The organism is Methylobacterium persicinum, from assembly GCF_022179525.1.
GTDB lineage: Bacteria > Pseudomonadota > Alphaproteobacteria > Rhizobiales > Beijerinckiaceae > Methylobacterium > Methylobacterium persicinum.
On sequence record NZ_BPQX01000011.1, the window covers coordinates 114,434 to 169,951 of the forward strand.

Sequence of the window (55,518 nt, forward strand, 5' to 3'; positions counted from 1 at the left end):
CCGCTGGAGCTTCCTTCTCTGAGGAAGGCTGAATTATACCAATGGTAAAATAGACTGGCTAGATTCGGTCTTGCCTGAAAGCAGTTCACCCCACCGCAATCTCTGGCCTTGGTTAACCGAAAGCAGTCTACGCGCCCCGACGTGCGGGGATGCGGGCCGCACCACCGCCACGCTTCCGACGGCTCGGCGAGCGGGCCGCGCGGGGAGCCGCGAGCCCGGTCTTCGCCGGACGCCGATCCGTTGCCCGTCGCGTTCCCGGCGAGCCCGCCGCGCCGGCGACGGGGCGCGGGCGAGCGCTCAGGCGGTCCGGATCGACCGCCCCGGCGCGTCAGTGAGACGCGGCCCCTGGTCCGATCGGGGACGGCTCACCGCCTTGGTGACCTCCTCGAACCGCGCGCTCGCGTCGGACCAGTTCTGGGCGAAGTCGAACAGCTCGCGCAGGGCCGGCGCGATCTCCTTGTAGGCCGCCAGCGCCGCGACCAGGGCGCCGAGCGAGAGGCGGCCCTGGACGACGAGGTAGCCGCCGATCGCGAAGAAGAAGAACGGCGTGAGGTTGGAGGTGTAGTTGTAGAGCCCCTTCAGCCGGCCCTTGAGGTCGTTGATCTCGACCCGCACCCGCTCAAGCTCCTCCGCCAACCGCATCTGCCGCAGCAGGGCCGACCCGCGTGCGGGGCCGGGCGCGGCCGCGGGCGCGCGGGCGGCCTCCTCCGTGGTCAGGAGGCCGCCGAGCGCCCGGGTCGCGTGGACCCGCGCGCGCACCCTGCCGTTCAGGCGCCGCTGGAGGCGGGGCAGGACGCTGAGCTGCACCGGCAGCATCATCAGCGCGGCCAGCGCGAGGGCGGCGTTCTGGAGGAGCAGGAAGGCGACGCTGGTCACCAGCGTGCCGCCCTGCACGAGCGGCACGGCCACGAGGCTGGCCCCGAAGTAGCCGATGGGCTCGACCTCCTGGACGGCGACGGCCGCGAGCGCGGCCCGGCGCTCGGGCGAGCCTTCCCCGCGCGCCCGCCGGACGATGGCGAGGCGTAGCCGGCGCACGAGGCGCTCGTTGACGCGCCCGCGCGCCCGGTTGACCGCGTACTTGGCGAGCCCGCCCAGCGTCAGCACGGCAAGGTAGCTGGCGCACAGGGCGAACAGGAGTTCCACCTGCGAGAGGGTGAGGCCCAGGACGGTCATCTCCGGATGGCCGTCCCCGTCCGCGTCGGTGATGGCGCGGTTGATGATGTGCTTGGGGATCTCCAGGAGAAGCCACGCCGCCGGAAGGGTCAGCAGCGAGAGCAGCACGAGGCGCAGCTGGAAGCGCAGCGTCGCCCGGACGATGAAGCGCTCCAGGCGCCACCCCCGCTCGCCCTCGGACGCGCCGACCGCGGTCGGCGGCATCGGCCTCGGCCGGGCCCGCCGGCGCCGCCGCAGCCCCGCCCACCGCAGGCCGAACCGGACGATCAGCCATCCTGTCCAGGCCGGCGCGACCACGAAGACGAGCACGGCCAGGAGGTCGATCCACCAGTGGCCGTGCGGGTAGTCGAGCCCCGTGATCCGGTGGGCCAGGGCGTGGATGAAGGCTGGCGTCACCACGGGGCGCTCCGATGCCGGGATCGATCCCATCCCGTGGGGGCCGTCAGGCTTGCCCGCGCCGATGCGTGCGTGCCCGCGTCACGTCCCCGTTTCGCGTCCGGGCCTCGCCGGGGGCTCCGCCGGCCCGGCCCGGCCGGTGACGACCGGGGGATTCCCGTCCGCAGGCTCGGGCCGGGCGGCCAGGGCCGCCGCGCACGCGCCGCGGGACCGGGGCCTCCGGCAGCCGGGCGAAGCGATGCGGCGCCGCGCTCGCGCCCGGAGCTGCGCCAACCCCGGCCCGGGGGCGCGCGGCAGGCCCCGCGCGGCAGCGGGCGCGGTGCCGCCTTGACCTCCCGGCACGTGAGCGCGAACCGAGCCGCCGTCGCGCATCCGTTTCCCGCGGCCGGAGCGAGACGGGGCAAGGGCTGACGGCACGGTCCCTCGGCGGCTCGCATCGGCCTAGGTGACCCACTCCACGACGAGCGACAGCGTTGCGATCAGCAGGACGCCCCCGGCCTCGTCGCGCACCCGCGCGATCAGCGTGGTCCGGTCCTCGCCGGGCGGCAGGTCCCTGGCGAGCTCGGAAAGGGTGGCGCTGACCTCCTCCCGCACGGCCTCTCGGTCGGCGAGGTCGAGGCCGTCCCGGTCGAAGACCTTTCCGTTGGCGTCGCTGAAATCAAAGAAGTACCGCGGCATCGGCTGGATCCTCGCTCTCCGACAATGACGCCGCCTCGCGGACGAGGCGGTAACGGGCCGGCGCGGGCGTCCGGGCTCCCAATCCGGAGGCACGGCGGTTGGCATCGCCCCACAGAGCTTGCCGACGGCGCCCCTGCCCGCGGCGGCCGATGACCGGTCCCGCCGCCGTCGACATCAGGGAGGTCCCGGACGGGGGCGGGCCTGCCGCGGAGCGGGGCTGGCGGGCATGGGAGGGACGGCGCGCCCGAGTTGCACCGGCGACGCGGAGGCGTCGACCAGGGCACGGCCGGCCGTCGGCCGGGATCAGCTCAGGATGACCGGCTCGGCGACGCGGTTTCGGGGCGGCCGCGTCCGGGCGCCGCCCGCGTCAGGCGGTGCGTCTCGGCGGCCGCTCGATGCGCAGGAGGTGCGGGTCGGCGACGGCATCCTCCTGCAGCGCCCGGAGCCGCTCGGCCGGCCGAAGCCCCGATATGGCACCGGAGGCCGGCGGCGCGGGCACGGCGGCCTGGCATGCCAAGGGCGAACAGGTCGCCGGGCAGGAGGCGGCGCGCTTCTGCTGGGGCTGGTGCCGGTGGGAAGGCTTCGGCGCCACGTCGTCCGGAATGTCACCGGCCGCCTCGGCGGCCGCGGAGATCGCCTCGGCCCCCGCGCCGACGACGTCGCCATCGTCGGGCGCCGGCACGATGCCAACGCTCCATCCACCGTCGTGAGGATAGGCCGGGGGCTCCGCCACCGTCAGGTCAGCGAGGGAGGCGTGTCTCGGCGTCGTGCATTGCGCCGCCGGCGCGACGGCAATGGCCAACGCGAAAACGGACAGCACCAGGAAACGCGCGATCGCCACAGGTTCGCTGACCTCCCCCCGCCTCCCGCGGAGCATCGCACGAGCACGCAGCCCCGGCAATCCGGGACGAGCGTGCACCTCCCCCGGCCCGGAGGCGACGAACGATGGCCCGCGCTGGGTCCCGGTTGCGGTCGGCCGCATGACGCCTCGGCCGGGCCAACTGCGCCTCCCCGCGGCGCTGGCAAGACCGCCGACGGTCGGCGAAGGGACCCGCGATATGGCCTTGACCCTGTAGTGGCTACAGGGTGCATGAAGGCGGCCCTCCGGCCTGGCCCCCGGTGCCGGGCAGAGGGAGCGCCTCATGATCGCAGCGGCTCTTGCGGACCCGACGCCCGCGTCTCCCGCGGCCGCGAAGTCCCTTCGCTGCAGGACGAGGGGCATGGACAGGCCGCCCGGGACCGTTCCGGCCTGGGCCGCACCGTCCGGTCAGCCGGCGACGGCCGGGCGGATGCCCGAAACCACTTCGCGTGACCGGCGGCCCGATCCCTGAGAGCCATGCGCAAAACCGGACGCATCTCCGTGCCGACCGCGATCCGCCCGCTCCGCCTGGGCGCGTGCATGATCGCGCTTGCGCTGATCCTGGGGCTGGTCGGTCTCGCGACCGCGGCCACGGGCGGACCGGCCGAGAGGCAGGCTACCATCGCTCTCGCGGACCTGCCCGGCGTGCTGCGCGACGGAAGCCGCGAGCCTCCGGGCTGTTCCCAGGACTCCTTGCCTGGACCGGGCCTGTGCGGTGGCACCTGCGACTGCGGCTCGGGTCTCAGCCCGGCGCTCGAATGTCCCGGACGGCATCTGCTTGCCCGCCATCTTGGCGTTCCGCCGGATGCGGCGGCTTTGCCTTCGGCTGACCTGGATAAGCCGAGTAAACCACCACGACCTCGATACGTCGGTCTCTGCGGCATGCAGACGACAACCCGAACCGCTCAGCCAAATCATGGGTACGTATCGAGGTTCGCAATGGAGCGACGAGCGTTTGGCCGCCAATCAAGCCGGCGGCGAGCATCCGAACAGGTTCCATCCCGGCAGGGACACCCCATCCAAGTCCCGCTTCCGATGGGGATGCCGACGAATTTGGATCCACTGATCTATGGAGCTGCGACGAATATCGCTCGCGACGTCAGGGACGGCGGCCTGACGAGGTGCCGGTCCGCGGAAGGCAGCACCGCGGCGAAGATCGAAGCCCTTCTGAACTATCTGGAAGGCGTCGTCTTCAGGCATGGCGACGCTGCGGTCGACGGCCTGGTCGCGGACGCTCCGGGCGGACGCTTGCCGGTCGCCTGCAGGACGGGATGCGCCTGGTGCTGCCACCAGGATGTCGACGTGTCCATCCCGGAAGCGATCCTGATCGCGCGCAGGAGAGACGCGGCGCACGGCCCCGAAGGCCGGCCGTCGGGCGCACCCGCGCATCGACCGGCTCCCCTCCGCGTCGTCGGCCGGTCGCGCGCGGGCCTGCCGTGCCCGCTGTTGAGCGAGGAGAAAACCTGCTCGGTCTACGCGGTGCGACCGTTCGCATGTCGTACGTTGCTGTCCTCCGATGCCGTGCTGTGCGAAGACGCCTTGAAATCGGCGGTTTCCGGAAAAGCCGACGTCTACATGAAGTCCTATGGCGTCCTCCAACTTGTCGGATGCGCCCATCGGGCGGGCATCAACGCGATCACGAGAGAACTCGGTCTTCAACACGACGACGTGAGCCTCGTGTCGGCCCTGTCCCAGATCAGCGACGACAAGGACACCGTTGAGCGCTGGATGGCGGGCGCGAGGGTGTTCACGCCGAGAGCCGGTCCTTGACGGCAGCTCTGCCTCCCGAGCCCCGGCTTCCGGGCGTGGACGGCTTGGTGCCGCTGACTCGCCGGCCGAACGGCGCACGCATGACGGACAAGGGCCGAGATCTCCGCGCCGCGGCGGTCGGCCGTGCGGAACGGAGGTGTCCCGCGCCGGGCCGCCCGTTTTTGGGCGGAAATCCGGGACTCTCCGGGACGGCAACTCGGGTGACGGTCGGCGCCGCAAGGCCGAAGGGGAGGATGGTGTGACGGGGGATGAGGGATGAGACGGTTCCTGATGCTGGTCGCACTCGCGGTGCTGGCAGCCCTGCCGGGTGTGGGGATCCGCCTGACCGGCCTGCAGGTCGGTCCCATCGGCGAGATGGTGGCGTTCGGCGCCGCGATCCTGTCGGCCGGGTTCCTGCTCTCGTGGGGCGCGGAGGCGGCCGAACGCCACTTCTCCTTGGGCCTGATCGTCGCCGTCGTGGCCCTGGTGACCGTGCTGCCCGAATACGCGGTCGATCTCTACTACGCCTACCAGGCCGGCAAGGCGGGCCCGGACTCCCAGTACGTCCACTACGCCGCGGCCAACATGACCGGCGCCAACCGCCTCCTGGTCGGGCTGGCGTGGCCGTTGCTGGTCGCGCTGCACTGGCTGAAGGGGGGCGGGCGCGCCATCGCGCTGACGCGGAGCAACGCGGTCGAGATCGTCGTCCTGCTCGTCGCCAGCCTCTACGCCTTCCTGATCGTGCTGAAGGACACGATCACGCTGCTCGACTTCGCCGTGCTCGTCGCGATCTTCGCGGCCTATGTCTGGCGCGTGCGCGGCGGGTCCGAGGCCGAGGAGGACGAGGGCGAGGAGCCCGGCCCGGCCGCCGCCCTCAACGCGCTGACGCCCGCCGCCCAGTGGGCGTCCATGGCTGCGCTGACGGTGGTCGCCTGCGGGATCATCCTGGTCTCGGCCGAGCCCTTCGCGGAGGCGATGGTCGGCTCGGGCCGGCTGCTGGGCCTCAACGAGTTCCTGCTGATCCAGTGGCTGGCGCCGCTGGCGAGCGAGGCCCCGGCCGTCACCGTCGCGATCCTGTTCGTGGTCGCGGGGCGCGCCGCCAGCGGCCTCGCCGCCTTGGTGAGCGACAAGATCAACCAGTGGACGCTGCTCGTCGGCATGCTGCCCCTGGCGATGAGCGTCGGCGCGGGTTCGTTGACGGCCTTGCCGCTCGACGCGCGCCAGGCCGAGGAGTTCTTCCTGACCGCGGCGCAGTCGCTGTTCGCCCTGGCGCTGCTCCTGCGCCTGCGCCTGGGGCTCTGGTCCGCCCTCGCCCTGGCCGGCCTCTTCGGCATCCAGGTCGGACTGGCGTTCTGGTACCGGGAGGACGAGGCGCGCACCGTCGCGACGCTGACCGCCCTCGCCTGGGTCTATCTGGGGCTCGCCGCCGTCCTGTTCGTCCTGAACGGCCGCCGCCTGCTCGAAGTCGTGCGCGTCGCCGTCTCGGTGGCGCCGTCCGTCGGGCCACGCGCGCCCGGGGCGGCCGAGGCGACCGAGGGACGCCGGTGAGGCCCGCCGCGCGTGCCGCGCCCGAAGCGGGCCGCGCCCTGCCCGCGGCACGCCGGCCCGGGGCGGATCGGGGCGGCAGGCCGTCCCCTCTTGCCCCTGCGCCCTGCGCGCCGTCCCGGGCCGGCGCCGCCGCGGCGGAGCCGGCCCACGCGCGCAACCGGCCTTCGCGGCCAGCCACGCCGCCCGGATCACCTCCCGCATCATGCTCTTCCCGGACGCGCTTGCCTTCGACGGCGCGGCGCGAGCCCTGGGAGGCGGCGGACGGCGGGCGCGCCGCGACATGGGGGCGACGGGAGACCGCCTCCCTCGGCCGACCGCGGCGCGGCTGCGCGCAGGGCGTCGGCATCGGGGGGCGCGACACCCAACCAAATCCGGAGGCCCGGGATGGGCAGCAAGAAGATGGCGCGGCAGACGGCGCGCTGGAGCACGGGAGCCCGTGGCGGTCGCCGCCGCGTGAGGCGGTGGGTTCGGGCCGCCGCGCGGCGCGATCTGATCCTGCTGATGGCGGCCATCCTCGCCGCGGCGACCCTCCTGCTGGTCGCCTCGGGATGAGCGACGGTGGCGCGGGCCGGACGGGCGGCGGGGACTGGGTGCGAGCGGGCGGAGGACGGACATGCGGCAGCGTCGGAATCGGGCGGGTGACGGGACCTCGTCGGGCGCGGTCCCGTCGGCGGCGCTGCCGGCGCTGCGGCGGGCGGCCGAGGCCCTGAACGCCGGCCGTCTCGACGAGGCCGAGCACCAGGCCCGGTCGGTGCTCGCGGCCCGCCCCCATGAGCCCACCGCCCTCGACGTGCTCGGCTGCGTCGCCTTGAACCGGGGCCGGCCCGAGGAGGCGCTGGCCCACTTCGAGCGGGTGCGTGCGACGCGGTCCAAGGATCCGCTGCTGCAGTTCAACCTCGGCGAGGCGCACCGGCAGACCGGCGCGCCGGGCTCGGCCCTGCGCCACTTCCGGAAGGCCGCCGAGCTCCGCCCCGATTTCGCCGAGGCGCATGGCCAGGCGGGCGAGATGCTGCGCGCGCTCGGGCGCTTCACGGAGGCCGCCAAGGCCTACCAGAGCGCCTTGATGCTGAAGCCGGAGCTCGCCCACTGCCTGGCGGGCTTCGCGCTCCTGCTGGTGCGGGAGGGCGAGTTCGGCCAAGCCGTGCCCTTCTTCGAGGCCGCGCTCCGGGCCACCCCCGTCACGATGGCGCCGGCGCGGGCGCCGCTCTGGGCCAATCTCGGGAGCGCCCGCCTCCGGGCCGGCGAGACGCTCGCGGGCCTCTCGGCCCTCGCGGAGGCCGTCGCCTGCGCGCCGGACCAGCCCGGCTTCCCGCGCCTGCTCGCCCGCGAGCTCCTGCACCTCGGCGCGGTGCCGGCGGGACCACGTTTCCGGGCGGTGCTGATCGCCCTGTTCGGGCGGGCCGACGTCGACCCGCGCCTGCTCGCCACCGCGGCCGTCGCGGCGCTGCGGCAGGATGCGGCCGTCGACGGCCTGCTCGCCCGGTTGGCGGCCGATCCCCCGCGTGCCCGCGAGACCGTCGCCGAAGCCGATGCGGTCGTCCGCGCCCTGCTGGACGACGCGCTGTTCCGCGCGCTCCTCGCCGCCGCCCCCATTCCCGATCTCGGGCTTGAGCTCCTGCTGACGGAGGTGCGGCGAAGCCTGCTCCTGGCGGCGCGGGAGGGGGCGCCGCCCGCACCGGACCTCACCCTCGCCTGCGCCCTGGCGCGCCAGTGCTTCCTCAACGAGTACCTCTACTGCACCGACGAGCAGGAGGAGGTCGCCCTGGCGGCCCTGTGCGCGGGCTTCGGTCGAGCCGAGGCCGACGCGGGCGCGGCGGATTGGCGCCGGGTCGCCATCGCGGCCTGCTACCTGCCGCTGCATCGCACGGCCGCGGCCCGCCTCGACCTCGCCAAGGCCCCGCCCGCCCTGCGCGCCCTCGTGCGCGAGCAGGTCGAGGAGCCGGCCCAGGAGCGCGCCCTCGCGGACAGCCTGGTCCCGCTCAGGCCGGTGCGCGACGCCGTGTCCCTCCTGGTCCAGGCCCAGTACGAGGAGAACCCCTATCCGCGCTGGTCGCGCGCCCTGCTCGGGACCCCGCGTCCCTTGCGCGAGCGGGTCCACCTCGCGCTGCCGCACCTCGGCGCGGACGAGATGCCGGCGGTCGAGCGGCCACGCGTCCTCGTCGCGGGGTGCGGGACCGGCATCCAGACCATGCGGCTCGTGCAGTCGGTCGCGGACGCCTCGGTGCTCGCGGTCGACCTGAGCCGCAGCAGCCTGGCCTACGGCATGCGCAAGCTGGCGGAATACGGGATCGGGTCGGTCCGGCACCTGCAGGCCGACATCCTCGACCTCGCCAACCTGGGCGAGCGCTTCGACCTGATCGAGAGCTTCGGCGTGCTCCACCACATGCGCGAGCCCTTGCAGGGCTTGCGCGTCCTCTCGGGGCTGCTCGCGCCGGGCGGCCTGCTCTTCCTCGGGCTCTACAGCGAGATCGCGCGCGCCAGCGTCGTCGCGGGGCGCGCCCTGGTCGCGGAGCGCGCGCTCGCGCCGACCCCGGCCGGCGTGCGGGCGGGCCGGCGTGCCGTCATGGCCGGGGCCGTGGCGCAGCCGGACCTCGGCATGCTGCTCAGCCCCGCCTCCGACTTCTGGACCCTGTCGGAATGCCGCGACCTCATCTTCCACGTCGAGGAGCACCGTTTCACGCTGCCCGGGATCGGCGCGATGCTGGAGGCCTGCGGGCTGGAATTTTTGGGCCTGGAGCCCGAACGCCCGTCGGACCGGACCCGGTTCGCGGCCGAGCATCCGGACCCGGCCGCGGCGCGCTCGCCGGCGGCGTGGCACGGTTTCGAGACCCGCCATCCCGACACCTTCGGCGGCACCTATCGGATCTGGGCGCGGCAGGCGCGCCAGGGCCGGACCGGTTCGCGCTGACTTCCGATCCCGGGGGGCATCATTCGCTGTGCCCGGCCCCGCCCGTGCCGGCCGGCCCTCCCCCCGGCTCGGTGCCGGCGCCCCGGTCCTGCGACGCGGCGGTCCGCGGCTTGCGCTTCAAGGGCGTCAGGAGGGCGAGGACCAGGAAGTTGGACAGGGCCGGGATGAGGCCAAGGTCGTAGTAGCCGAAGCCGACGGCCGCCCCGATCACGCCCACGTTCCACAGGCTCGCCGCGGTCGCGGTGCCGTGCACGTTGTCGCCCCCCTTCAGGATGGCGCCACCGCCGATGAAGCCGATGCCGGTGATGAGTCCCTGGAGGATGCGCGCCTGCTCCGGCGTGCGCGCGCCGAGGAGCTCGCTGGCGAGCAGGATGAAGCCGCAGCTGGCGATGGCGACGATGGGGAAGGTGCGCAATCCGGCGCTGCGCGCCTCGCGCTCGCGGTTCCAGCCGAGCGGGAATGCGAACGCGAAGGCGAGGCCCAGCCGCACCAAGTGGTTGGGAAGGTCTCCCCAGATGCCCCAGTACGAACCCATGATCCCTCGCCGGTGTGAGAACGCCCCGATGGTCCGTCCGCGCGTCGTGCCGCCGTTCCGAGGCGGGCCGCCAGCGGCGCGCCGACGGTGATCCTCGCGCCTGACGGAACCTTCCCGGAGCGGCCCGCATCAGGGCGAGCGGGGTCCGGTCGGCTCGGCGTCGCGCCTCGTTACGCCCTGACGGTCCGGCGCGCTGCTCCCGGGGTCGAGTTCCGTCACCTCCCAGTCGTCGCCGACGTTCTGGCAGGCCGTGCCGCGGATCCTGGCGGTGCGCTGCGCCTCTTCCACGGTGGCCAGGAAGGCGCGGCAGATCCGCCCCGCGCGTACGACCGGCGCGGCGGTCGGCACGACGCTGCCCTTCCGCCCGCTCGCCGGGTTGTCCCACCGGATGCGCAGGCCGTTCCCGCTGGGTTCCAACGCGAGGCCGAGGATGCCGCGCGCCCGGCGCCAATCCTCCGGGTCGAGCCCCGGGAACGCCAGGGGCGCCGTGCGCTTCGGGTCCTGCCCCGGCACGCCGGGAGAACCGTCGGCAGGCCGGGAGATCGGCAGCGAGATCGCGCAGGCCGGCAGCGCCAGGATCAGGAGCGCGGCGCCGGCGCGGGACAGGGGACGTGCGGTTGGCCGGAGCCGGGGATGGGACATGACGGTGCGCTCGGCGGTGTCTGGCGAAGGCGGGGGCGGGTCGGGGCGCGCCGGCGGTCCCGGACCGCCCGGCAGCCCCGGCCAGGGATGAGCGGGCGGCCCCGGGGCGCGGACCTGGCGGCGGAAGGTCTTCCGTCCCATCAGCGGCCATCCGGTGTGCGCACGCCGGACCAGAGGTCCTTGACCTGATCGAAGTGCGTCTTCGGGCTGTAGGCCGCCACCGGCACCGCGATGAAGCGGGCGGTCAGGCGCCCGATCTGCTGCACGACGCCGTAGGAGAACACCACGCGGTTGCGCTGGGCCTGGATCAGCTGCACGCGGGCGTTCAGGAGCTCCTGCTGCGCGTTCAGCACGTCGAGGGTGGTGCGCTGGCCGACGCGGGCCTCCTCGCGCACCCCGTCGAGCGCGACCTCGTTCGCCTGGACCTGCGCCTGCGAGGCGATGACCTGGGCCTTGGCGGCCTCCAGCTGGCCCCAGGCCGAGACCACGGCGGCGCGGATCTGGTCGCGCAGGAACTCGACCTGCAGGCGCGTCTGGCCCACGAGCTCCTTGGCCTGCCGGATCTGCGCGTATTCCGATCCGCCTTGATAGATCGGGACCGTGATGCGGCCCACGATCGAGGCGGTGCGGCCGTTGTCGCCGGGCTGCTCCTGGTCGTAGCGCTGGGCGACCTGGCCGGTCAGGCCGACCTGCGGGTAGAGCCGGCCCTCCAGCACCTTCACCTGCGCCTCGGCGGCATCGACCGCGTGCAGCGCCGAGGCGATCTGCGGGTTTTCCTTGAGGCCGATCTCGACCGCGGCGTCGAGGTTGCCCGGCACGGGGCGGTCAAGCGGGCGGCCCGGCGAGAGCTGGCGCGGCTCCACGCCGATGACCCGGCGATAGATGCCGATGCTGGCGCCCAGCTGCGACTCCGCCGCGCTCACCTGCGAGCGGGCGAGCGCGAGGCGCGCCTCCGCCTGGGCGACGTCGGTCCGGGTCAACGCGCCGACCTGGAAGCGGAAGGCCGTCTGGCGGAGCTGCTCCTGCAGGACGGCGACGTTGTTGCGGTTCAGCTCCAGCGTCGCGGTATTCTGAAGCACGTCCATGTAGGACTGGACCGCACTGAACAGGGTCGTCGTCTCGGTGAGGCGCAGGCTCTCGCGCTGGCCGAGCACGGTCGATTCCGCGCGCCGGGTGTTGTTGTCGGTCTGGAAACCGTTGAACAGCGTCTGGTTGACGGTCAGGCCGGCGCCGCCCGGCAGGGCGGTCCGCGCGAAGCGTTCCCCGCCCTCGACGCCCTTCTGTCGCTCGACCCCGATGTCGGCGTCGAGGCGGATCGTGGGGCGGTAGCCCGCCCGGGCCTGCACGATCTCCTCGTCCGTCGCGCGCAGGCCCGCCCGGGCGGCGTTCAGCTCCGGGTTCGCGCGGAAGGCGCGCGCGAGGGCACCCTCCAGGGTCTCGGCCCGCGCGCCCCCGGTGGCGCCGGCCAGAAGGAGCGCGGCGCACAGGCTGCAGGCCGCGCGGGTCCGCCGCGATCGGGCGCTCGGCGACGGGGAGGAAGGCCGGCGGGCACCGTGCGCCCCTGGCCGGGCGGAGGTTTCGGCGCCGGCACGACCCGGTGAACCTGCGGGTCTGGGCGCCCGGGCGGGGCGGACCGCCGCGGCGGACCATGGCCCGGCCGGATCCGACCCGCGCGACGGCTCCGGCGTACCGCCCTGCCGAGGCTCGGCTGCGCGGCGTCCCCGACCCGCGGCGAGCGCCGAGGCCTGGCCCGCACGAGCGAGCGGGAACGCGCCGGCACGCGGCGCCGCGCCCGGGAAGACCGCCGGTTCGGGGTCGATGATGAGGGGAACGGGCATCGCCCACCCTGCGAGATGCTGCCACATGCCGCCCCGTCGCATCGACGGGACCCGCGCCGCGCAGGGCGGGCGCCTTCCCTTCCGGGCCTGGGGATGACCATGCAACCCGGGTTGCCGCCGCGGCATGCGGCGGCCGGCGGGTCAGGCGCGCGGGGGCTCGCTCGGGGGCGTCGATGCCACGGAGGAGAGGCGGGCGGTGCCGAGGGTGAATTCGGGCGGCCTGGCGATGCGCAGGGGCGTCACGACCGGGCTCTCCGGCCGGATGACGGCATGGCAGGGGCAGTGCGCGCTGCAACGGCCAGGCCCCGCAAGGCCGCGGTCCGCCGGCTCGTCCGCGGCGGGCGCCCCGGAGATGGCATCGAGCACGATGACGATGCCGGGCCCGCCGGCTTCCTCGTCCGGCGACGCGGGCGCGGTCAGGGCCGGGTCCACCAGGGAGACGGTCAGGGCGATGGCGAGCAGGCAAACCAGGGCGCGGCGCCAAACGCCGGACGCGTACCCGTCCCACCGCTGCCGAAGCCTGACCATACGCCATGCTTACGGGGGCGCGCCGCCCGGCGCAAGGTCTCGCGGAGGTGGGGGAGGCCAGCGTCCGAGGAGCCCGATCGTTCCCGCGCGCCGGCGGCGCGACCCGTCGCAGGACCCTCCTCGCGCGGAGGGTTTCGCGCTTCGCCGGGGTCCGGCCCGGCCTCAGGGGCGGAGCCGATGTCCGGCCAGGGCGATGCGGTCGCGGATCTCGACCTGCCCGCGCAGGACCCGGATCCATCCCGCGCGCTCCCAGCCGGCGAGATGCCGGCTGACGACCTCGCGCACGGTGCCGAGGTCGGCCGCGATCTGCCGGTGCGTCGCGGTCACCCTTCCGTGCTGGTCCGCTTGGGCGAGCAGGTGCCGGGCGAGGCGCTCCTCAAGGGGCGTGAAGGCGATCTCGTCGAGGAGCCCGAACAGGACGGCCATGAGCTTGGCGTAATCGTCGAGGACGAAGGCGCGGAACGCGGCCGAGGCCGCCATGAGGTGCCGGAAGGTCTCCGCCGGAAGCGCCGCCAGCACCGTGCGCTGCTCCGCGACGCTCTCGGCCGGGAAGGTGCCGCCGGCGAGCAGGCACTGGGTCGTGAGGACGCAGGTCCCCCGGGGACCCACCCGGTAGATCAGCATCTCGCGGCCGCCCGCGGAGATCCGGAAGACGCGTGTCCGGCCCTCGATGCACATCAGGTAGTTCGCGCACTCGCCTCCCAGCTCGTAGGCGGTCGCTCCCGCCTCCAGCACGGGAAAGCGCACGGCGCCGCGCAGGATGTGCCGGTGGTCGGCCGGAAGCGTCCCGAGCACGGGAAACTGCTCGAACCAGCGCTCGACGCGGTCGGCGTGAGACATGCGCGATGACCTTCAGCTCCGCGGCGCGCCGGTCGGGCGCCGGGGACGTTCCGGGACAGGCCGGCGTCGATGAGCGCGGGCACAAACGACCGATGCCGCCCGCGTTCGGATTGAGCCGCGCGGGCGCGCGGCGGTGCCGGTTCCGGCGGTGCGCGGGGCCCGAGCCCGTTCGCCGGGAACCGCGGGGACACCCATACGCAGGCACGCGGCCCTCCCGTTCTCGGCCGTCGTCGCCCGGGGTCCGGCGTCGGCCGCGGGCGACCTGCTCCGCCCCCTCGGCCGGACGATGCCGGACATGACGCAGGCGGGGACGGCCCGCGCCGCTATCGAGGCGACGATCGCCCGGGCGGCCGGCAAGCCGCTCAGCCTCTCGGACGGGCGCCTGTCCGGCCTGGACCTCAGGCGCGCGAACCTGCGCCCGTCCCGCTTGAACAGGGTCCTGCCGCGGGGGGGCGGTCTCCGCGTCGCGGCCCCCGACCAGGCCGGGCTCAAGACGGCCGACCTGGGCGGGGCGAAGCTCGTCGGCGCGCGTTTCTTCGGTCCGCAGGTCCGGGGGCGAACCCGCGCGGAGCCGACCGGAGCGGGGCCAGGACCGGCCGCGACTTCGGCGGGGCGAGCGCCGGCGGCGCGCTCCGCGCCGGCCCGCGCGGCGACGCCGCCGTCCGGAACGCTGACGCGAGCGGGGCCGGCCTGCGCCGGCGCAAGGGCTGGGACGCGACCCCGGATTGCGACGCGCTCGTCGCGAACCGCGCCGGGACCGACCCGGCCCACCGGACCGCCCCGGCGGATCGGTCCGACGCCTCTCCGAACGCCCGTCCCGCGCGGGCGCGAGGCCGCGTCGGCGTCCGTGCGTTCCGGGGGCAGGGCTCCGATCCCGCGGGCCGTTACCCTCCCTGGATCGCCTCTCCGTACCGGAACGTGGCGGAGCCGCCGTCCATCCTCAGCGTTCCGGACCCGGCGAACGAGCTCGTCCCGTCGGCCGACCCGGTGCCGCGCTGGCCATTGGAGCAATTTGCCCCGACGGATGCCGGCAGCCCCGCCCCGGACGGATGAAACAGGCCGCTGCAGGTCGTCCGCCCGTCGGTCGCGTAGAACTCGCGCCGCAGCAGCCGGGTGGTCACGCTGCCCGTGAGGCGCTCCCCCGACGGGAGATGCAGGGTGAACGGGACCGTCGCGTAGCCCGGAACATCGGGCACGTGCAGGCAGCCCGTCACGCCGGTGGCCAGCCCCCAGGCACACGCGAACCTCCTCCAGCCGATCATCACGATCCCTCCCCGCCCGTGCCGGTCCGACCGACGCCCGCGCATGGCCCGGCCGCGGATGGGCGCCGGCCGTTGCGCTCGCCGCCTTCGGCGGCCCGGATCCCCGGATTGCCCGCAGCGGCGTGGCCGCTGCACCGCCCCGACCGGCCCGGTGCCGAACCCGGCTAGATCCCGGGGCCGCGCAGTCGATGGTAGAGAGCCCTGACGGCATCCATGTAGTCCTGACCCGGGTTCTTGGCGCAGAAGGTGCGCAGGAAATGGACTTGGGCCTGAAGCGGGACGGACGGCGGTGTCAGGTCCAGGTCTTCATCGATTCCTGCCGGCGCACGAATCAGCGCTCCGCTCATGAAACCTTGCGCCCAGGCGAAGAAGTACAGCTCGGCAGCTTGGTTCGCGGAGATCTCCTGGTTGAACGCTGCGCAGGTCTGGGCGCCGATGCCGACGATCTTGGCCGTCGATCCTGCCTGCGCGGACATCACGACCATGACGCCGAGGGCCACCATCACTGTTCGTCGCATCGATGCTCCCCGTCGCTCCAGTTTCGTAGGATGAGCCGGAGCCAGCGCCGTCGAACGCCGGCCGGTGGGTGGTCATGGCGCCATCCGGCGGTCCCGGGATTCGAGCAGGTCGGAGGTATGGCGGGCGGCGGGGTGGCCGGTCGCCGCCTCGTGCGCCGACGAGCATTTCTCGTAGAGCTCGCCCGCGGCGACCATGACGATGCGTTTTCCGCCGCCTTCGGCGGGGCGGACCGCCAGGAGCGTGCGCCCCGCCGGCCACGTCACGGCGTTCGGCAGCCCGGCCTCCTGCGGCTCGCCGTAGCGCCGCACCCCCTCCCGGTAGATCGCCGCGTAGGCCGGCACGAGCTCGGCCTCCGCGAAGGGGCGGCTGAACCAGATGACCTGCTGCAGACCCTCGTCCCCGCAGACCTCCAGGACGACCTGCTCGGTATCGGGCCCGGAGGCCGGCGCCCGGCCCTGGAAATAGAACAGGGCCGTGACGTTCCCCTCCCGATCCGCCATGGACGGTTTCGGCACGGACGTCAGCGGACCCCAACGCAGGCCGAAGGGTGCCTCCCCGGCAAGCGCCCCCGGGATGCCGGCCGCCCCCAGGAACGCGGTGGCGAGCGCACGACGAAACGTCCGCATCACGGGGCTCCCCCTCGGGTCCGTCGCGACCGCGCCTCGCCGGTCCGGGGATGCATGGCCCGGGTCACTCGGCCGCCTGCCGGAGCCGCGCCCGCGCGCCGGCCGAAGCCTCCTCGGCCCGGCGCGGGGAGCGCGCGACCTCCTCGCCGCCGAAGCGCGCGTACAGGGCCGGCAGGACGACCAGGGTCAGCAAGGTGGCGCTGATCAGGCCGCCGATGACCACGGTCGCGAGCGGCCGCTGCACCTCGGCTCCGGTCTCGGTCGCGAGCGCCATCGGCACGAACCCGAGCGAGGCGACCAGCGCCGTCATCGCCACCGGCCGCAGCCGGGTCATGGCGCCCTCCAGGATCGCCTCGCGCCGCGGCCGCCCTTCCGCGACGAGCTGCTTGATGAAGGTCAGCATCACCAAGCCGTTCAGGACCGCCACGCCCGAGAGCGCGATGAAGCCCACCGCCGCCGGCACCGAGAACGGCATGCCCCGCAGCCACAGGGCCGCGATGCCGCCGGTCAGCGCCAGCGGCACGGCGCTGAACACCAGCAGCGCGTCCCGGGGCGAGCCCAGCGCCGAGTAGAGCAGCAGGAAGATCAGGGCGAAGCAGACCGGCACCACGATCATCAGGCGCTTGCGGGCCGAGGCGAGGTTCTCGAACTGGCCGCCCCAGGTCACGTCGTAGCCCGAGGGCAGCCGCACCTGGCTCGCGACCTTGGCCTGCGCCTCGGCGACGAGCGAGCCGATGTCGCGCCCGCGGACGTTCGCGGTCACGACCACCCGGCGCCGGCCGTTCTCGCGCGAGACCTGGTTCGGCCCTTCCGCGACGGAAAAACTCGCGACCTGCTTCAGGAGGACCGACGCGGCGCGCCCGTTCGGGCCGGGCGGCAGCGGCACCGGGATGTTCTCCAACGCCTCCCGGTTCTCGCGCACCTTGTCGCTGAGGCGCACGACGATGGGAAAGCGGCGGTCGCCCTCGAACACCAGCCCGGCGTCCTTGCCGCCGATGGCCGCCCCGATGACCTCCTGGACGGCGCCGGTGCTGAGCCCCAGCCGCGCCGCTTCCGCCTTGTTGATCTTGATCTCCAGGAAGGGCAGGCCCGCCGTCTGCTCGACCTTGACGTCCTCGGCCCCGTCGATGCCCCGCAGGATCTCGGCGATCTGGTCGGCCGCCTTCGTCATCGGCCCGAACTCCTCGCCGAACACCTTCACGGCGAGGTCGCCGCGGGCGCCCGCCAGCAGCTCGTTGAAGCGCAGCTGGATCGGCTGGGAGAACTCGAACACGTTCCCGGCCAGGGCGCCGACCGCCTTCTCGATCTTCTCCTGGAGCTCGGCCTTGGACAGGTCCGGGTCCGGCCACTCCTCCTGGGGCTTCAGGATCACGAAGGTGTCCGAGGAGTTCTGCGGCATCGGGTCGGACGCGACCTCGGCGGTGCCGGTCTTCGAGAAGACGTAGGCGACCTGCGGGAAGCGGCGGATCGCCTGCTCGATCTTGAGCTGCATCGCCTGCGACTGCGACAGCGAAGTCGAGGGGATGCGCAGCGCGTTCATGGCGATGCTCTTCTCGTCGAGCGTCGGGATGAACTCGGCGCCGAGCCGGGTGAAGAGCAGGCCGGCCCCGGCCAGCAGCAGCAACGCCGCGACGATGAACACCATCGGCGCCCGCACCGCCCCGGCCAGCACGGGCCGATAGGCCCATTTGAGGGCGCGGATGATGACATTGTCCTTCTCGGTGACGCGCCCGGTGATCACGATGGCGATCAGGGCCGGCACGAAGGTCAGCGACAGGACGAAGGCGGCGGCCAGCGCGATGATCACGGTCAGCGCCATCGGCTCGAACATCTTGCCCTCGACGCCCGTGAAGGTGAGGAGCGGCACGTAGACGAGGATGATGATCGCCTGCCCGTAGAGGGACGGCTTGATCATCTCCTCGGCCGAGGCCCGCACCGTGGCGAGGCGCTCCTCGGTGTCGAGGGTGCGACCGAGACCGTGCTGCTTCTCGGCGAGATGACGCAGGGCGTTCTCGGTGATGATGACCGCCCCGTCGACGATGAGGCCGAAGTCGAGGGCGCCGAGGCTCATCAGGTTGGCCGAGATTTTCGCCTCGACCATGCCGGTCATGGTCATCAGCATGGCGACGGGGATGACCAGCGCCGTGATGATGGCGGCCCGGATGTTGCCGAGCAGCAGGAACAGGATGACGATGACGAGGGCCGCGCCCTCCGCGAGGTTCTTGGCCACGGTCCTGATGGTGGCCTCGACCAGGAGCGTCCGGTTGAGGACCGTCTGGACCTCGACGCCGGGCGGAAGCGACTTGCGGATCTCCGTCATCTTGGCGTCGACCGCGGCCGCGACCGTGCGGCTGTTCTCGCCGATCAGCATCAGCGCGGTGCCGACGACGACCTCCTGCCCGTCCTCGCTGGCCGAGCCCGTGCGCAGGTCGCGCCCGATCCGGACCTCGGCGATGTCCTTGATCCGCACCGGCACGCCGCCGCGGGTGGTGACGAGGACGTTCTCGATCTCCCCCATGCTCTCCAGGCGCCCGGCCGCGCGCACGACGTAGCCCTCGCCGTTGTCCTCCAGGTAGCGGGCGCCCTGGTTGGCGTTGTTGGCCTCCAAGGCCCGCGCCACGTCGGAGAAGGAGAGGTCGAGGGCGGTGAGCTTCGTCGGGTCCGGCTGGACGTGGTACTGCTTCTCGAAGCCGCCGATGCCGTCGACGCCGGCCACGCCCGGCACGGTCTTGATCTGGGGCCGGATGATCCAGTCCTGCACCGTGCGCAGGTACGCGGCCCGCTCCAGCTCCGTCCTGAGCCGCTGGCCTTCCGGGGTCAGGTAGCTGCCGTCCGGTTGCCAGCCCGGCTTGCCCGCAGGCGACACCGTCCGCTCGTCCGGCTTCGCGTAGTGGATCGACCACATGTAGATCTCGCCGAGGCCCGTCGAGATCGGGCCCATGCGGGGCTCGGCGTCGGGCGGCAGGTCCTGCTTGACCTGGGACAGGCGCTCGGCGACCTGCTGGCGGGCGAAGTAGATGTCGAGCTTCTCCGCGAAGACCGCGGTGACCTGCGAGAAGCCATTTCGCGATAAGGACCGGGTGTATTCGAGGCCCTTGATCCCGGCGAGCGCGGTCTCGACCGGGTAGGTGACCTGCTTCTCGATGTCGATTGGCGAGAGCGAGGGCGCGACCGTGTTGATCTGCACCTGGTTGTTGGTGATGTCGGGGACCGCGTCGATGGGCAGCTTGGTCAGGGCGTAGCCGCCGAAGCCGGCGGCCAGCAGCGACAGCAGCAGCACCAGCCAGCGCTGGTGGACCGAGAAGTCGAGGATGCGGGAGATCATGGGCGGGCTCTCGCTCAGTCGTTGTCGCCGGTCGCGGCCTTGCCGAGCTCAGCCTTGAGGAGGAAGGAGTTGGCGACCGCGATCTCGTCGCCCGGCCTCAGGCCCGAGACGACCTCGTAAGCATCGTCGTCGGAGCGCCCGAGCTCGATCTCGCGCTTCTCGAAACCGGTGGCCGTGCGCACGAAGACGACCTTCTCGCCGGCGACGGTCTGGATCGCGGCCTTCGGAACCCGCACCTTGACCGCATCCTGGCCGACCTCGACCTCGGCGGTGACGAAGGTTCCGGGCCGCCAGGCCATGTCCCGGTTCGGCAGCCCGACGATGACGCGGGCGGAGCGTGTGTCCGGGTTCAGGATCGGGCTGACGAAGATCACCTTGCCTTCGGCCTGCTTGTCGGCGTCGCCCTGGCTCGGGGTGACCAGGACCCGCGCGCCTTCCTTGACCTTGGCCAGTTCGGTGGTTGGCACCGCCAGTTCGATCCAGACGGTGGACAGGTCTGCGACCGTATACAGGTCGTCCGGGTCGCCCTGACCGCCGACGTCGGTGCCGAGGTCGACCTTGCGCTCAACCACGCGCCCGCTCAGCGGTGAGCGCAATTCGTAGCGGCGCAGCGTCGAGGTGTTGGGCGTGGTCTCGTCCCGTTTGGCCGCGCTCGCCACCTCGGCGGCGTTGAGGCCGAGGGCGGAGAGCTTCTGCCGGGCGAGGTCGACGCGAAGCTGCGCCTCCGAATAGACGGCCTTGGCATTGAGGAAGGCCGATTCGGCCGAGATGCGCTTTTCCCAAAGCGCCTGCTGCCGATCGAAATTGGTCTTCTCAAGCTCTGCCTTCACTGAGGCGGTGAGATACTCGCTCTTGGCGTCCGCGACCTCGCGGCTGTCGAGCACCGCGACGACCTCACCCTTCACAACCTCCTCGCCCAGGCGCTTGCGCATCTCGGCCACAATCCCGACCACGCGCGCGGGCACCCGGGCGATCCGGTCGGCGTCCGGCGCGATGGTGCCGGGAACGAGAAGGTGGCGCGCGAGCGTGCCCCCCTCCACCGTCACGACCGTGATGTCCTGCCCGGAAACCTGCTCGGGCTGCATCTTGATCACGGTCGGCTCGGCCTCTCCCCCACCCTCCCCGTGCGGATGCTTGGCGGTCGCAGGCCCGGTCTCCGGCTTCGCCCCTCGCGGGCGGGGATGCTCGCCCGCGGGCTCCGGGACGTCGGTCTCGGAGGAGGGCTGACCGGCGGCGGGCGCCGGGTGGATCCTCGGGACCCCGACCGAGGCGAGGGCGTCCTGGACGAATTCGGACACGCGGGGAACGGCACCGCCGATGGCGATGCCGGTGGCCAGGATGACCACGGACAGGAGAATGCGCATTGAGCCTGACTCGACCGGGACGCCGCTTGCCCGCCTGCGCGGCGGTGACGGTCGATCCCGCATGTTCACGTAAGGTGATCGACTGGCCCGGCGGATCGCCGGGCGGCCCGTGCCACCTCGGTGGCGCGGTCACCTCAGGCGCGAGGAGGCCTCGACAGCCGGTCCGGCCAGGTCGACGCGAGCGCGCCGACGGACCGGGACCGGTTGGGCTGGGCAGCCGCCGCGGGCGCCGTCGCGGGAGCGGCGTCCGCGGTGATGGCCTGGTGGCAGCTGCAATGCACGTGACAGGTCACGCCCGGATCGGACGTGTCGGTCGCGGAGCCGTCGGCCGGCGCGACCACCGAGAGTTCCGTCCCGGCAGGTGCCTTGCCGTGGTACGCGAAATCGGCTGCCAGGCCCAGGTCGGGAGCGGCGATGAGCAGGACGAGCACGAGCGCGAGCAGGCGCAGGGCGGTCACCGACCAGCCACGCCCGGCGTCGAAGCTCTTCTGCCGCATCCCGAGGGTCATCCCCGTCCTTATGGCGATTCGAGGCCGCGGATACAATCGGGTTCGTCGCGGTGCGGCGTCGGATCCCAGGCGGTGTCTCCGTACGCCGCCCGCCAATCGTCGTCGCGACGATGAGAGACGTGGTGCCCGCGGCGGCCCTGGCCGCCGTCCGGCATCATGGCGGTCCCGCGGCCCGCAGGGCGGGCGTCATGGTTTCGGGAGGCCGGGTTCGCCGCGGCCTCGAACGGAGGCACCGCCGGCCGTGGCGGCATGCCCCGCTCCCGGCGGTACCCTCACCGGCGGGCACCCCGGCGCCGGGCCGCGGGCGCACCGGCCGGACGCCGCCCCGGCTCGGGCCCGCGATGCGCTCACCAGGGCCGCCGGCGGGACCCCGGGACGGATTGGCCGCGGGATGACCGAGGCGCGTCGACCGGACCCCGCCGGACGCCGCCCGTGGCCGAAGGGCGGAGGCGGCCCGGCCCCGGGGCCTCACGGGCGGTCGGAGGGCGCCTCGTTCTTGCGGGGCGAGCGCGACCTTCGGTCGAGCTCGGACCGCGCCATCCCCGTCACGACGCCCGTGGCCCCGTCCCCGTGCACGAAGCGGGCGCCCTGCCCTTCCAGGGCCTGCCGGAGCCGCAGGGCCAATCCCTCGCTGAGGTCGGAGAACGCGTTCTCGTAATCGTTGATGCTCTTCTTCGACACCATCGACAGCTCGCGCAGATCGGATTGCGAGAGCCCGAGGAGGGCGCGCGCCGCTTGGCACAGGTACCCCGGCACCGGTTTTTCCGGTGGATAAGCATTAACCTTCGGGAACAGCAGCAGGTCATGGTACGGCTCTCCGCATTGAAAAAGCTTTATACCAATGATATAATTCCATTCGATTTCAGACGAGACGGTTTCGTGGCTGTCGGTGGACTTGGTGTCCGCGGACGGCTTCGGGCGTGCATGCTGGGGGTCTGCCATGATCGCTGCGTTCTTCGGTGCCGACGGACGTTCCGTGAGTGCCCATGCTGTCCTCGTGGCGACGCTCGCCGCCGCCGCCGGGCGGCCGGCGACGCTGGCGCGGATCACCCGGCCGGCCGAGCCGCGGCTGCCTCGCGGCACGAGGTTGCCGGACGCCGTCCGCGTTGTCGAGCTTCAGGCCGCCTCGGCCGAGGCGGCGGTGCAGGCCGCCTGTGAGGCCGCGACGGCCCGGGACCGCGAAGGCTGGCTGATCCTCGACCTGCCCGCCGAGTGCCTCGCCGCGCCGTCCCTGCGCGCGCATCTCGACGCGGCCGTTCTGCCGGTCGGCCCCACGCCGCTCGACGAACACTTCGCGGCCGCCGTGCTGGGCGACCCGCGCCTCGTGCCCCCCGTTCAGGCCGGGCCCCCGGCCCCGGTCTGGCTGCTCGGCTGCGGCCGCTCCGGCGGCGAGCCCGCCGTGGCGCGCTTCGAGCGCTCGATGCGCGCGGCGGTCCGAACCGGCGCTCCCGACGCGGCCGATGCGATCCGGGCCTTGCCGGTCGCGCTGCCGCGCCTCGGCCCGTCCGACGCCGCCGGCCTCGTCGTGGGCACCCTCACGTCCCGGCTCCTCTGCCAGGGCCTCCACCTCATCGCCGCCATCGAGGCCGCCGCCCGGCACCCCTCCGCCGCCCCGTTGCGACGGCAGGACCTGGCCGAGAGCCTCGGCCCGGCGCCGTCCGCCGGCGGCGGCGCGGACCACCGCGACACGGGCGAGCGCCTCCGCGACCTCGCCGAGGCGCTGGAGGCCATCGAAGAGGGCGCGGGGCCGTCGCCGCAGGACCTGGCGGACGCGCCCCTGCTGGAGGATTGGGACGTCGGGCTCCGGGCCGTGAGGGCCTTGACCGGCGTCGTCTCGGGGCACCCCGACTTCCCCCGGCCGTGCCGGATCAGGACCTCCGAGGTCTACGCCTCGGACGGGCGGACCTGGGTCCGGACCTATTCCCGCTGGTACAGGCTCGGGAGAGCGGTCGGCGACACGGCGCCCACGACCCTGCAATAGGCCGGCCCCGGCCGACGGCGCGACGCCGCGGCAGACCGGGCTGCGGATCACCCCCGCCTGACGGCGGGAGGCACCGCCCTCCCCCGGACCGTGCGCCGTCGGCCTCGCTGTCGGCCGGGAGCCGGCCGGCGTGGCCACGCCCGGTCGCGGCCGGCGCGCCAGCGTCCGCCGCCCACCCCCGCCGTGCGCCGGAGGCGCACCCTCCCCTCGCCTGGAGCCGCCGCCCATGACGGAGTCCCCGACTTGCCCCGCCGGACAGGGGCACGCCGCCCCTGCCGGCGCCCGCCGCGCCACCGGCCCGGACGTCCGGGCGCGGCAAGGCCCGGCCATCCTCCGCCTCTGGCGCGTGGTGCCCGCGACCGGGCTCCGGCCGGCCACGGCCGAGGCGCTGCTGGCCACGCTCCGGACCTGCGCGCCGCCCACCCGCCATCGCTCCTGGGGCGAGGCCCTCGACGGCGACGCCGCCGCCCTGACCCGCGTCGCGGTCACGGTCCTGCGGGTCTGCGGCCCGGAGAGCCGCCTGACGGACCTCGTCGCGAGCGCGCTCCTCGCGCAGGCGCTGCGGGGCGAGCCGGCCGCCGCGGCGCTGCTCGCGCACGCCCTGCGCCGGCTCGGCGAGCGTCGCCCGGGCGAGCCCCACCTCGCCCGGCTCGCCGCGTCCTGGGACGCCTGGGCGCCCCCGCCCGGGGACCGAGCACCGGGGGCCGCCGCGGGCGCTCCCGCCCGCGCCGCGCCGGAAGGGCGCGGCGACCGGTCCCGTCCCCCCGCCGGAAAGGAACGCGGCTTGCGCCTCTGGATCCTGTCTGACCTGCACCGCGACGTCGGCCTGCCCTGGACGCCCGCCGAGATCCCGGACGCCGACGTGGCGGTCGTGGCCGGCGACGTTCGGGAGGGCCTGGTCGAGAGCGTCACCTGGCTCGCGCACGTCATCCGCCCGCACATGCCGGTGGTGTGCGTGGCCGGGAACCATGAATTCTATCGGCGGACCTTCGTCGAGGAGCTCGCGCGCGGGCGGGCGGTCGCCGCGAACCTCGGCGTGCACCTGCTGGAGGACGACACCGTCGTGATCGGCGGCGTCCCCTTCTCGGGATGCACGCTCTGGACCGACTACGACCTCGACGGCCCCGACCTGCGCGCCGCCTCCATGGAGGATGCCCGCCGGGGCATGAACGACCATCGGCTGATCAGCTTCCAGACCAAGCCCCGGTGGATGCGCTTCCGGCCGGAGGAGGCGCTCGCCGTCCACCGGGTCTCGCGGGCCTACCTGGAGGGCGCACTGGCCGCTCCCGCGGCCGCGCCGCGTCGGCCGCACGTCGTGGTGACCCACCACGCGCCGAGCGCCCGCTCCGTCGCGCCCGCCTTCCGAGGCAAGCCCCTCAACCCGGCTTTCGCCTCGCGGCTCGACGCCTTCGTCGAGCAAGCCGGCCCGACCCTCTGGGTGCACGGCCACACCCACGCGTCGATGGACTACCGGCTCGGCGAGACGCGGGTGCTCTGCAATCCGAAGGGCTACGGCGGCGAGAATCCCGCCTTCGACCCGGCCCTGGTCGTGGAGGTCTGACGCCGCCAAGCCCGCGGATCGACGGCGGTTCCGCATGCCCCGCGTCCGGCGGGCGCGCCGCCCTGCCCCCGCGCGTCCTTCACCCCCTTTCCCCGGGAGCCCGATGACGAAGATCCCGCCCAACCTCGCGCGCCCGGTCGTCCCGAGGCGGCTTCCGCGCGGCCTGTGCGCGGGACCTGTCCCGGAGGGGCGCGACGCTGCCTCGCCGCGCCGGCTCGCGGCCGATGCGGCGGCCGCGTCGGCGCTCGGCACGGTCGGCACGGCGCGGGCCTCGAACCCCGAGGCCCCGGAATTCCCGCGGCCGGCGCCGGTTCTGCCGCCCCCGGACGGCGTCGCGATCCAGGCGTTGCGCCGACGCGGCGGCTTGGTCCGCCGGTCGCGCCCGGCTGCCGAGGCCGTGCCGCGCGTGCGGGAGCGCGGCCGGGGGTCGCTCGGGACGAGCCCGCTGACGGCGCCGCCCCCTGCGCCCGCGCTGGAAACGCCCCCGCGGGGCCGGCCGGGCCCGCTCCCCGCGCGCCCGCCGTTGCCGGTGGGCCCCGGGCACGCCGGTCGGGCACCGGAGACCGCGCGCGGGCCCGGCGGCGGCGGGACGCCCGCGGGGATGCGCCTGTGGATCCTCTCGGACCTGCGGGTCGATCGGGCGCCCTACGAGCTTCCGCACCCTCTGCCGGAGTTCGACGCGCTGCTCGTCGCCGGCGACGTCTGCACCGGCATCGAGGCCGCGTTGGCTTGGCTCGCCCGGGCGCTGGACGGGCGCCAGGGAAGCCGGCCCGTGGTGATGGTGCCGGGCAACGCGGAGTACTGGTCCGACGTCCCCATGGTCGAGGCGCTCGCCCGGGGCCGCGCCCTGGCGCGGGAGCTCGGTCTCCATCTCCTCTCGGACGCCTGCGTACGCCTCGACGACGGCCACGGCCGCGGCGTGCACGTGGTCGGCGCAACCTTGTGGACGGACTGGGCCCTGCATGGGCCGGCCCGCGCCCGCCTCGCGCGAGGGTATGCCCGGCATCACTGGCCGGATGCCCGCCGCATCCGCCTGCGCGCCGGCCGTGACTGGTCGCCACCGGACGCCGCCGGGGCCCACGCCCGCTCGCGCGCCTACCTGGAGGACGCGCTCGGCTCCATCGCCTACCAGGAGGTCGGCTTCCGGGCGACCGCGACGTCCGTCGTCACCGGCGTCGCGCGCGGGGACCGCGCCGTGGTGTTGACCCACCATGCCCCGTCGCGCCGCTCCCTGGCCGCGGATTGGCCCGGCTGGCTCGGCGACGAGTGGGTCGCCGCCGCCCTCGTCTCCGACCTCGAACCGCTGATGAGCGGCTGGGGCGCCCCGAGCCTCTGGGTCCACGGTCACGTCCCGAGCCGCGCCGACTACAGGCTGGGCCGGACCCGCGTCGTGGCGAACCCCACACCGGGGCGGTACCGGGGCCCATCAGCACGGCCTGACGGCCGCGGTTGCCATGCGGGCCCCACCCGAGCTCCCACGTGAGCCCGGCTCCCCTACACCGGTTCCGGCGCCATCGGCCGACAGGATCCGGCGTGGTCACCCGATGACGGGACGGGCGCCCGCCCGGGCCGGAACCGCGGCGCCCGGGTTCCGGGTTGCGGCCCGGGACCCGCCACGTGGGCCCATGCCCGGTCGGTGGCTACGGCTAGCAAGAGCCGCCGCCGCACCCGATCTCCGTGCAGGCCACCACGCCCCGGGCGGTGTCGGCCACGAGCTCCTCGGTGAGGCGTAGCAGGCTCTCGACGCGCGGGTCGCTGAGGCGGTAGCGCACGAAGCGCCCCTCCTGCTCGCGCAGGACCAGCCCGCAATCGTACAGGCAGCCCAGGTGGTTCGAGACGTTCGACTGCGTCAGCCCCGTGGCCTGCACGATCTCCGACACGCTCAGCGCCCCGGGGCGCAGCGCCTCCAGGATGACGAGGCGCGAGGGATCGGACAGGCCGCGGCAGAGCTTGGCCATGTGTTCGGCCTTCCGGCGCAGGGCCGCCGGCGCAGCGCTGCGCTGGGGTCGAGCACGCCGCCCGGGCAGGAGGGTCTGGTCTTCAGCCATGCTTGGACATCGTCATTCGCTGATATGTGGCGCGACGCCTCTCGATCCCCAGCCCGGCCAGCCCGTGCGGCGCGTCGATGCCGGGTCTCCACCATGTGGAGCCGCACAAGCGCGCCTCGTCAGCCGATCCGGCCGAGGGCTGGCCAGGTTTCCAGCAGCCAGGAGCCGATCTCGGTCAGGCGGCCCGTCATCATGGCGAGCCCCATGCCGATCATCACCCCTCCGGCCGCGAGATTGAGGAGCCGCCCGAACCGGCCGAGGCCCCGCCCGAGGCCGAGCAGCCGGTCGGTGAACAGCGTGGCCAGCAGGAACGGCAGCCCGAGCCCGAGCGAGTAGGCGGCGAGCAACACCAGGCCGCCCGCGCCGGCGGTGACGGTGGTCACGGCGAGGATCGACCCGAGCACGGGTCCGATGCAGGGTGTCCAGCCGAAGGCGAAGGCCAGGCCGAGGAGGTAGGCCCCGCCGGGCCCGCCGCCGGCAAGCGCCCCGTGGTAGCGCAGGTCGCGTTGCAGGGCCGGGAGCCGCAGGACGCCCGTCGTCACCAGGCCGAAGAGGAGGATGACGGCGCCGCCGATGATGCCGGCCTCAGACCGGTAGGACAGGACGAGCCGGCCCAGCGCCGTGGCGCCGGCGCCCAGAAGGACGAACACGGTCGAGAAGCCGAGCACGAAACACAGCCCGAGGGGGAGCGCGCGGACGGCCGGACCGGCTCGCGCGCCGCTCCTGGCTTGGCCGGCGAGTGACCGGCCAGCCACGAAGGAAACGTAACCCGGCACCAGCGGCAGCACGCACGGGGACAGGAACGAGACCGCGCCGCCGGCAAAAGCGGTCAGCAGACCCGCCGTCGAGACCTCAGGCACCGGCGCGCTCCACGGCCGCGTCCGACGCGATCCGGCCGTCGCGGACGTTGACGAGCCGCTGCGCCCTCGCGGCCACGGCCGGGCTGTGGGTCACCATGACGAGGGTCCGTCCGTGGCGGTGAAGCGCGGCCAGCCGGTCGAGGACGTCCGCCTCGGCGGTCGAGTCCAGGTTCCCGGTCGGTTCGTCGAGAAGCAGGAGATCCGGGTCGTTGGCGAGCGCCCGGGCCAGGGCGACGCGTTGTTGCTGGCCCCCGGAGAGCTGGCCCGGCAGATGGCCGGCCCGGTCGGCGAGCCCCACTTGGTCCAGGAGGTCGAGCCCCTTGCCGCGTGCCCGGGACGCGGGCCAGCCGCCGAACCAGAGGGCGGTCTGAACGTTTTCGAGCGCGGTCAGGTGCGGCAGCAGATTGAAGAACTGGAACACGAAGCCGATCTTGCGCGCTCTCACCGCGGCGAGGCGGCGTGCGCTCAGGCGGGACAACTCCTCCCCATCGAGATGGACCTTCCCGCTCGTCGAGCGGTCGAGGCCGCCCATCAGGTGCAGCAGCGTGCTCTTGCCATGGCCGGAGGGCCCGACGACCGCGACCCAACTGCGCCGCTTGATCGCGAGCGACGCCTCGTCCAGGGCCACCGCCGCCGCCTCGCCGCGGCCGTAGACCCGGGAGACCTTCTCCAAGCGGACCAGCGCATCTGCCTCAGACATGTCGGATCGCATCCATCGGTGTGAGCCGCGCCGCGCGCCAAGCCGGATAGAACCCGGCGAGCAGCGCCAAGGCGACGGAGAACGCCAGCACGCCCGCCATCGTCCCGGGGTCGAGCGCCGGCGTGGGCGATTGGCGCAGGGCCGCCGTGAAGGGATTGTCGGCAAGGGACGGCCCGATCCGGTAGGCCGCCAGCACGCCGAGGCCGAGGCCGATCAGCCCTCCGAGCCCGCCGTAGAGACCGGATTCCAGGAGGAAGCCGATGAACAGCGTGCGCCGGGTTCCCCCGATGGCCTGCAGGATGCCGATCTCGCGCCGCCGCTCGTAGACGGCCGTCATGAGCGTGTTGGCGATGCCGAAGGCGGCGGCCACCACGCCGACGATGGCGACCGCCTGCATCGCCGCGCCGACGGTGCCGACGATGGAGAGGACCGAGCTCACGAGCTGCTTGTCCGACACCACGGCGACGTTGGCCGCCTCCTGGATGCGCAGGCTGATCTCGTCCGCCCGCTCCAGGTCGTCGACCTGCACGGCGACGAAGGAGACCTTGCCCTCGGTCTCGTAGATGCGCTGGACGACGGCGAGCGGCGCGAAGGCGGCGACGTCGTCCTTGGTTCCGGTCGTGTCCAGGACGCCGACGACCGGGAGCGGGCGGCCGCGGACGGTGAAGGTCTCCCCCGGCCGCAGCCCGAACTGCTGGGCGATGGCCGCGCCGATGACCACGCCTGCCTCGTCGGGTCCCTGGAAGTAGCGTCCCTGGCCCACGCGCCAGCCTTGGAGCGCCCGCATCGCCGTCGGCTGGATGCCGATCAGCGGCACCGGGCGGTTCCGGAAGGCCGTGCGCTGGTTCAGGTAGGGCACGGCCGTCCGCACCCCCGGCACCGCCGCGATCTTGGCGAGTTCCGTCATCGCGATGGCTTCCGGCAACTGCTCGCCGGTGAGAACCGAGATCTGCTCGTAGGCGCACCAGCCCTTCGGGGTGACGACGAGGTTCGCCCCCAGCCCCTGCGCCTGGCGCCGGATCTCCTGGGTCAGGCCCTGGCCGAGCGTGAGAAGGGCCACGAAAGCCGCGATGCCGACGGCCACGCCCGCCAGCGTGAACGCGAAGCGGCCGGGCCGGCGGACGAGATTGCGCCAGACAAGGGTTCCGAGATTCACGCTGCGTCTCCCGCCGAGCCTGCCGTCGTGCCGCCAGGGCGCGTCATTGGAACTGACCGTGGTTCTTCAGGCCGGTCACCCGGAAATACGGGTGCCGGTCGCCCTGGACGAGCTCGCCTTCCAGGTCGACCTCGTCCCAGCGCGCAACCGGCATCGCGGTCTCCGCGCTGACCGGCAGGTAGAACTTCGCGCAGTTCGTCGATTTGCAGATCTTGGCCTCGCGGGCATCCACAACCACGAACTTGCGGGGGCTGGTGCCCTCGGCTCTGGCGACGACCGCGCGCAGCGTGATGCCGCCCTTATAGTTGAAGGGATCCGCGGCGATGTCATCGACCTGGAGCGCGCCGGGCGGGAGCGGCCGGGGCGTGCCGCCCAGCCCAGCGAGGACGTTTCCGGTCGCGCCCCGGGTGTTGGCCCAGAGGGCTCCTCCCAGGACGGCGATGCCGACGGCCGTGAGCGTCGCGAGCGCGAGCCGGGACGTGCGCGAGGGGGGTGTTGCCGCGTTCATGAGGTCCTTCCTCTCTGTTGGGCGATGGCATTTCTCAGGATGGCCTCGATCCGCGGCCCGTCCCATTCCGCCGGCCCGACGAAGCGGCCGATCTCATGGCCGTCCCGGTCGAACAGGAGGGTGGTCGGCAGCCCCGCGGCCCCGACCTGCGGCAGGACGGCTCCCGCGCTGTCGAGGAACACCGACAGGTGCCGCACGCCGGCGGTTTCGTAGAACCGGCGCACGACCGCGGCGCCGCCCCGGTCCACGGACAGGGCGACGACCTGGAAGTCCGGCCCGCCGAGCTTGGCTTGCAGACGGTCCAGCGCCGGCATCTCGTGGCGGCAGGGCAGGCACCAAGTCGCCCAGAGATTGACGAGAACGACCTGGCCGCGGAAATCCGCCAGGCGAGCCGGATGTCCCTCGCCGTCCACGAACGCCAGCAAGGCGGGGGAACCGGGGCCGGCGACCTTCGACCAGAGCGCCCCGCCGGCGAGGAGCAGGACAGCGGGGACCAGCCACGCCAGGCGCCGGGTTGCCGGCCGCTTCAGGCTCTCCATGCGGGTCTGGCTCATGCCCGCGCCTCGGTCGCGCGCGGCACGGCTGGGTCTTGGTCAAGCCGAAGTGGCGGGCATCCGGGCTTGTCGGGACCGCCCCCGCCGGGCCGCGCGCCGGACCTCGGACGTAAGAGGCGGGCCGAGTTCGCGAGAATTCCGAAATCGGGTCCCGCCTGCGCGGCGGCTGCCAGCGTCGGCGGCAGGAGGCCGGACGCCGCGAGGCTGAGGCCGGTCAGGTTGTAGACGACCGTGAAGCCGAGGTTGAACCGCACGGCCCTCATGGTGCGCCGCGCGATGCGGACCACCTCGGGCACGAGGGTCCAATCCTCGCGCATGAGCGCGACATGCGAGGCCTCCAGGGCGACGCCGCTGCCCGCGGCGCCCATCGCGATGCCGACGTCGGCCTGGGCCAGCGCCGGTGCGTCGTTGACGCCGTCGCCGATCATCACGACGACGTGCCCGCGGCTCTGGTACTCCTTGACGACCGCGATCTTCTCCTCCGGCAACAGGTCGGCGCGGTAACCCAGGCCGAGCGGTCCGGCGAGCGCAGCGGCGGTGCGAGCGTTGTCGCCCGTCACCAGCTCGAAATGCCGGATGCCGAGCGCCCGCAGCGCGGCGAGGGCGGCCGGCACCGCGGGCCGCTCGGTGTCCGTCGCCGCCAGAACCCCGACAGGGCTGCCATCGCAGGCCACGACCACGAGCGTCTTGCCCGCCGCTTCCAGATCGGCCATCCGCGGCGGTATGTTAAATCCTTCCGGCAGCAGGCGTCTGCCGCCCACGGTGACCGTCGCGCCCGCGATACGCGCCCGCACGCCGTGGCCGGGCATGGCCTCGAAGTGCTCGGGCTCAGCCGGACAGAGCTGGCGTTCGGCCGCCGCCGCTCGCACCGCCTCGGCCAGGGGATGTTCGGAGTAGCGTTCCGCGCCCGCCGCCATCCTCAGCAACCGCTCCTCGCCCGGAGCGCCCGATCCATCGAACGGCACGACGTCCGTGATCCGAGGCCGGCCGAACGTCAGCGTGCCGGTCTTGTCGAGCAGCACCACGTCGGCCCTGGCGAGAGCCTCCAGGTAGCGCCCACCCTTGATCAGGAGACCGCGCCGGGCGGCGCTGCCGATCGACGCGATCATGGCGACGGGCGTGGCCAGCGCGAACGAACAGGAGCAGGCCACCATCAGCACCGCCGCGGTCGCGAGCGCGTTTCCACTCACGAAGAAGGTGGCGGTCGCGACGGCGATGACGACGGGCAAGTACCAGGTCGCGAACGTGTCCGCGATGCGCTGCACGTCGGCGCGGTGTCGGTCGGCCTCCTCGACCATCTTGATGACCCGGCCGAAGGTCGTGTCGACGCCGATGGCGGTCGCTCGGACACGCAGGGCGCCGAGTTGAGCGAAGCTCGCCGCGAAGACGCGCGCGCCGGGGCCCGCTTCGACCGGCATCGACTCGCCGGTGATCGAGGCCTGGTTCACGGTGGCCTGTCCGGCGATGACCTCGCCGTCGACGGGAACCTTCTCGCCCGGGCGCACGACCACGGTCTCGCCGATCCGCACCTCGGCGACCGGCACTTCGATCTCGGACCCGTGGCGCTCGACCCGGGCTTTTTCGGGAGCGAGGCTGGTCAACTCCCTGACGGCGCGGCGTGCGCGCTCGGCGGTGAAATGCTCGACGTAATCGGCGAGCCGCATGAAGAACACGACGATGATCGCGGCCGGCCAAGCGCCCGTGAGCACGGCGGCGCCGAGGCCGACCGTCATGAGGGTGTGCGAGGTCACCCGCCGCCTGAACGCGGCGCGCAGGACGGAACGGAAGATCGGGTAGCCGCCGAGGAGGACCGCCGCGAGCCAGAGCGGCCATGCGACAAACCCGGACAGCCGGTCCAGGAGACCGGACCATTCGGCGAAGACCACGAACCCGACGACAGCCCCCAGGGTCGCGCCGAAGGCGGCGAGCAGACCGGCCGAGAAGCTGGCCATCGTGTTCTGCAGCGCAGGGTCGCGCGCGGCCGAAACGGCGCCGCAGCCGTCGCCGCACCCGCATGCCGGGGCGTCGGCGGCGTCGTGGCCCGGTCGTTCGCTCAGCATGGCTCGGCCTCCGCGCGCGGGGCCGGTATCGGGGCGACACCCCGTGCGGTGCCGGCCGGCCCTGCTTCCGGCAAGCGCAGCGCGACCGCGCCGCCCGGGTCGCGCAGGTCCCGCGGCCGGGCGCTCGGATCCGGTGTCGCCGTGCGGTGCGTCACACCCGCGTGTTTCTGGGCGCCGATGCGGCGGGCAGGGGTATTCGGGGCCATTCACGAAACCGTGCGGAGGGGTGGGGACGAGCGCCCGGACGGGTTCGCCCCCTCAGGAACCGAGCATGGGGGCGATGATTTTTTCGATGTCCTCCATCGAAAGGTTCCCAGCGTACCTTTGTCCGTTGATGAAAAAAGTCGGCGTTGAACTCACCTTGAAGGTCTCGGTGGCGCGCCGCCTCACGGCGCTGACCGACGCGTATAACTTCTGATCTTTGAGGCAGGACTCGAATTTTTCTTGTTGAAACCCAGCTTGCCGCAGGATCGCCTGCAGATCGTCCAGGGGCTTGGCAGTGAAAGCCCAGTCCTTCTGATGATCGAAGAGTAGATCGGTGACCGGGTAATAGCTTGCATGGCCCTTGCAGCGGGCCAGCATGAATCCGGCGGTCGCCAGGGGGTCCAGCGGAAACTCGCGCAGGATGAAGCGCACCTTCCCCGTGTCGATGTAGCGCCGCTTCAGCTCCGGGTACGTCTCTCGGTGAAATGCCGCACAATGGCCGCATGTCAGGGACGCGTATTCGACAATCGTCACCCTGGCGTCCGGCGACCCGAGCACGACATCCCCGAGCGGCCCCGCCTCGGCGAGTTCCCGGGCCGATACGTTTTGTGCAAGGGCCGGCTTCACGGTTGCCGAGGCCGAGGCTATCAACAGCAGCCGAAGTGCTCCGCGTCGGTTCATCGCAATTCGCTTCCTCGGCAGATGCTTGGATGCGGCTCGCCCGGTCTGCGGAATGGGGCCTGGCGGGCGCTGGGATGCATGACGGTCAGCACGAAGCCCTGTCGCATTCGCGGATGTTCGCGATGGCCCGCTGCAGCGCTTCGACGCCCACCGCGCCCGCGATGATGCCGTCGTTGAGGACGAACGCCGGGGTCCCCGTTATGCCGAGCTGGTCGGCCAGGGCGGCATTCTCCCGGAGCACGGTCGCGACCGCCTCGTCCTGCATGTCCTTCCGCAGCTTCCCGGGATCGAGCCCGAAGTCCTTGGCGACCGCGAGGGCGCGTTCCCCATCGGCGCGGCCTCGCGTTTCCATCAGCTTGTCATGGAACTCTCGGAGCTTGCCTGCGGGCAGTCCCCGCTTCGCGGCGATTGCGACGCGGCTGGCGTCGGTCGAGGCCGCCCCGAGAACCGGGAACTCCTTGAGGACCACCCGCAGCTTCGGATCGCTCTTGACCAGGGCGTCCACGTCGCTTCTCGCCTTTCGACAGTACGGGCAATTGTAATCGAAAAACTCCACGAGCGTGACGTCGCCGGCCGGATTGCCGATAACGTAATCGTTTGCGGAGTTGACCAGCTTACCGCGCGCTTCGCGCAGTGCGACAGCTTGTGTCGCCTTCTGCGCCTCCTGCTGGCGGCGCTCAAGCTCGGTCAAGGCCTCCTGAACCACGTCCGGGTTCTTCAGCAGATACTCCCTGATGACCGCTTCGAAGGCCGGCCGCTGCTCCGCGCTCAGGATGCCGGACTGACCCTGAGCGACGGCCGGAGCGGAGGCGAGCAACCCGATGAGGGCGAGGCGAAACGGGATCATGAGTGCCGAATGGCTCCTTCCGACCGGCCCCGACCGAGGGGCTTGCGGTACCGATCATCTCATCATATTGCCATGTGCTGATATGTCTGGCAAGCGCCTGGCTCGGGCGGCGCGCCGGCACACCCCGGCCGCGCGATCCTGGGGTGTCAGGCCGTCCTATGCGGAGATCCCGAAACGCGATGTCACGTTCAACGACGGCGACGGTGATACCGCAGGGGCGGCGCCGTTCACGCGGACGGAAGCACCGGAGCCATGGAGCGGTACCCTCGCGCCCGACCAGCGGCTCGCCTGCGTGACGAGGCTCTGCCGCACCTGAAGTTTGGAGACGGCCTCTCATGACCCCATCGGCCCGCCCGGCGCGGATCGGCATTCTGACGGTCTCGGACCGTGCGAGCTCAGGCGGCTACGCGGACGCGAGCGGGCCGGCCATGCATGCCGTCCTGGCGGAAATCCTCGCCTCTCCCTGGGAGGCGGTCGCGCGCACCGTGCCGGACGGCGTCGAGAGCGTGCGTGACGCCCTGATCCGGCTCGTGGACGACGCGCACTGTGACCTGGTCCTGACCACCGGCGGGACGGGGCCGGCGCCCCGCGACCTCACCCCCGAGGGTACCGAGGCCGCCTGCGACAGGATGATGCCCGGCTTCGGCGAACTGATGCGGCGGCGCGGCCTGGATCAGGTGCCGACCGCCATCCTGTCGCGGCAGACGGCGGGCCTGCGCGGCAAGGCGCTGATCGTGAACTGTCCCGGGCGTCCCTCGTCCATCCGCGTCAGCCTGCTCGCCGTATTCCCGGCCATCCCGTATTGCCTGGACCTGATCGGGGCAGCGCGTATCGAGACGGATCCGGCCGTGGTGCAGGCGTTCCGGCCGACTTAACCCGCCGGAGACCGCCCGGTCTGCCACGGTTCTCCCCTCTCCTTGCGATGGCGGCATCGATGGCGCAGAGGGCATTGAGGGACTGCCCACCGAGCAAGGCCCGGTGGCCTGTCGCGACGCGTGAGAACGGGTACGCGTACCGGATGACCGCCGTCGCGGGCTCCAGGCCGATCAGGTCCCGCCGCCGCAAGCGTCCCAGGCGGGCTCGCGCATGATCCTCGGCGACGCCCACCGTGGCGGCGATGGCGCCAGGGTGGACGTCCCCGTGCCGCGTAGAGGCGGCGGACGGCGCGCCAGAGCCGATCCTCATCGGCCTCCAGCGGACGCGCTTACGCCTCGATCAAGCTGGACCGCGCAGCCGTCGCCGGGCGAGCGCGGCCCGCGCGCCAGGCGAGACAGCGGCCGACCATTCCGGGCGGAGCACGCCCGGCCTGATCTCGACGGCAGAACGCTGCGGTCTCGCCTGCAGGTCGGAAGACATCCCCCTGCGGATCCTGGGCATCCCGGTTAACCGGCGCAGCAGGACAATTTCCTGACGTCCCTGTCGAAGGTCTGGGCCGCGAGCTTGAGACCCTCGACGGTGGTCAGGTATGGGAAGATCGTCTCCGCGAGCGCGTCGATGGTCAGCCCGCCGCGGATGGCCATCGCCGCCGTCTGGATGCTGTCCGCGCCCTCGGGGGCCAGGATATGCGCTCCCAACAGCTGCCGGGTCGCGCGATCCGCCACGAGCTTGATCAGCCCGCGCGTGTCGCGCGCCGCGAGCGCGCGGGGCACGTTGTCGAGCGTGAGCACCGAGGTGCGCACGTCGTACCCGGCCGCCCGGGCCTGCACCTCGGTGAGGCCGACGCTTCCGACCTGAGGGTCGGTGAACACCACGGCCGGCATCGCCCTGTTGTCGTAGCGCAGGCTGTCGCCGTTGAGGGCGTTCTTGGCGGCCAGTTTCGCGCCGTAGGCCGCCATGTAGACGAACTGGTCCTTCCCGGTGACGTCGCCGGCAGCGTAGATGCCCGGCTTCGAGGTGCGCATGCGGTCGTCGACCACGATGGCGCCCGTCGGCGTCTGGGCGACACCCGCGTCGGCGAGACCGAGGTCCTCGGTATTCGCGGTGCGCCCGGTCGCCGCCAGGATCCGCTCGGCCGTGACGGTCTCCCGGCGGCCGTCCCGCCAGAACGTAAGGCTCACGCCACCCTCCGTCCTGTCCACGGCCTCGTAGGACAGGCCGCCCAGAACGGCGATGCCTTCGCCGGCCAGATAGCCGGCGAGGGCCTCCCCGATCTCCGGCTCCGCCGCGGGCAGGAGCCGGCTGCGGCAGACGAGCGTCACGGCGACCCCGACCCGCGCGAAGGTCTGCGCAAGCTCCGCGCCGATGTAGCCGCCGCCGAGGACGATCATCGAGCGCGGAAGTTCGGTGAGGGCAAGCGCCGCGGTGCTGTCGAGGGGCGAGGCGTCGGCAAGGCCGGGAATGTTCGGCATGGCCGGGCGCGTGCCCGTGGCGATGAGGATGCGATTCGCCGCGAAATGCCGGCCCCCTGCCTCGACCCCGCCGGCGACGAGGCGCGCGCGACCCTCGTGGTAGGACACGTTGTTGTAGGCCGGCAGGAGGTCCGCGTACTTCGCCTGGCGCAGGCCCTGCACCAGGGCGTCCTTCTGGGCGACCTGGGCGCGCCAGTCGGTCACCCGAGCCTGGGCCTGGATGCCCGCGAACCGGCCGCCCGCGGTGTTGGCATGGTGCACGGTCTCCGCGGCCCGGATCAGGGCCTTCGAGGGGACGCAGCCCACGTTCACGCAGCTGCCGCCCAACGTGCCGTGCCCGATGAGGGCGACCTGTGCGCCCTGCTCGGCGGCCGTGATCGCGGCCGAGAACCCGGCCGAACCGGCGCCGACGACGACGAGGTCGTAGGGGCCGCTGCCGTTGTTCCCGCGCGGGGTGCTGCAGCAATCGCTCATGATCTCAGCTTCCGTGTGTGTTCGTCCGCGCCGCGGCACTCGGATGCCGCCGGACGCGTGGAGGTGTTGAACCGATCGGGCTTGATCCCGGCTGAGCTGCCCAGGACGAGGATTGGCGGGACCGGGACACCGTCGGCCCCGGTGGCCCCGGCCGCGAGACCGCCCGATCCTGGGACGGCCACCGGGATGGGCGTCGCGCGCCAGGGCGCGGCCGGGCAGGCGCCGGCTCGAAGGAGATGGCGGTCGCCAGAATGATGTCCCGGGCCTCGTCAGCGCGCCTGAGCGGGGCTGCCGGTGATGTCGGCGGCCGCGTTCCTCACCTCCTTCACGGAGGACGGGTACCCGGCGTTGGTGGCCGCCCCGGACAGGGCCTCGGCCGTGACCTTGTCGTCGTCGAAGGTCACGGTGGCCGTGGCCGTGCCGCCACGTTCGACGACCGTGACCTGGGTCACCCCGTCGAGGCGCGACAACGTCTTCTTGACGATGGGCGCGCAGGTGACGCAGCTCACGTTCTGGACGTCGAGAATGGCCGTGCGCGGGGCGGCGAAGGCGCCACCGGCCGGCGCCAGGACCGATCCGGCGATGAGGGCGCGAAGCAAGATCTTCATAGTGATCTCCTGGGTAAGGACGGTGAGGGTCAGACGAACAGGGGGGCGGTGTAGGGGAAGGTCACGGCCGCCAGGACGAGTGCGGCGGCAATCCACAGCCCGATCCTGGCGAGACGGCCCGAGCCGGGCCGCGCGCACGCGCCGGCATCCGCGCAGGCCGCCGGCCGGCGGTAGGCCCGCCAGAACCCGAAGCCAAGGAACGCCACCGCCGCGGCGATGAAGACGGGCTGGTAGCGCGCGAGCGCGGTCAGGTTGCCGATCCAGGCCCCGCTGACGCCGAGGCTGAAGAGTGCGAGGGGCAGGATGCAGCAGGAGGAGGCTCCGAGCGCGGCGAGGATGCCGCCGACGGCAGCGATCCTCTGCCCGTCCCCTTCGGCCTCGCTGCGCGGTGCGACCGTGCTCTCGCATGGAGCCGTGCCAACCAACTTGTCCATGTGGGATCCTTTCGATGTCCGGATTGTGCAACCTGTAGCGACTACAGGTGCAAGCGCTGATTTGGGCCGTTCACGTGTTCCTCGCTCCGGCCTCGGGACGGCTCTGCGGGCTGCCCCGGTGGGATCGGGTCCAGGATGAGGGATCGGCCCGTCCGGCCCGGTCACCACGCGACGGTAGAAGCAGCTGGAGCGGCCGGTGTGACAGGACCCTGCTCGACCGGCCAGGCGAACCCTCAGCCAGATCGCGTCCTGGCCGCAGTCCACCCGGATCTCCTGGACGTGTTGGACCTGCCCGCTCGTCGCGCCCCTGTGCCAGAGGCGCTGCCGGGACCGGCTCCAGAACCACGCCTCACCGGTCTCGATGCTCCTGTGGAGCGCGGCGGCCTTCATCCAGGCCAGCATCAGGACGGCGCCGGAGCCCGCGTCGGTGGCAACGGCCGGAAGCAGCCCGGCGCCGCCGAAGCGTGGCAATAGCGCGGCGCATTCCTCGCGGGCGATGGTCTCGCCAGAGTGGAACATGCGTCGCCCTCGGTCTTGCCCGTGCCGGGTCGCCGCCGGCGGACCTGCGGCCCCGTCCACGACCCGGCGAAGACCCGAGAGTCGCTCACCGGTTGCCGCCCTCGGGCCGGTGACGCCCGATCCCGTTCGAGCGGGCGAGGGCGAACCAGACGGCGCCGTCCGGATCGACTGCGATCCCGTTCGGTGCCTTGAGGCCGCCCAGACCGATCTCGCTGAGCCGTCCGCCCGGGGACAGACGGCTGAGCCGTCCGCCACAATGCTGCGTCACCCACAGCGCGTCGCTGCTGGCCGCGATGCCGCAGGGAGACCTCGTGCCCGTACAACGGGCAGGGTGGCCGTCCTCGGAAACGGAACCAGGCGCGCACGATGCGAGCGTAAACTCGGTCACGCTGCCGTCTGTCGTGATCCGACCGATGGCATCCGCCGCAGCCTCGGTGAACCACAGGGCGCCGTCCGGACCGGAAACGATATTTTGCGGGGCGCTATCTGGGGTCGGCAGCGGGAACTCCGCAACCTGGCCGGCCGGTGTGATCCGGCCGACCGTGTTGCTGTTGAAGCCCGTGAACCAGAGATTGCCGTCGGGCCCGAGCGTGATGCCGTAAGGCGTCAGGGTCTTGGCGAGGCTGAACTCGCTCATCCTCCCCTCGGCCGTGATGCGGCCGATCCGGTTCGTGCCCGACAGCGTGAACCACAGGGCACCGTCGGGCCCCGTCGTGAGGCCGAACGGGTAGCTCTCGGGCGTCGGGACCGGATATTCCGTGATCACGCCCGCAGGCGTGATGCGCCCGATCTTGTTGCCGCGGTTCTGCGTGAACCACAGGGCGCCGTCCGGACCGGCCACGATCGCCTGTGGGCGGCTGTCTTGGGTCGGGATGGGGTATTCGGTCAGTTCGCCGTCGGGAGCGAGCCGCCCGATCCTGTTGCCCTGCTTCTCCGTGAACCAGATGGTGCCACCGGGTCCGACGGCCACGCTTTCCGGGTAGCTGTCGGGGATCGGGAGCGCGAAGAGCCCCACGTCGCCGGCGTGCGCCGGGCCGGTCAGGGCCAGGACGACCGGAAGGCTCCCGAGGCGCAGCGGCCGGAGGCGGAAGCGCGAGATTTCGTCGATCACACTCCGGGCATGCCTGCGCAAGGCCTGGGGGACGCGGGCAATCAAGGAGAATTTCAACACGGCTTTCCCTCCCACCTTGGAGGGGCTAGCATCTGTAGCGACTACAGGTTCAAGGAGATTTGCATGGGCATCGTTCCTGCGTCGCGCGGACGCGCTGCCCTGACCATCGGGGCGCTTTCTGAGGGAACCGGCGTCAACATCGAGACGATCCGGTATTACGAGAAGGTCAAGCTCCTGCCGGCACCGCCCCGGACGGCCGGGAACCAGCGGATCTACGATCGAGCTCACCGGCAGAGGTTGACCTTCATCCGCCGGGCCCGCGAGCTCGGGTTCAGCGTCGAGGACATCCGGGCGCTGCTGACGCTCGTCGACCGCCACGCGGTCACCTGCGGGGAAGTCCAGGGCGTCGCCGACCGCCAACTGATCGCGGTGCGGGCGAAGATCGCCGACCTCCGGCGGATGGAGCGCGTCCTGAAGGACATGACCGCGGCCTGTATCGGCGGCCTCGTACCCGACTGTCCGATCATGGAGACGCTGTTCCAGGACGAGGACTCGTGACGCCTGCATCCGCCGGCCGTATGCTTCGGGCACGCGGCCGGCGGCTTCCCGCCGCCTCAGGTGGCCGACGGCCTGCTCCACACGTGACCGCCAGCAGCGAGCGCGCTCAAACCGGCACCCTCCGAGGCCGGCCGATAGGTTCGCGGGCAGACGCCGCCGAGCCTGTTCGACAATCCAGACCGAACTTCGCATTCACCTCTGGCCGATACGGAACCGAAGAAACTTCCGGCCCGGCGGAAACCTGAAGCTGCTCCAGGTTTGTTGACCATCGTGCGTGCGGCCATCGGCCCATCTTCTGTCGCCGGTCGGGTCAGACGCGGGCTCGTCCGAGGCACCAAGCCGAGCCGGGGCCCGCTTGCGCCTGTCTGGCTGCCGACCTGTTCGGGGAGGTTCCATGCTGTCCGCTCGCGGCCCTTCGCGTGAGGTGGGCAATATCCCGGAACCGGCGCGAGCGCGGGAGTCGCCACCTTCCTCGCCTTCGCCGCGCTTGCCCTCGTCCGCTGTGGCTTGCCCATCCATCCATCTTCCGTCCGACGTGCCACTGGCCTCCGTGGCTCCGTACGAACCGGCGGCCGCAGGTGCCCTTGCAGCGCTCGGGCGGGTCGGCTTCGGCTGACACCTCCGACGGTGCTGCGCCACCTGCGCGCGCAATGCGGGCCGTCCCGGCAGGGCTCGCGACCGAAGAGGAGCTGCCGGTGAGCAGGACATCCCTCGCAAGTCTGGGTGAACGAGATGGCTGGAAGCTACGACTTGATCATCATCGGCAGTGGCACGGCGGCCATGGTCGCGAGCAATCGGGCCTCGGCCGCCGGCCGTAAGGTCGCAGTGACCGACTTCCGGCCCTTCGGCGGCACCTGCGCCCTGCGCGGATGCGACCCCAAGAAGATGCTGGTGACCGGCGCCCAGGTGATGGACGACATCCGCCGCATGCGCACCCGCGGGGTGGTCGCGCCCGAGGCTCGGATGTCCTGGCCGGAGCTCATGGCGTTCAAGCGCACCTTCACGGCCCCGATCCCGGAGAAGCAGGCGAGGAACTACGCCGGGAAGGGCATCGACGCCTTTCACGGCCAAGCCCGCTTCGTGGGTCGGAACGCGGTCGCGATCGCGGGCGAGGGCGTTTGCGAGGCGCGGCACATCCTGATCGCGGCCGGAGCCCGCCCAGCGCCGCTCCCCTTTCCCGGCGCCGAGCACCTCGTCACCAACGAGGAGTTCCTGGAGCTTGAGGAGCTCCCGCCTCGTATCATCCTGGTCGGGGGTGGCTACATCGCGGCCGAGTTCTCGCACATCGCGGCCCGGGCGGGCGCGAGCGTCGCGATCCTGCAGCGTGGCGAGCGCCTCCTGACCCAGTTCGACCCCGAGCTCGTCGGTTGGCTCATGGAGAGCTTCCACGAGGCGGGGATCGACGTGCGGACGCGGCGCGCCGTCGTGCGGGTCGAGAAGGCGGGGCACGGGTACACGGTCCTGACGCGGTCCGAGACCGGCGCCGAGGAGGCGATGGAGGCCGACCTCGTGGTCCACGCCGCGGGCCGAATCCCGGATCTGGAGCCGCTGCAGCTCGATGCCGCCGGCGTCGCGCGGGACGAGCGCGGGCATCTCAGGCTCAACGCGTTCCTGCAGAGCCCATCGAACCCTGCCGTCTACGCCGCAGGCGACGCCGCCCGGACGGGGCCGCCCCTCACGCCGGTATCGAGCCACGACGCCAAGGTTGCCGTGCGGAACATGATCGAGGGCAATCAGTACCGGCCTGACTATCGCGGCGTCCCGAGCGTCGCCTTCACTATCCCCCCGATCGCGAGCGTCGGGCTGAGCGAGGCAGAGGCGCGGCAGAGGAACTTGAGGTTCCGCCTGCGGAGCCAGAGGGTGTCCGGCTGGTACACGGCCCGGCGCGTCGCCGAGCCCACCTACGGCTTCAAGGTTCTGGTCGACGAGGACACCGACCGCGTGCTCGGTGCGCACTTGGTCGGCCCCCACGTCGATGAGGTCATCAACATCTTCGGCCTGGCGATCCGGCATGGTCTCACGGCCGAAGACCTGAAAACGACGATGTTCGCCTACCCAACCGGAGCATCCGACATCGGATACATGCTCTGAACGGCTGCGTTCTCGACGAGCAGGTGAAGGCAGGCGGCCTCGGAGAGCGGGGGCGTGGCTTGCACCCGGCTGCGCCGTCGCAGCCGGACGGAGTCCCGCGGCGCCGCCTTCGTGACAGGCACGTCCACGTCGCTGATCGTCGACGAGGCCGCGACACCCGCCCCTGGGGCTTCGCCTCGCCCGGCCGAGAGTCCCCGACGCTCGCGCAGGTCCGCGGCTTGGCAAACCAGCGCGTGTACGGCGCAGCGGCAGCGAGGATGGCGGAGCCGCTCCAGCGCTTCCAGGGGCTCTGCACCGGGGCCCTCCTGCACGGTACGCTCCTGCTCCGCTTGCGCAGCGGGACTCGGTGCACCCGAGCGGCCCGCCGGCGCCGGTTGGGCCGTCCGCGGTCACCTCAAACTGGGCTGGTGGGCCGTCCCGGCCTTAAGAGGTGTCGAATGCGGGGCACGGCTCCGCTCCGACGCGTTCCGCCTCAGAGACCCTGCCGCCCCGGGACGAGAACGGACCGTCGAGGCTCAATGCGGCTGCCTCGATCGACTTCCATACGTCGGGGAAGCGCGTCCCGTGCCCTGCTCGTCCGCGAAGCCAAGGCATGCCTCGGCCACGCAGGCCGATGCCGACGACGGGTCGGCCGCGCCGGCGAGGGCCTCCAGGGCGCGCATGAGGTGCTCGGCCGCGTCGCGATGTCCCTCGCGGCGCGCCTGCCGGAATGCGGAGAGGATGACGGTGTCGAGGGTATCCTCCTCGAATTCGGGTGTTGGCGTGCTCAGGGGCGTCCTCCTTCGACGGACGGCGTCTCGGGCCTGAAGAGACGCACGGCAGTTGCGGCCAGCGCCAGTTCCGCCGCCGCGAACAGCGCGAGCGTCGTCCCGAACCCGAAGCGGAGCAATCCGCCGAAGAGCAGGCTTCCCAGCCCGAACCCGGTGAACAGCAGGCAGACGTTGAGCCCCATGGCCTGCCCCGGACGTTGGCCCCCGAGCGCGGTGACGACGCCGGCGAGCAGCGGCTGGGTCATGTCGTAGCCGAGCGACAGGACCGTTACCGCCGCCGCAGCCAGGAGAAGCGGCGCGTCGAGGGTCAGAGCTGCCGCCGCGAAGGCCCCCAGGAGCAGCCCGACCGGGAGCAGGCGGCCGCGCCCTCGCCGGTCCGCGATGCGGCCGATGACAGGCCCCAGGAGGAAGCCCGGGATGCCGTAGCCGAGGAGCGCAAGGCCGACCCCGACGGGACCGAGCCCGTATCGCTGCTCGAAGTACAGGCCGAGCCAGGTGAACACGCCGGAGTGGAACATCGAGTTGAGCAGGACGAAGCTATAGGTGCGGCGTCCGCGTGGGATGAGCAGGAGGTCGCGATAGCCGCGGAACAGGTCGGGCAGCCGTGTCCCGATCGCCGTGGCGCCCGGGATGATCCCCCGTGACGGCGCAAGGACGAGCAGGAGCGCGCCCCCGGCGGCGCCGACGGTCAGGAAGAGGCCGCGCCATCCGGCGACCGGTTCGAGCAGGGCGCCGAAGGTCGACCCGAAAGCCATGCCGCCGGCCATGGCGCCGAACAGCCATCCCAAGGGGCGCCCGCGTCGTTCGTAGGGGAAGAGCCGGCCCACGAGAACGAGGCCGAGGGGGACGACCCCGCTCGCCCCCAGGCCGGTCAGGAAGCGCCACGTGGCGAGTTGCCCGACCGAGCTCGCCGTGGCTGTCAGGGCCGTCAGCGCAGCGAAGGCGGCCAGGGAACCCGCCATGACGCGCCAGACGCCGAGGCGGTCCGCCAGCAGCCCGTAGACCAGCGTCGCCGCGCCGTACGGAATCAAATAGGCCGGAACGATGAGCCCGACACGCTCGGGCAAGACGCCGAACCCCTGCGCCAACTGCGGCAGGACCGGCGCGACCATGAACGCCTGAAAGAAGATCACGAACGCCGCTGCCGCGAGCACGCGGAGGAGGCGCTCGCGGTCAGCCTCCGCGGGTTCCGCCGTTCCGGGGATCATGCCTGTACCTCGGCGCCGTCGAACCCGCCATTGGCGAGCGCCGACCGGATCTCCGCGGGTCCGACGCGGGACGGCTCGAAGCGAACGGCGACGTGCTTACGCCAGGCGCTGGCCCTCGCCTGCCGGACACCCGGAATGGCCATCAGCAGGTCACGGACCGTCTCGGCGCAGCCGTCGCATAACATGGTTGGCACGGAGAGGGTGACCTCCGTCAGAAAGGCGGTTTCGTCGCTCATGAGGTCTCCGGGGTTCAGAGCAGGTCCGCGTAGACCCGCGCGTAGTAGGCGCTGACCAGTAGGAGGGCGGCGCCGCTGAGGAGCTGCAGGGCTCGGCCCCAGACGCCGAGGCGGGCCAGGCGGGTGACCGCGCTCCCGGCCGCACCGGCGGCGAGGAAGGGCAGGCCCCGACCGAGGCCGAAGGCGAGGGCGAGGACGACGCCGCGCCCGTCCCGACCCTCCGCGGCCGCCACCGTGAGCAGCAGCAACAGCGGCGCGGCCGAGGTGCCGACGCTGAACACCACGCCGTAGGCGAAGGCGCCGAGCAGGCCGGGGTGGCGCCAGGCCGTCAGCGCTCGGGTGCGCAGGCGCGGCCACCAGAAGGCGAGCAGCGCCGCCGCGAGCGAGACGCCGGCCATGAGCAGGGCCCAGCTCCGGCCGAACGCCTCCGTCGCGAGCGCGCCGAGATGTCCCACCGCGGAGCCGAGGGCGGCGAGGCTCAGGACGATTCCGGCGAAGAAGGACCCGGCCACCTGCAGGCCGGCGCGGCGGGACCCCGCCTCCGAGGCCCCGGCGACGCTGGCCAAGCCGAGCCCGACCGGCAGGGTGCAGGGGCAGACCGCGCTGGCCAGGACCCCGGCAAGGAACGCGATCCAGAGGGCGGCCGGCCCGCCGGCGCCGGTCGCCAGGGGCCGGACGAGATGTTCGAGCGTCACGGCGCCACCACGGGAGGACCGGGGGTGTAGCCGAGGCCCGCGACGGCCGTCCGCACGCGACCGAGCAGGAGGGGTCGGCCGGCGGCGTAGGTGACGCGGAGCGTGCGGCCGACGAAATCGATCTCCGCGTCGGTCACCCCGTCCACCTTCCGGACCGCACGCTTGATCGAGGCGGCGCAGGAGAGGCAGACCATGCCTTCCACCGGGAGGGTCGCGACCTTCAGATCGGAGCCGCGGCGTGACGTGGCCGGCGTGTCCTCTTGGGCCCGAACAGGCCCCACCGGTCCCAGGAGGAGAGCTGCCAGTGCGGCCGCCCCGCTCGAAGAAATCAGGAACCTCATCGCCGACCTCCTTCGATGGCGAGCCCGTTCGTCCCGGGCAGGCTGCCGACGCTCGTGATCGCCCCCAGGAACAGTCCGGGCTGGCCCCAGAGGGAATTGAGGAAGATCGCGGTGACGCTCACCGCCATGGCGACCATGGCCCAGATCGGGTTGATGAGGCCGGTCGCGGCGATCGGGATGCCGAGGCCGTTGAAGGCGAAGGCGAGCCAGACGTTCTGGAGCATCTTGGCGTAGCTGCGCCGGCTGATGCGGCGGGCGAGCGGCAGCGCGGCCAGGCGGTTCGACAGGATGATGATGTCGGCGGCCTCGATGGCGATGTCGGTGCCCCCGCCCATGGCGATGCCGACATCGGCCTGCATCAGGGCGGGCGCGTCGTTGATGCCGTCGCCGACCATCGCGACCTTGGCCGTCGCCTGGAGGCGCCGCACGGTCTCCGCCTTGCCGTCGGGCATCACCCCCGCGTGGACCTCGTCGATGCCCGCCTCGGCGGCAATCCGGCGGGCGGCCCGCTCGTTGTCACCGGTGAGCAGGACCGTCCTCACGCCCTCAGCCCGCAAGGCCGCGACCGCCTGCGCCGCGTCGGACCGCAGGCTGTCGTCGAGCGCGAGCAGACCCAGCAGGCGATGGTCCCGGCTGACCACGATGACGGTGCGCCCGGCCCCCTCCAGGGTCAGGATGCGCGCTGAAGCGGGCGCGAGATCGATGCCGTGGCCGGCGAGGAAGGCCGGGCTGCCGACCAGGACGTTGCCCGCCTCGGTCTGGGCGACGATGCCCTTGCCCGGGACGGCCTCGAACGAGGTCACGTCCGGGGGCACGGCGCCGCGAGCGAACGCGGCCTTGACCACCGCCTGCGCGAGCGGGTGCTCGGACGAGGCCTCGGCCGCGGCGGCAACGGCGACGAGATCGGCCTCGCTCCCGGAGAACGCCTCGACCTCGCGGACCGCGGGCCGGCCCTCGGTGAGGGTCCCGGTCTTATCGAAGACGACGGTGTCAACGAGGCGATAGCCCTGGAAGGCCTCGCCGGTCCGCATCAGGATGCCGTGCTCGGCGGCTTCGCCGGACCCCCGCACGATGGAGAGCGGTGCCGAGATCCCGACGGCGCAGGGATAGCCCATGACCAGGACGCTCAAGCCCGCGAACACGGCCCGCTCGATGTCGGGTTCGCCGCCCGCCAACCACGAACCGGCGAGCCAGCCGACGAAGGCCAGCGCGGCCACCGCGAGCACGGTCGGGGTGTAGACCTGCAGGACGCGGTCGACGAGGTGGAGCAGGCCAGGCTTGAGGGCGCGGGCGTCCTCGACCTCGCGCACCACCTTCTGCAGGAAGCTGCCGGCCCCCACCGCGGTTACCCGCACCAGCAGGGTGCCGGTGCCGTTGATCGAGCCGCCGATGACGGCGTCGCCCTCCGCGCGCTCGACCGGGATCGGCTCGCCGGTGACGAGGGCCTGGTCGACGGCGGAGCGGCCGCCCGCGACCGTGCCGTCGACGGGCACGCGCTCCCCGGGGCGGATGCGGACGAGGTCGCCGACTGCGACCGCGTCCAGCGGCACATCCCGCTCCTGGCCGTCCCGGACCACGCGGGCGGTCTCCGGCTGGAGGTCGAGGAGCCGCTTCACGGCCTGGGAGCTGCGCGTCTTGACGATGAGGGACAGCCACTCGGAGAAGATGTGGTAGGTCGCGACCATGACCGAGACGGCGAAGAACGGGGCCGTCGGGTAGTCCGGCCGGTCGAGAACCAGCCCGATGACGCCGCCGAGCATGCCCGCGAAGGCGCCGATTTCCAGCAGCACGTGCTGGTTCAGGATGCCGCGGCGGAGGGCCTGGACGGCCATGTGCAGGATGTGGCGCCCAACCCCGAAGACGAGCACGACCGCGAGCGCGGCGACGAGCCAGGGAGCGGAGGCCGTTAGGTAGCCCTGGAGGTTCAGGTAGAGCAGGCCGAGTGCCAGGACTGCGAGACCGGTGGTGCTGGCGGCCGCGGCGAGGAGGCTGGTCTTCCGCAGGACGAGGAAGACCATCGCGCCGAGGCTGAGGCAGACCAGGGCGGGTAGGAAGCCGATCCAGCCGAGGGTGGGATCCGCGATGATGGGAATGGAGGCGACGCTCAGGGCGACCGCCACGACGAAGCGGCGGCTCTCGCGCACGAGATCGCGCTCCTCCTCCTCGTAGGGCCGGACCTTGCGCGGGTCGGAGATGGTGTAGCCGATGTCGCGCAGGATCCCCAGCAGCGCCGCCGGCCGCGCGACCGCCGGGTCGTACTCGACGAGGGCCTGCTCGTGGGTCAGGCTGACCGCCACCTTGTCGACGCCGGGCTGGCTGCCCAGAGCCTTCTCGATGGTTCCGGTGCAGAGCGAGCAGTGCAGGCCGCCGATCCGGGCACGGATGCGCGCCCGGTCGGGCCGGCTCGCCGGCTCCTCGCTCCACAGGGAAAAGTCGGTGTCGAGGGTTGCTGCGGCCATCGGTCCGTCTCCAGGAATGTCCAGCCGGCCGGATCAGGCCGAAGTACGGGCCACGACCTGGAAGCCGCGCTTCTCGATCAGCTCGACGAGGCGGTCCTCGCTGGTGGTCGCCGGGTCGTAGAGGGCGCGGACGCGTCCCTCGTCGAAGGAGACGTCGATGCCGCGGACGCCGGGATGAGCCTCCAACAGAGAGCCGACCGAGGCGGAGCAGGCGGCGCACCGCCAGCCTTCGACCTTCAGGGTGACCGTCCTCATGGCGTCTTCCTCTTTCTCGGCGCGCCGCATCGGCACGCCGCCGGTGCCGGCGGTGCCTCGTCGAGGGCTTCCAGGATGGTGCAGCCACCCAGCCCGCCGTGGCCCGGGCACGAGGCGACCACGGCCTCCAGGGCGGCGCGGACGCGCAGGAGTTCGGCGATCCTCGCGTCCACCTCGGCGATCTTGTGCCGGGCCCGGGCCCGCACGTCGCCGCAGTCGGCCTGCGGGTCGGCGCGCAGGGCGAGGAGCTCCTGCGCCTCCTTGAGGGAGAACCCGATCCTCTGGGCCTGCCGGATGAAGCGGATGCGGGCGATCACCTCGGGCGGGTAGGTCCGATAGCCGGCCCCCTTGGCCGGCTGCGCGATCAAGCCCTGGCGCTCGTAGAACCGGATGGTCTCGACGCCGACGCCGGCCTCCCGCGCCGCCTTCCCGATGGTCGGATCCCGCATGTGCTGCCCCGGCATCACCAACGCCCCGTGAGCCTAAGGTCCGTACCGTAGTACGGGGTCAAGGGCGTTTTACGAGGGAAGTCTTCGGGCTCTCGCTCCCGGTTATCCTCCGTGGTTTCCGGAAGGGGCGGCCCATGGGCTCGGTCTGCCGCCGGGCGGCGGCCCGAGATGCCTCAGGGATAGGCTCGCACCGCGTCATCGTGCGATGCGGACGGGGCGGGCAATGGCCTCGCGGGTCCCGCGCAATTCGCTGGAGGGCAGGTAACGCGGGTCGAGGTCGCCCACGCGCGAGAACGCCGGCCCGGCGAACTGGGCGCGCACGTCGTCCCCGCGGTTGTCCCGAGCCACCCGGAAGAAGTTGCGCGCGGTCCCGCCCTCGACGCCGAGGGCGAGGTCGAGCATGCGCACGATGCCGGAATAGATGCTCGTGGTGCGCGCGACCTCGAAGGCCGCCGCGACGTCGCCGCCCGCCTTGCCCAGCCAGAGCACGTCGATGAGTTGCACCGTCTCGGCCGAGCCGCTCGCGGTCAGGCGTTCGGGCAGGCGGTTGAGGCAGCCGCCCGACAGGCGGCCGGGGCCGTAGGGACGGCCGGCGTCGTTCGAGGCGATCCAGACGTCGAAGCCGAGGGCCAGGCCGAGGTCCCGCAGCCAGCCCTGGATCTCGGTGTGGGTGTGGTCCGCCTTGCTCGCGGCCTGCGCCCGCACCCGGTCGAGGTCCGCCCGCCGGCGGGCCAGGGCCGCGGCCCCCGTCGCGCTCGGGCAGCGGCCGGACCCGACGTCGAACAGGAAGCCGGCGACGCCCCCGTCATCGTTCGAGAGGAGCGTCCGGTGGCTGGCGTTGAGGGCGACGATCCCCCGGGCCCATGGCGAGGGACTCGTCCCACTTGCCGAGTGTCGCGTTGGCCCCGGTCAGCGCGTTGTAGCCCTTCACGATGGCCGTGTTGAACGGGCTCACCCAGGTCGGGTGCAGGAAGTAGAGCAGGTTCGCCGCCGCCGGGCCGAGGCTCGTGATCCCCGCCTGGTCGAGCGCTTGGATGGCCGCGAGCACCTGCGCCTCGGCGGTGCCGCGCAGGCAGGCGTCGAGGAAGCGCCCGAAGGCGACCTGGTTGGCGCCGTCCTCGTGGATGTCCGGGATGCGCAGCTTCGGCTTCCAGAGGAAGGCGTGGTCGGCGCCGTGGAAGACCTGGCGCTGCTCTGCGATCGCGTGGGCCCCCGTCTCCAGTCACGAGCCGCGGTAGGCGTTGCCGAAGGTGTCGGCCCGGATCTCCTCGACCACGGCCTGGAGGCGGCGTCGGATCGCGCGGAAGTTCTCGATGCGCTCCTCCCACAGGGACCAGGTCCGGTGGGAGCCGCCCGGGTCGTCGCGCCAGGCCCGGATGCGGTTCCCGATCCAGGCCGCGTCAGGCAGGGAGGGTTCGGTCGGTCCCGGTCTCGTCCATCACCTGCATCGGCGCGGCATACCCGTCCTTCGCATCCGGATGGGAGCGTACCATCCCGCCTTCGGGAACGCTGTCATCGGCAAGGCTCACGCGGGCAGTGTGGTCGGTCGCGTCGAAGGCGGCGCGCTCGGTCAGGGCGCGGCCCCCTCCCCGCTGGCCTGCCGGACTCGGCGCGGCAATTCGCGCGCGAGCGCCGTGCGCCGACAGGGCGTCATCTTACGCCATGCCCTGATCTCCGAACTGGTCCGGCCGCAGCCGACGCACCAGCCCGACCGGCCATCGAACCGGCAGACGCCGGTGCAGGGATCCTTCTCCGTCACGGCACGCCCTCCCTCGCCCGCAACGGGCTTCTCGCTCGACATACATAGGGTAGCCCCCTATATTACGAAGCGAAGGGAGCCGACCCATGTCCCACACCGTCAAGGACAAGACCAAGCTTCTGGCGCGCGTGCGCCGGATCAAGGGGCAGGCCGAGGCCGTCGAGCGCGCCCTGGAGGCGGAGATCGGCTGCACCGACGTGCTGATGCTGGTCGCCTCGATGCGGGGCGCCATCAACGGGCTGACCGCCGAGCTGATGGAGGACCACATCCGCCATCACGTCGTCGACCCCGCTCGCGAGCCCGACCCGGAGCGTGCCAAGGGCGCGGCCGAGCTCATCGAGGTCGTCCGGACCTATCTGAAGTAGGAGGGCGACCCGTCATGGTCCCGTTTCCCGAATTGCTGCAGCAGGGGACCGCGCACGCCTGGCTGTTCGTGCCGAGCGCGATCCTGCTCGGCGCCCTGCACGGCCTGGAGCCCGGCCACTCCAAGACGATGATGGCCGCCTTCATCATCGCGGTCCGCGGCACCGTCCTGCAGGCGGTCCTGCTGGGCTTGGCGGCGACGCTCTCGCACACGGCGGTCGTCTGGGTGATCGCGCTCGGCGGCCAGTACCTGGGGCAGGCGTGGGGCGGCGAGGCGTCCGAGCCGTACTTCCAGCTCGCCTCGGCCGTCCTCATCGTCGGCATCGCGCTCTGGATGGCGTGGCGCACCTGGCGCGAGCAGCACCACGACCACCACCACGACGCCGAGGGCCACGGCATCATGGCCCGCGATGGCGTCTTCCAGCTGGAGGTCATCGAGGACGGCGTGCCGCCGCGCTGGCGCCTGAGCCGGGTCAAGGGCGTGCTGCCCCCGGCCCAGCGCGTCACCCTTGAGACGGTCCGACCCGACGGTGCCCGCCAGGCATTCTCGTTCGCGAGTGGGGGCGACTTCCTGGAGAGCATGGAGGAGATCCCGGAGCCGCATGCCTTCAGGGCACGGCTGCACCTCGATGGGTCCGCCGGGGCGGAGATCCACGAGGTCGCGTTCGAGGAGCACGGCCACGCACACGACCACCTGAACCTGGGCGACGAGGACGACGCACACGCCCGGGCGCACGCCGAGGCCATCCGGCGACGGTTCGGGGGCCGCACCGTGACCACCGGTCAGATCGTGCTGTTCGGCCTGACGGGCGGCCTGATCCCGTGCCCGGCCGCCATCACGGTGCTGCTGCTCTGCATCCAGCTCAAGCAGTTCAGCCTCGGCTTCGCGCTCGTCGTGTGCTTCAGCATCGGGCTGGCGCTCACGATGGTGTCGGCCGGAATCCTGGCCGCGCTCAGCGTGAGGCACGTGGCGAACCGCTGGTCGGGCTTCGACGCCTTCGCCCGGCGGGCCCCCTACGCCTCCGCGGCTCTGATCGTCCTGGTCGGCCTCTACACGGGCTGGCTCGGCTGGGAGGGCATCCGGCACGGCCACCAGGAGCCTGCGACGACGATTGCCGTGTGGGCGCCGGCCTGACGGGCGCCGCGGCCCTTGACCTTCCCACCAGGGGAAGCCCCATCTGCGTAGGACGCCACCGACGGGAGGGCGTCATGGTCCGCTACAGGGTCGAGAAAATGGGCTGCGGCGGCTGCGCCCGGACCGTCATACACGTCGTGACCGATATCCGATTTTGACGAAACCGTTCGATTCGATTCACAATCGGTCGATTGCGATTCTGGCGAAACACCATGGCAAATCCCGACCGCACCTACTTGGTTTACGCAACGAACACGGACGGCCACGAGGTTTGCGCAGGCGAATACGCGGCCAAGTGCGCAGATCATGCGATCAACCTGGCCAAGGCAGCCGGGTACGGCGGCACCATGGTCGCGCAGCCCTCGCCGGGTCAGCTCGTTCGCGACCATTACCGGAAGGACAAGGGGCGCGGCTGAGACTATCGCTGGACCGGTTCGGCCCCGACCTGGCCAGGCGGCGCGACCGCGCTCATGCGACGCCTCAGCGAACTCGGTGGAAAGCCCGGCTTGCGCGGCTTTCTTCGGGTGGCGCGTCTTTTCGAGGGAAAGCCATCAATTGTGGTTTTCACCTCCTGTCCCGGAAAAGCCTGTTGACCTTCCCACTATGGGAAGCCCCATCTGAGCGGGACGCCACCGAGGGGAGAGCGTCATGGCCCGATACAGGGTCTCGGAACCGGGTTGCGGCTGCGACCAGGCCGTCACGCGCCGTCCTCGGCGTCGAGTCCGGGGCTCGGGTCAATGCCGACCTGCGGGCCAAACGCGTGACGGGTTCGGGCGCCGGCGGCCTCGCCGACCGCATCGCCCAGGCCATCACGGCCGCCGGCTACCCGGCCGAGCCGTTGCCCGCGGCACCTTGAAACGCCGCCGCGGCAACCAAACCTGCACGCCGGCATTCACGTCCCTGACGACATAGTCCCGCCACTGGAAACGGTGTAAGCAGCCCTCATGAGCCCCGACCGGCAAATCGTGCGCCTGATGGCGGCGATGATCCTCGCGATCATCGCCTACGTCGCGCCGTCCGCCGTCCAGGCCCACGAGGGCCACGCGCACCATGGCCGCCACCAAGCCGCGGCGGCATATGTCCAGGCGGCGCCCTCCATCGCTGAGACCACGGTTTCCGCTGCCCCTTCGCGCGTCGTAAAGACGTCGGCGAGGCCCCGGACCGCTGTCGATCTTCAGGCGCCGGCCGTCGAGCCGGTGGCCTCGCTGCGAGCGAATGACGCCGGCGGTAGGTGCTGTCCGGCCGGCTGCAGGGGCTCCTGCTGCGGGACCATGGTCTGTTGCGCGTCGGGCATCATGTCCGGCACGGGGGCCCTGTCACTTCCCGTGGTCCGCACTGCCAAGCTGATCCCGCACGACGTCGCTGGCCGCCCGGGCGTCGGCCCCGAGGCCCTGCCCAAGCCGCCACGAACCCTCGCGTGACGTGAGGCGCGCCTGAGGCGCGCAACGCCCGGACTGCGTCCGCCATCGCGGCGTGCATCCGGACTTCCCGACGCGAGGATACCCATTCATGTCGACCCGTCTTGCCGCCGCCCCCGGGGCGGTGGCGCTGCTTGCCGCCGTCCTGGCGGGGCCCGCGCTCGCCCACGAGGGCATGACCACGGCGCCGCGCCGCCGCCCGTCACCAAGACCATCGCGCCGCGCGGCGAGGCGCTGTCCGACGCCTTCGAGCTCGTCGCCATCCCGCGCGACGGCACCCTGACGCTGTTCCTCGACCGCTTCCGGACGAACGAGCCGGTGCCCGGCGCGACCATCGAGGTCGAGACGCCGGAGGGGGCCAAGATCGCCGCGGCCACGCCCGAGGGCGGCTACGCGCTGCCGGTGCCCTGGCTGGCGAAGCCCGGCCGGCACGAGCTCGTGGCGACCGTCACGGCCGGGGATGCGGTCGACGTGTTGACCGTGGCGGTCACCGTGCCCGATCCCGCCGCGCAGGCAGCCGCAGCGGCCGCCAAGCCGACGCCGACGCAAGCGGCCTTTGGACGCGCCTCCGAGTTCGCCCACGGCCTCCGGGAGCGCCTGACGGCCAAGGACCCGACGCTGGTGGCGGCGGTCGCCGTCGCGTTCCTGCTCGGCATGCTCGTCACCGCGGTCGTTCGCGGGCGCCGAGGCGCCCCCGCCCTGGCGCTGCTCGCCATCGGCATCACCCTCATCCTCGGCACCGCCGCCTTCGCGCACGGCGACGAGGACCACGGCGAGCCGATGCGGGGGGCCGCCCTGATCGAGGCGCGGGCCCCCGGCTCGGCTGACCTCGCCCAGCGCCTGCCCGACGGCTCCGTGTTCGTGCCCAAGCCCACGCAACGGCTCCTCGTCCTGCGAACGACCATGACCGAGCAGGGCAGCTTCCACCGCTCGGTCGAGCTGCCGGGCCGCATCATCCCGGACCCGAACGCCAGCGGCGTGGTGCAGTCCTCGGTCGGTGGCCGGCTCGCGCCACCGCCCTCCGGCCTCTTCCCACGCCTCGGCACCAAGGTGCGCAGGGGCGACGTGCTCGCGACCGTGACGCCGCCGGTCCAGGCCGTCGACGTCTCCGACATGCGCCAGCGGCAGGGCGAGCTCGACCAGCAGGTCGCCATCGTCGAGCGCCGGGTCGAGCGCTATAAAAAACTCGCCACCACCGGCGCCGTGGCCCAGACCCAGCTCGACGACGCGGTCGCGGAGCTGAACGGCCTGCACGACCGCCGCGCCGCCCTCGACAAGATCCGGCAGCAGCCCGAAACCTTGGTGGCGCCCGTCGACGGCGTGGTGGCGCAGGCCGCGGCCGTGGCCGGGCAGATGGCCGCGCCCGGCGCGATGGTGTTCCAGATCGTCGACCCGAACCGCCTCTGGGTCGAGGCCCTCAGCTTCGACGCGCTGACCGCGGCGCAGAACGCCACCGCCCGGCTCGCGGATGGCCGGACCCTCAAGCTCGCCTACCAGGGCACGGGGCTCGCCGACCGCAACCAGGCTATCCCGGTGCAGTTCGCGGTCCTCGGCGACGCCGCCGGCCTGCGCGTCGGGCAGTTCGTCACGGTGCTGGCCGGGACCGAGACCGAGCAGGCCGGCCTGGCGCTGCCGCGCTCGGCCGTGGTGCGCACCGGCAACGGGCAGGACGTCGTCTACGAGCACACCACCGCCGAGCGCTTCGAGGCGCGGCCCGTGCGGGTCGAGCCGCTCGACGGCGCCCGCCTGCTGGTGGCCGAGGGGATCGGACCCGGCAAGCGGGTGGTGACCCAGGGCGCCGAGCTCCTCGACCAGGTCCGCTGAGGAG

52 protein-coding genes and 2 pseudogenes are annotated in these 55,518 nt (G+C 72.6%); 15 read left to right on the top strand and 39 right to left on the bottom strand.

Translation table 11 applies throughout. From position 1 onward, the window contains the following. Positions 1-297: 297 nt before the first annotated feature. The 3 genes from MFF22_RS02835 to MFF22_RS02845 form a co-directional block, all read right to left on the bottom strand. Positions 298-1,572: a multidrug ABC transporter ATPase gene (locus tag MFF22_RS02835; RefSeq protein ID WP_082773369.1), complete on the bottom strand. Its 1,275-nt coding sequence runs from the start codon at positions 1,570-1,572 to the stop codon at positions 298-300. A gap of 438 nt (positions 1,573-2,010) precedes the next feature. Next, entirely contained in the window at positions 2,011-2,247 is a 237-nt protein-coding gene (locus MFF22_RS02840; protein WP_009862913.1) for a DUF6894 family protein, read from the bottom strand. Positions 2,248-2,614: 367 nt separating this feature from the next. Continuing rightward, on the bottom strand, positions 2,615-3,088 hold the full coding sequence (locus MFF22_RS02845) for a hypothetical protein (protein WP_012752991.1): 474 nt from the start codon (positions 3,086-3,088) through the stop codon (positions 2,615-2,617). Positions 3,089-4,159: 1,071 nt separating this feature from the next. Between MFF22_RS02845 and MFF22_RS02850 the strand changes: the two genes are divergently transcribed. The 4 genes from MFF22_RS02850 (at position 4,160) to MFF22_RS02865 (ending at position 9,311) form a co-directional block, all read left to right on the top strand. Next, positions 4,160-4,876 (top strand): YkgJ family cysteine cluster protein, encoded by a 717-nt coding sequence (locus MFF22_RS02850; RefSeq protein ID WP_158022374.1) that lies wholly within the window; start codon positions 4,160-4,162, stop codon positions 4,874-4,876. Between the two features lie 255 nt (positions 4,877-5,131). Further along, positions 5,132-6,403 (top strand): calcium:cation antiporter family protein, encoded by a 1,272-nt coding sequence (locus tag MFF22_RS02855; RefSeq protein WP_238247523.1) that lies wholly within the window; start codon positions 5,132-5,134, stop codon positions 6,401-6,403. Positions 6,404-6,787: 384 nt separating this feature from the next. Further along, complete coding sequence (locus MFF22_RS02860; RefSeq protein WP_012752988.1) at positions 6,788-6,955, top strand: hypothetical protein; 168 nt, start codon at positions 6,788-6,790, stop codon at positions 6,953-6,955. A 61-nt stretch (positions 6,956-7,016) separates the two neighbouring features. Then, entirely contained in the window at positions 7,017-9,311 is a 2,295-nt protein-coding gene (locus MFF22_RS02865; protein WP_012752987.1) for a class I SAM-dependent methyltransferase, read from the top strand. A 19-nt stretch (positions 9,312-9,330) separates the two neighbouring features. Here the strand turns inward: MFF22_RS02865 and MFF22_RS02870 are convergent, their stop codons facing one another. The 12 genes from MFF22_RS02870 to MFF22_RS02925 form a co-directional block, all read right to left on the bottom strand. After that, entirely contained in the window at positions 9,331-9,846 is a 516-nt protein-coding gene (locus tag MFF22_RS02870; RefSeq protein WP_050772665.1) for an MgtC/SapB family protein, read from the bottom strand. A gap of 129 nt (positions 9,847-9,975) precedes the next feature. Next, the gene (locus tag MFF22_RS02875) at positions 9,976-10,629 is read right to left on the bottom strand and encodes an RT0821/Lpp0805 family surface protein (RefSeq protein ID WP_012752985.1); all 654 of its coding nucleotides are present in this window, start codon (positions 10,627-10,629) and stop codon (positions 9,976-9,978) included. Next, the gene (locus tag MFF22_RS02880; protein ID WP_012752984.1) at positions 10,629-12,326 is read right to left on the bottom strand and encodes a TolC family outer membrane protein; all 1,698 of its coding nucleotides are present in this window, start codon (positions 12,324-12,326) and stop codon (positions 10,629-10,631) included. Before MFF22_RS02880 ends, MFF22_RS02875 begins: the two co-directional genes overlap by 1 nt. Positions 12,327-12,467: 141 nt before the next feature. Beyond that, positions 12,468-12,854, bottom strand: a complete 387-nt coding sequence (locus MFF22_RS02885; RefSeq protein ID WP_012752983.1) for a hypothetical protein — start codon at positions 12,852-12,854, stop codon at positions 12,468-12,470. Between the two features lie 162 nt (positions 12,855-13,016). Beyond that, positions 13,017-13,694 (bottom strand): Crp/Fnr family transcriptional regulator, encoded by a 678-nt coding sequence (locus MFF22_RS02890; RefSeq protein ID WP_009863996.1) that lies wholly within the window; start codon positions 13,692-13,694, stop codon positions 13,017-13,019. Positions 13,695-14,578: 884 nt separating this feature from the next. Next, positions 14,579-14,956 carry a hypothetical protein gene (locus tag MFF22_RS02895; RefSeq protein ID WP_012752982.1) on the bottom strand — a complete coding sequence of 126 codons (378 nt, stop codon included), beginning with the start codon at positions 14,954-14,956 and terminating at the stop codon, positions 14,579-14,581. A 164-nt stretch (positions 14,957-15,120) separates the two neighbouring features. Next, complete coding sequence (locus tag MFF22_RS02900; protein WP_012752981.1) at positions 15,121-15,459, bottom strand: hypothetical protein; 339 nt, start codon at positions 15,457-15,459, stop codon at positions 15,121-15,123. 87 nt (positions 15,460-15,546) lie between these two features. Next, entirely contained in the window at positions 15,547-16,101 is a 555-nt protein-coding gene (locus MFF22_RS02905; RefSeq protein ID WP_012752980.1) for a hypothetical protein, read from the bottom strand. A gap of 64 nt (positions 16,102-16,165) precedes the next feature. Beyond that, a complete protein-coding gene (locus tag MFF22_RS02910; protein ID WP_012752979.1) occupies positions 16,166-19,426 on the bottom strand; it encodes an efflux RND transporter permease subunit in 3,261 nt (1,086 codons plus the stop codon). A 14-nt stretch (positions 19,427-19,440) separates the two neighbouring features. Then, a complete protein-coding gene (locus MFF22_RS02915; RefSeq protein WP_012752978.1) occupies positions 19,441-20,790 on the bottom strand; it encodes an efflux RND transporter periplasmic adaptor subunit in 1,350 nt (449 codons plus the stop codon). 134 nt (positions 20,791-20,924) lie between these two features. Next, complete coding sequence (locus tag MFF22_RS02920; RefSeq protein ID WP_050772664.1) at positions 20,925-21,287, bottom strand: hypothetical protein; 363 nt, start codon at positions 21,285-21,287, stop codon at positions 20,925-20,927. 480 nt (positions 21,288-21,767) lie between these two features. Next, on the bottom strand, positions 21,768-22,055 hold the full coding sequence (locus tag MFF22_RS02925) for a helix-turn-helix domain-containing protein (protein ID WP_009864682.1): 288 nt from the start codon (positions 22,053-22,055) through the stop codon (positions 21,768-21,770). Positions 22,056-22,239: 184 nt separating this feature from the next. Between MFF22_RS02925 and MFF22_RS02930 the strand changes: the two genes are divergently transcribed. The 3 genes from MFF22_RS02930 (at position 22,240) to MFF22_RS02940 (ending at position 26,324) form a co-directional block, all read left to right on the top strand. After that, complete coding sequence (locus tag MFF22_RS02930; RefSeq protein ID WP_012752975.1) at positions 22,240-23,280, top strand: DUF6634 family protein; 1,041 nt, start codon at positions 22,240-22,242, stop codon at positions 23,278-23,280. 226 nt (positions 23,281-23,506) lie between these two features. Beyond that, positions 23,507-24,841: a metallophosphoesterase gene (locus MFF22_RS02935; RefSeq protein WP_012752974.1), complete on the top strand. Its 1,335-nt coding sequence runs from the start codon at positions 23,507-23,509 to the stop codon at positions 24,839-24,841. A gap of 103 nt (positions 24,842-24,944) precedes the next feature. After that, positions 24,945-26,324, top strand: coding sequence for a metallophosphoesterase family protein (locus tag MFF22_RS02940; protein WP_012752973.1), 1,380 nt, complete (start codon positions 24,945-24,947; stop codon positions 26,322-26,324). Positions 26,325-26,487: 163 nt separating this feature from the next. Here MFF22_RS02940 and MFF22_RS02945 read toward each other — a convergent pair whose 3' ends face one another. The 9 genes from MFF22_RS02945 to MFF22_RS02985 form a co-directional block, all read right to left on the bottom strand. Next, on the bottom strand, positions 26,488-26,889 hold the full coding sequence (locus tag MFF22_RS02945) for an ArsR/SmtB family transcription factor (protein WP_009865682.1): 402 nt from the start codon (positions 26,887-26,889) through the stop codon (positions 26,488-26,490). A gap of 119 nt (positions 26,890-27,008) precedes the next feature. Continuing rightward, positions 27,009-27,749, bottom strand: coding sequence for a cytochrome c biogenesis CcdA family protein (locus tag MFF22_RS02950; protein ID WP_012752972.1), 741 nt, complete (start codon positions 27,747-27,749; stop codon positions 27,009-27,011). Then, entirely contained in the window at positions 27,742-28,449 is a 708-nt protein-coding gene (locus tag MFF22_RS02955) for an ABC transporter ATP-binding protein (RefSeq protein ID WP_012752971.1), read from the bottom strand. The genes MFF22_RS02950 and MFF22_RS02955 overlap by 8 nt, the downstream gene beginning before the upstream one ends. Further along, entirely contained in the window at positions 28,442-29,605 is a 1,164-nt protein-coding gene (locus MFF22_RS02960) for an ABC transporter permease (protein ID WP_012752970.1), read from the bottom strand. Before MFF22_RS02960 ends, MFF22_RS02955 begins: the two co-directional genes overlap by 8 nt. A gap of 43 nt (positions 29,606-29,648) precedes the next feature. Beyond that, the gene (locus MFF22_RS02965) at positions 29,649-30,113 is read right to left on the bottom strand and encodes a hypothetical protein (RefSeq protein WP_012752969.1); all 465 of its coding nucleotides are present in this window, start codon (positions 30,111-30,113) and stop codon (positions 29,649-29,651) included. Then, positions 30,110-30,667 (bottom strand): TlpA disulfide reductase family protein, encoded by a 558-nt coding sequence (locus MFF22_RS02970; RefSeq protein WP_009863353.1) that lies wholly within the window; start codon positions 30,665-30,667, stop codon positions 30,110-30,112. Before MFF22_RS02970 ends, MFF22_RS02965 begins: the two co-directional genes overlap by 4 nt. Then, a complete protein-coding gene (locus tag MFF22_RS02975) occupies positions 30,664-32,727 on the bottom strand; it encodes a heavy metal translocating P-type ATPase (protein WP_192285023.1) in 2,064 nt (687 codons plus the stop codon). The genes MFF22_RS02970 and MFF22_RS02975 overlap by 4 nt, the downstream gene beginning before the upstream one ends. Positions 32,728-32,985: 258 nt before the next feature. After that, positions 32,986-33,612: a DsbA family protein gene (locus MFF22_RS02980; protein ID WP_012752966.1), complete on the bottom strand. Its 627-nt coding sequence runs from the start codon at positions 33,610-33,612 to the stop codon at positions 32,986-32,988. 85 nt (positions 33,613-33,697) lie between these two features. Next, positions 33,698-34,459, bottom strand: coding sequence for a DsbA family protein (locus tag MFF22_RS02985; RefSeq protein ID WP_142585967.1), 762 nt, complete (start codon positions 34,457-34,459; stop codon positions 33,698-33,700). Positions 34,460-34,794: 335 nt separating this feature from the next. On the opposite strand from MFF22_RS02985, the gene mog reads away from it, so the two are divergent. Beyond that, positions 34,795-35,334 carry a molybdopterin adenylyltransferase gene (gene mog / locus MFF22_RS02990; RefSeq protein ID WP_009864996.1) on the top strand — a complete coding sequence of 180 codons (540 nt, stop codon included), beginning with the start codon at positions 34,795-34,797 and terminating at the stop codon, positions 35,332-35,334. Between the two features lie 507 nt (positions 35,335-35,841). Here the strand turns inward: mog and merA are convergent. The 5 genes and pseudogenes from merA to MFF22_RS03015 all read right to left on the bottom strand — a co-directional run bounded on the left by merA (position 35,842) and on the right by MFF22_RS03015 (position 39,953). Beyond that, complete coding sequence (gene merA, locus MFF22_RS02995; protein ID WP_012752963.1) at positions 35,842-37,281, bottom strand: mercury(II) reductase; 1,440 nt, start codon at positions 37,279-37,281, stop codon at positions 35,842-35,844. Between the two features lie 269 nt (positions 37,282-37,550). Next, entirely contained in the window at positions 37,551-37,889 is a 339-nt protein-coding gene (locus tag MFF22_RS03000; protein ID WP_012752962.1) for a cation transporter, read from the bottom strand. Positions 37,890-37,918: 29 nt separating this feature from the next. Continuing rightward, entirely contained in the window at positions 37,919-38,323 is a 405-nt protein-coding gene (locus MFF22_RS03005) for a mercuric transporter MerT family protein (protein WP_009865694.1), read from the bottom strand. A 141-nt stretch (positions 38,324-38,464) separates the two neighbouring features. Continuing rightward, a pseudogene (gene hisI / locus MFF22_RS03010) lies at positions 38,465-38,842 on the bottom strand (phosphoribosyl-AMP cyclohydrolase); the annotation flags it as partial. Between the two features lie 85 nt (positions 38,843-38,927). Beyond that, the gene (locus MFF22_RS03015) at positions 38,928-39,953 is read right to left on the bottom strand and encodes a Vgb family protein (protein WP_066927590.1); all 1,026 of its coding nucleotides are present in this window, start codon (positions 39,951-39,953) and stop codon (positions 38,928-38,930) included. 123 nt (positions 39,954-40,076) lie between these two features. Between MFF22_RS03015 and MFF22_RS03020 the strand changes: the two genes are divergently transcribed. Together MFF22_RS03020 and MFF22_RS03025 are read left to right on the top strand one after the other, a co-directional pair. After that, complete coding sequence (locus tag MFF22_RS03020) at positions 40,077-40,511, top strand: MerR family transcriptional regulator (RefSeq protein WP_012752960.1); 435 nt, start codon at positions 40,077-40,079, stop codon at positions 40,509-40,511. Between the two features lie 732 nt (positions 40,512-41,243). After that, on the top strand, positions 41,244-42,602 hold the full coding sequence (locus MFF22_RS03025) for a dihydrolipoyl dehydrogenase family protein (protein ID WP_012752959.1): 1,359 nt from the start codon (positions 41,244-41,246) through the stop codon (positions 42,600-42,602). Between the two features lie 766 nt (positions 42,603-43,368). Here MFF22_RS03025 and MFF22_RS03030 read toward each other — a convergent pair. From MFF22_RS03030 to MFF22_RS03075, 10 genes are all read right to left on the bottom strand, one after another. Further along, entirely contained in the window at positions 43,369-44,580 is a 1,212-nt protein-coding gene (locus MFF22_RS03030) for an MFS transporter (RefSeq protein ID WP_012752957.1), read from the bottom strand. Further along, the gene (locus tag MFF22_RS03035; protein ID WP_012752956.1) at positions 44,577-44,816 is read right to left on the bottom strand and encodes a heavy-metal-associated domain-containing protein; all 240 of its coding nucleotides are present in this window, start codon (positions 44,814-44,816) and stop codon (positions 44,577-44,579) included. The genes MFF22_RS03030 and MFF22_RS03035 overlap by 4 nt, the downstream gene beginning before the upstream one ends. A 14-nt stretch (positions 44,817-44,830) precedes the next feature. Next, positions 44,831-45,511 (bottom strand): cytochrome c biogenesis CcdA family protein, encoded by a 681-nt coding sequence (locus MFF22_RS03040; RefSeq protein WP_009866213.1) that lies wholly within the window; start codon positions 45,509-45,511, stop codon positions 44,831-44,833. Then, positions 45,508-45,852, bottom strand: a complete 345-nt coding sequence (locus MFF22_RS03045) for a heavy-metal-associated domain-containing protein (RefSeq protein ID WP_012752955.1) — start codon at positions 45,850-45,852, stop codon at positions 45,508-45,510. Before MFF22_RS03045 ends, MFF22_RS03040 begins: the two co-directional genes overlap by 4 nt. Continuing rightward, on the bottom strand, positions 45,849-48,311 hold the full coding sequence (locus tag MFF22_RS03050; RefSeq protein WP_012752954.1) for a heavy metal translocating P-type ATPase: 2,463 nt from the start codon (positions 48,309-48,311) through the stop codon (positions 45,849-45,851). The genes MFF22_RS03045 and MFF22_RS03050 overlap by 4 nt, the downstream gene beginning before the upstream one ends. A gap of 33 nt (positions 48,312-48,344) precedes the next feature. After that, positions 48,345-48,566 carry a heavy-metal-associated domain-containing protein gene (locus tag MFF22_RS03055; RefSeq protein WP_043766175.1) on the bottom strand — a complete coding sequence of 74 codons (222 nt, stop codon included), beginning with the start codon at positions 48,564-48,566 and terminating at the stop codon, positions 48,345-48,347. Further along, the gene (locus tag MFF22_RS03060) at positions 48,563-49,015 is read right to left on the bottom strand and encodes a MerR family DNA-binding protein (protein WP_009866299.1); all 453 of its coding nucleotides are present in this window, start codon (positions 49,013-49,015) and stop codon (positions 48,563-48,565) included. The genes MFF22_RS03055 and MFF22_RS03060 overlap by 4 nt, the downstream gene beginning before the upstream one ends. A gap of 195 nt (positions 49,016-49,210) precedes the next feature. Then, positions 49,211-49,720, bottom strand: a complete 510-nt coding sequence (locus tag MFF22_RS24880) for a type II restriction enzyme NmeDI-related protein (protein WP_238231528.1) — start codon at positions 49,718-49,720, stop codon at positions 49,211-49,213. 100 nt (positions 49,721-49,820) lie between these two features. Next, positions 49,821-50,063 (bottom strand): hypothetical protein, encoded by a 243-nt coding sequence (locus tag MFF22_RS24885; RefSeq protein WP_009866593.1) that lies wholly within the window; start codon positions 50,061-50,063, stop codon positions 49,821-49,823. Positions 50,064-50,585: 522 nt separating this feature from the next. Then, positions 50,586-50,816: a DUF1289 domain-containing protein gene (locus MFF22_RS03075; RefSeq protein WP_012752952.1), complete on the bottom strand. Its 231-nt coding sequence runs from the start codon at positions 50,814-50,816 to the stop codon at positions 50,586-50,588. A gap of 44 nt (positions 50,817-50,860) precedes the next feature. Between MFF22_RS03075 and MFF22_RS03080 the strand changes: the two genes are divergently transcribed. The 5 genes and pseudogenes from MFF22_RS03080 to MFF22_RS03105 all read left to right on the top strand — a co-directional run bounded on the left by MFF22_RS03080 (position 50,861) and on the right by MFF22_RS03105 (position 55,514). After that, positions 50,861-51,139, top strand: a complete 279-nt coding sequence (locus tag MFF22_RS03080; RefSeq protein WP_009866592.1) for a metal/formaldehyde-sensitive transcriptional repressor — start codon at positions 50,861-50,863, stop codon at positions 51,137-51,139. A 14-nt stretch (positions 51,140-51,153) separates the two neighbouring features. Then, complete coding sequence (locus MFF22_RS03085) at positions 51,154-52,272, top strand: nickel/cobalt efflux transporter (RefSeq protein WP_012752951.1); 1,119 nt, start codon at positions 51,154-51,156, stop codon at positions 52,270-52,272. A 212-nt stretch (positions 52,273-52,484) separates the two neighbouring features. Continuing rightward, positions 52,485-52,688 (top strand): hypothetical protein, encoded by a 204-nt coding sequence (locus tag MFF22_RS03090; protein ID WP_009865907.1) that lies wholly within the window; start codon positions 52,485-52,487, stop codon positions 52,686-52,688. A 528-nt stretch (positions 52,689-53,216) separates the two neighbouring features. Continuing rightward, complete coding sequence (locus MFF22_RS03100; RefSeq protein WP_012752950.1) at positions 53,217-53,693, top strand: hypothetical protein; 477 nt, start codon at positions 53,217-53,219, stop codon at positions 53,691-53,693. 88 nt (positions 53,694-53,781) lie between these two features. Continuing rightward, a pseudogene (locus MFF22_RS03105) lies at positions 53,782-55,514 on the top strand (efflux RND transporter periplasmic adaptor subunit). Positions 55,515-55,518: the final 4 nt, after the last annotated feature.

Coding starts and splice junctions, on each gene's coding strand:
- MFF22_RS02910 (WP_012752979.1), bottom strand. CDS start 19,426: ATGATCTCCCGCATCCTCGACTTCTCGGTCCACCAGCGCTGGCTGGTG.
- MFF22_RS03000 (WP_012752962.1), bottom strand. CDS start 37,889: ATGAAGATCTTGCTTCGCGCCCTCATCGCCGGATCGGTCCTGGCGCCG.
- MFF22_RS02885 (WP_012752983.1), bottom strand. CDS start 12,854: ATGGTCAGGCTTCGGCAGCGGTGGGACGGGTACGCGTCCGGCGTTTGG.
- MFF22_RS03060 (WP_009866299.1), bottom strand. CDS start 49,015: ATGCGGGATCCGACCATCGGGAAGGCGGCGCGGGAGGCCGGCGTCGGC.
- MFF22_RS02915 (WP_012752978.1), bottom strand. CDS start 20,790: ATGCGCATTCTCCTGTCCGTGGTCATCCTGGCCACCGGCATCGCCATC.
- MFF22_RS03055 (WP_043766175.1), bottom strand. CDS start 48,566: ATGAGGACGGTCACCCTGAAGGTCGAAGGCTGGCGGTGCGCCGCCTGC.
- MFF22_RS03020 (WP_012752960.1), top strand. CDS start 40,077: ATGGGCATCGTTCCTGCGTCGCGCGGACGCGCTGCCCTGACCATCGGG.
- MFF22_RS02965 (WP_012752969.1), bottom strand. CDS start 30,113: ATGAACGCGGCAACACCCCCCTCGCGCACGTCCCGGCTCGCGCTCGCG.
- MFF22_RS03080 (WP_009866592.1), top strand. CDS start 50,861: ATGTCCCACACCGTCAAGGACAAGACCAAGCTTCTGGCGCGCGTGCGC.
- MFF22_RS03090 (WP_009865907.1), top strand. CDS start 52,485: ATGGCAAATCCCGACCGCACCTACTTGGTTTACGCAACGAACACGGAC.
- MFF22_RS02940 (WP_012752973.1), top strand. CDS start 24,945: ATGACGAAGATCCCGCCCAACCTCGCGCGCCCGGTCGTCCCGAGGCGG.
- mog (WP_009864996.1), top strand. CDS start 34,795: ATGACCCCATCGGCCCGCCCGGCGCGGATCGGCATTCTGACGGTCTCG.
- merA (WP_012752963.1), bottom strand. CDS start 37,281: ATGAGCGATTGCTGCAGCACCCCGCGCGGGAACAACGGCAGCGGCCCC.
- MFF22_RS02905 (WP_012752980.1), bottom strand. CDS start 16,101: ATGCGGACGTTTCGTCGTGCGCTCGCCACCGCGTTCCTGGGGGCGGCC.
- MFF22_RS02935 (WP_012752974.1), top strand. CDS start 23,507: ATGACGGAGTCCCCGACTTGCCCCGCCGGACAGGGGCACGCCGCCCCT.
- MFF22_RS03035 (WP_012752956.1), bottom strand. CDS start 44,816: ATGAGCGACGAAACCGCCTTTCTGACGGAGGTCACCCTCTCCGTGCCA.
- MFF22_RS03085 (WP_012752951.1), top strand. CDS start 51,154: ATGGTCCCGTTTCCCGAATTGCTGCAGCAGGGGACCGCGCACGCCTGG.
- MFF22_RS03025 (WP_012752959.1), top strand. CDS start 41,244: ATGGCTGGAAGCTACGACTTGATCATCATCGGCAGTGGCACGGCGGCC.
- MFF22_RS02865 (WP_012752987.1), top strand. CDS start 7,017: ATGCGGCAGCGTCGGAATCGGGCGGGTGACGGGACCTCGTCGGGCGCG.
- MFF22_RS02860 (WP_012752988.1), top strand. CDS start 6,788: ATGGGCAGCAAGAAGATGGCGCGGCAGACGGCGCGCTGGAGCACGGGA.
- MFF22_RS02945 (WP_009865682.1), bottom strand. CDS start 26,889: ATGGCTGAAGACCAGACCCTCCTGCCCGGGCGGCGTGCTCGACCCCAG.
- MFF22_RS03045 (WP_012752955.1), bottom strand. CDS start 45,852: ATGAGGTTCCTGATTTCTTCGAGCGGGGCGGCCGCACTGGCAGCTCTC.
- MFF22_RS02980 (WP_012752966.1), bottom strand. CDS start 33,612: ATGAACCGACGCGGAGCACTTCGGCTGCTGTTGATAGCCTCGGCCTCG.
- MFF22_RS03075 (WP_012752952.1), bottom strand. CDS start 50,816: ATGTCGAGCGAGAAGCCCGTTGCGGGCGAGGGAGGGCGTGCCGTGACG.
- MFF22_RS02870 (WP_050772665.1), bottom strand. CDS start 9,846: ATGGGTTCGTACTGGGGCATCTGGGGAGACCTTCCCAACCACTTGGTG.
- MFF22_RS03030 (WP_012752957.1), bottom strand. CDS start 44,580: ATGATCCCCGGAACGGCGGAACCCGCGGAGGCTGACCGCGAGCGCCTC.
- MFF22_RS02855 (WP_238247523.1), top strand. CDS start 5,132: ATGAGACGGTTCCTGATGCTGGTCGCACTCGCGGTGCTGGCAGCCCTG.
- MFF22_RS02920 (WP_050772664.1), bottom strand. CDS start 21,287: ATGCGGCAGAAGAGCTTCGACGCCGGGCGTGGCTGGTCGGTGACCGCC.
- MFF22_RS02985 (WP_142585967.1), bottom strand. CDS start 34,459: ATGATCCCGTTTCGCCTCGCCCTCATCGGGTTGCTCGCCTCCGCTCCG.
- MFF22_RS02900 (WP_012752981.1), bottom strand. CDS start 15,459: ATGGTGGCCCTCGGCGTCATGGTCGTGATGTCCGCGCAGGCAGGATCG.
- MFF22_RS02930 (WP_012752975.1), top strand. CDS start 22,240: ATGATCGCTGCGTTCTTCGGTGCCGACGGACGTTCCGTGAGTGCCCAT.
- MFF22_RS02890 (WP_009863996.1), bottom strand. CDS start 13,694: ATGTCTCACGCCGACCGCGTCGAGCGCTGGTTCGAGCAGTTTCCCGTG.
- MFF22_RS02975 (WP_192285023.1), bottom strand. CDS start 32,727: ATGCTGAGCGAACGACCGGGCCACGACGCCGCCGACGCCCCGGCATGC.
- MFF22_RS03100 (WP_012752950.1), top strand. CDS start 53,217: ATGAGCCCCGACCGGCAAATCGTGCGCCTGATGGCGGCGATGATCCTC.
- MFF22_RS02875 (WP_012752985.1), bottom strand. CDS start 10,629: ATGGGACGGAAGACCTTCCGCCGCCAGGTCCGCGCCCCGGGGCCGCCC.
- MFF22_RS03005 (WP_009865694.1), bottom strand. CDS start 38,323: ATGGACAAGTTGGTTGGCACGGCTCCATGCGAGAGCACGGTCGCACCG.
- MFF22_RS02880 (WP_012752984.1), bottom strand. CDS start 12,326: ATGCCCGTTCCCCTCATCATCGACCCCGAACCGGCGGTCTTCCCGGGC.
- MFF22_RS03050 (WP_012752954.1), bottom strand. CDS start 48,311: ATGGCCGCAGCAACCCTCGACACCGACTTTTCCCTGTGGAGCGAGGAG.
- MFF22_RS02955 (WP_012752971.1), bottom strand. CDS start 28,449: ATGTCTGAGGCAGATGCGCTGGTCCGCTTGGAGAAGGTCTCCCGGGTC.
- MFF22_RS02840 (WP_009862913.1), bottom strand. CDS start 2,247: ATGCCGCGGTACTTCTTTGATTTCAGCGACGCCAACGGAAAGGTCTTC.
- MFF22_RS02895 (WP_012752982.1), bottom strand. CDS start 14,956: ATGATCGGCTGGAGGAGGTTCGCGTGTGCCTGGGGGCTGGCCACCGGC.
- MFF22_RS02970 (WP_009863353.1), bottom strand. CDS start 30,667: ATGAGCCAGACCCGCATGGAGAGCCTGAAGCGGCCGGCAACCCGGCGC.